The sequence below is a fragment of the Rhizobium metallidurans genome, assembly GCF_014196505.1.
In the GTDB taxonomy this organism is placed as follows: Bacteria; Pseudomonadota; Alphaproteobacteria; order Rhizobiales; family Rhizobiaceae; genus Rhizobium; species Rhizobium metallidurans.
On sequence record NZ_JACIDW010000015.1, the window covers coordinates 1 to 56,386 of the forward strand.

Genomic DNA, 56,386 nt, shown 5'->3' on the forward strand with positions numbered 1-56,386 from the left:
CAATCAGCATCGCAGCCAATTCAAAGAAATCCAGAGCGAAAGTCACCGTCGCCAGCAGCGCCGCCGCCCTCGTTCCGTGAAGCGGCTTATAAGGCCCCAAACCCAAACAAGTCAACAGACCTTTTTCAAAAAATCGCAGTTTCCGACAAGAAGCTGTTTTTAAATGCGAATTTTCAAACACGGCTGTTGGACGCCGCAAAGGCACCTCTCAAGCGCACGCTTTCCGCAAGCACCAATGGCGATATAGGGCTGCAAAGGCGCGAGACGAGGCCGCTCGCCCTCACATTTTCACAATCGAGTGGTCTCAAGGGCATTGTGAACGTCGTGACGGGTCCTCTGAAGGCCCGCTGATTTGACTTCCATATCTAAACTATGCACTTTTCCGGCCACCCGAATGCCCCCGGGCCTGGTCGACCCGATCAGTTGATGAGGATGCGGACGCCTTTGCCATGGTGACTGAGAAGATGATGATCCGCTCGTTCGGCAACGAGCCAGCGCTTCTCGCCGACGGCAGACGTGCGCCCGACCGCCGGGAGGTCTCGCTGCGCTGGCTGTCCGGCACGTTCCTGACGGGTATCACCTCCAGCGTTCTGATGGGCGTGGCGCTCTTTGCCGCCCTCGACGGTCGCCAGCAGCTGGCGATCCCGGCCGAGGCCTATGCCAGTACCCTCGGCACCGACAATCCCGATACGGATGTGACCCGCGGCGGCCGCCTGATCGCGCCCGCCATCGCCGCCAAGCCGTCCGACCGCAAGATCATGGAAGTCTCGACGGTCGTGCACGAAGCCGACAAGGAAGTGGTACGGCGCCAGCCCTTCGCCCGCGTGAAGATGACGCTCGCCGCCAATCACGTCGTCACCGAGGATTACCCGCCCTTCAATCCGCTCTCGATCTTCTCGGCCGACGAGCCGGAACCACAGCCGGGCGTCCGCACCGGCCAGATCTACGGTTCCGACGTCGAATCCGAAGTCAGCCTGAAGACCGCGGCCTATCCGACATCGGGCTCCGGCCTCAAGGTCGCCGCCGGCATGTCGCTCGACGAGGTCGAGGAAAACGTCCGCTCCAACGGATCCGTCCTCACCGACGGCGTCTCGCAGGTCGCGGCCCTCTACTATGTCGATCCCCAGCGTTTTTCGGCCGACGACAACGACGTCGACCTGGCATCCGGCCTCACGGCGCGCGTGCTCGAGCAGAACATGACGGTCTCGGCGCCGGAATCGATCACGCCGCAGACCGAGGAATTCGCCGACGACATCGTGCCGGTTCGCGAGGATATGCCGATCGTGAAAGCCATGATGGATTCGGGCTATCCCGAGCCACAGGCGAAGGGGCTTTCCACCTATCTGTCGCCGATGCTCGGCTCGCAGAACCTGTCGAAGGGCGACGTGCTGCGCATCGGTATCCTGCAGAAGGGCGAGCAGGCGAAGATCATCCGCGCCAGCGTCTATCGCGGCTCCAAGCATGTCGTCACCGTCTCGCTCGACGACAAGGATCATTATGTCGCCGGCAGCGAACCGCCGAAACTCGACGCGGTCGCGACCGCTTTCGACGACAGCGCCATGACCGCGCCGTCGAACCAGAACCTGCCGCGCGTCTATGACGGCATTTATCGCGCCGCGCTGTCCTATGGCATGACCAAGGACATGACGGGGCTGATCATCAAGCTTCTCGCCAGCAGCGTCGATTTTCAGGCGGAACTGCGCCCGACCGATACGCTGGAGGCCTTCTTCTCGGTGGCCGATGCCAGCGGCCAGGCGACCGACCAGTCCGAACTGCTCTATGTCAACGCCCGCTTCGGCGACACCCAGACGCGCTTCTACCGCTTCCAGGATCCCGACGACGGCACGGTCGATTACTTCGACCAGGACGGCAAGAGCATTCGCCAGTTCCTGCTGCGCAATCCGGTCCCGAATGGCAGCTTCCGCTCCGGCTTCGGCATGCGCCGCCACCCGATCCTGGGCTTTGCCCGCATGCATACCGGCGTCGACTGGGCAGCCCCGCGCGGCACGCCGATCATCGCCGTCGGCAACGGCACGGTGGAAAAGGCCGGCTGGGACAGCGGCGGCTACGGCAACCAGACGATCGTGCGCCACGCCAACGGCTACGAATCCTCCTACAACCACCAGAACGCCATCGCCAAGGGCGTGGTCGCGGGTTCCAAGGTGCGCCAGGGCCAGGTGATCGGCTGGGTCGGCACGACCGGCGAATCGACCGGTCCGCACCTGCATTACGAGATGATCGTCAACGGCACCAAGGTCGACCCGCTGCGCGTGCGCCTGCCCGGCGGCAAGTCGCTCGCCGGCCCGACGCTCGTCAAGTTCGAGGACGAGCGCAAGCGGATTGATACGCTGCTGGGCAACCAGCCGTCGCCGCAGGTGGCGAGCAAGTAGGAGTTCGCCTCGGCGGTCAAGCAAAAAGCCTTCTCAGAGATCTGCCTTTAAAGACCCCTCCCCAACCCCTCCCCACAAGGGGGAGGGGTTAACCCGTGGCATTTGGCGTGCCCCATTATTTCCAAAGCGGCTGTTGAGAGGTTGCTGTTCAAGCAGAGCATCGCGCCCAGCAAGCCCCTCCCCCTTGTGGGGAGGGGTTGGGGAGGGGTTTTGACGCAAAGCGCTTCATGCCCCACCAAACACAAAAACGGCAGCCGAAGCCGCCGTTTCCACTCACATACCAGCCCGCTTACGCCGCCTCGCTGACACCAGCGCTCTTCGTCCGAAACAGCAGCCGATCCGTCCCGCCAGTGATCTTCACCGTCGACCCATCCGGCACCTGCCCGCCGAGGATCTGCTCGGCGAGCGGATCCTGGACGTATTTCTGGATCACCCGCTTCAGCGGCCGCGCTCCGTAAACAGGATCATAGCCCTTGTTGGCGAGCCAGTGCGTGGCCTCGTCGTCGAGCTCGATCGTGATCTTGCGCTCGGCGAGCAGCTTCACCAGACGCTGCAGCTGGATGTCGACGATCGCGCCCATCTCGTCCCGCTTCAGGCGGTGGAAGAGGATGATCTCGTCGATGCGGTTCAGGAACTCCGGCCGGAAGTGGCCGCGCACCATCTCCATCACCTGCTCGCGCACCAGATCGCTGTCGTCGCCATCCTTCAGCTGCGTCAGATATTCGGCGCCGAGGTTCGACGTCATGATGATCATCGTGTTGCGGAAGTCGACGGTGCGGCCCTGACCATCGGTCAGGCGGCCGTCGTCGAGCACCTGTAGCAGCACGTTGAAGACATCGGGATGCGCCTTTTCGATCTCGTCGAACAGCACGACCTGATAGGGACGGCGACGCACCGCTTCCGTCAGCGAACCGCCTTCCTCATAGCCGACATAGCCGGGAGGGGCGCCGATCAGCCGGGCCACGGAATGCTTCTCCATGTACTCGGACATGTCCATGCGCACCATCGCCGTCTCGTCGTCGAAGAGGAAGCGGGCCAGTGCCTTGGTCAGCTCCGTCTTGCCGACGCCGGTCGGGCCGAGGAAGATGAACGAGCCGAGCGGCCGGTTCGGATCCTGCAGGCCGGCGCGCGCGCGGCGCACCGCCCGCGACACGGCCTGAACCGCGTCACCCTGGCCGATCACCGACTTCGCCAGATCGTCTTCCATCCGCAGCAGCTTCTCGCGGTCGCCTTCCAGCATCTTTTCGACCGGGATGCCGGTCCAGCGGGAGACGACATGCGCGATGTTATCAGGGGTCACGACCTCCTGCACCATGGCGCTGCGATCATTGTCCTGCGCCTCGGCCTCCGAAAGCTTCTTTTCAAGCTCCGGAATGACGCCGTAGGTCAGCTCGCCGGCGCGCTGGAATTCGCCCTTGCGCTGCGCGATCGCCAGATCGTTGCGGGCATCGTCGAGTTCCTTCTTCAGGTCGGCGGCCAGGCCGAGCTTCTGCTTTTCCGCCTGCCAGCGGGCCGTCAGCGCGTCCGCGCTCTCTTCCAGATCGGTGAGCTCGGTCTCGAGCCGCACCAGACGATCAGCGGATGCGACGTCCGTTTCCTTCTTCAGCGCTTCGCGTTCGATCTTCAGCTGCATGATGCGGCGATCGAGTTCGTCGAGCTCTTCCGGCTTGGAATCGACCTGCATGCGCAGGCGCGCGGCCGCCTCGTCCATCAGGTCGATCGCTTTATCGGGGAGAAAGCGGTCGGTGATGTAGCGGTTCGACAGCGTGGCGGCCGCCACAAGCGACGAATCCGAGATGCGGACCTTGTGGTGCTGCTCGTATTTCTCTTTCAGGCCGCGCAGGATCGAGATCGTATCCTCGACCGTCGGCTCTTCGACGACGATCGGCTGGAAACGACGGGCGAGCGCCGGGTCCTTCTCGACATGCTTGCGGTATTCGTCGAGCGTGGTCGCGCCGACGCAATGCAGTTCGCCACGGGCAAGCGCCGGCTTCAGGAGGTTCGAGGCATCCATCGCGCCGTCACCCTTGCCGGCACCGACGAGCGTGTGCATCTCGTCGATGAATAGGATGATCTCGCCGTTTTCGGCCTGCACCTCGTTGAGCACGCTTTTCAGCCGCTCTTCGAACTCGCCGCGATATTTCGCGCCGGCAATCAGGGCGCCCATGTCGAGCGCCATCAGCTTCTTGTCCTTGAGGCTTTCCGGCACGTCGCCATTGACGATGCGCAACGCCAGACCTTCGGCGATTGCCGTCTTGCCGACGCCGGGTTCACCGATGAGCACGGGGTTGTTCTTGGTGCGGCGCGAGAGCACCTGGATGGTGCGACGGATTTCGTCGTCGCGGCCGATCACGGGATCGAGCCGGCCGTCGCGGGCTTCCGCCGTCAGGTCGCGGGCGAATTTCTTCAGCGCGTCGAAGCCCTGTTCGGCATTGGCGCTGTCGGCCGTGCGGCCCTTGCGGATGTCGTTGATGACCTGGTTGAGCGTCACCGCCGTCACGCCGGCATTCTTCAGCGTGATCGCGGTCGACGATTCCATCGCCAGCGCCTGCAACAGACGCTCGACCGTGACGAAGCTGTCGCCGGCCTTCTTCGATGCCTCTTCGGCTGTCGAGAGAACCTTGGCAAGCGGTGCGGCGAGATAGATCTGACCGTTGCCGCCGGAGACCTTCGGCAACTTGGCGAGGGCGGCATCATTGGCAAGGCGGGCGGCCTTGGCGTCGCCGCCGGCGCGCTCGATGAGGGACGCGGCCATGCCCTGGTCGTCGTCGAGCAGCACTTTCAGCACATGCTCGGGCGAGAACTGCTGGTGACCCTGGGCCAGCGCATAAGTCTGCGCCGACTGGATGAAACCGCGCACCCGCTCGGAGTATTTTTCGATATTCATGAATGGACCTCCTTGAATCGCCCTGCCCTCATAAGGCACAGGCCGATGACTGAGATTGAGCTCCCTCAAGAGGCGAGCTGATGTTTGCCTGCGCCGCGAAAATCGGCGTCTGCGAACCTGCTCAGGATATGGTAGGAAGCCGGAAAAGTTTAAAGAGGCGAGTACGCGAAAAAGCGTGGGGCGGCCGGCATTTCAACCGCCGCAAATGCATCGCCCCGCCGGAAGGCTGTTCCGGGCGGGGCGACTTGAAAACACGAAGCAGGACTGGCGTTACGCGGCGACCAGATCGTCGGTCTCGTTTTCCTTGAACATCTTGGCGAGGTTCAGGAAGCAGATCATGCCGTTTTCGGAAGCGATGATGCCCTCGCAGAAGGCGCGGTCGAAGGAGGCGGTGACCTCGGGAACCGGCTGCACCTGGCTCGACGAAATCGTCAGGATGTCGGAGACCCGGTCGACCAGCATGCCGATGACCATGTTGTGGACTTCGGCGACGACGATGGCGCTGCGCTCGTTGGCGACGGTGCTCTTCATGCCGAGCTTGAAGGCGAGGTCGATGATCGGAATGACCGAGCCGCGCAAATTCATGACGCCGATGACGTCGGCCGGCGAATGCGGGATCGGCGTCGAAGGCGCCCAGCCGCGGATTTCGCGGATGGTCGTCGTCTTCACGCAGAATTCCTGATCGTGCAGGCGGAAGGCAATGATCTCAAGCGTATCGCCACTGAAGCTCGGAGAATTGATCGTCGTCATTAAAATTGTCCCAACTGTCGAAAGCCAGGGCAGAAGCAACAACGCCACCATTGGCGCCGATGCACTTTGCCTTCAAGCCGCCAGTTCTCTCGAAATCGAGAGTAACGTCACGGTTAATGCGGACATTAATGAAAGAGTGTTTCCCAAATCTAAACCGGCGGGCAGGATTTTTTGCCCGCTTGAAGCAGGCGCGGATCGTCCAGCAGGATCGCGTCCGGCCCGATTGCCGCGATCCGCGAAAGCCCGTCCTGATCCACCTCGCCAACAGGAAAAGGCGGATATTCCGGAAGCGCGACCGATCGGGGCTGGCCGACCATCACGACAAGCCGCAGATTGGCGCGGCGAACAGCGGCAACGCTCTCCTCCATCGCCCAGCCCTGCCAGAGCCGGTACCATCTTGCGCCAGCGGCCGCGGCCTGCTCGACAAGATAGGGACTGTCGAGAAACGCCAGGATGTCGATCTCAGGCGTGCGCGATCGGGCCGCGCGTATCAGCGGCAGACTTCGGAGGCCGAGCAGTACGCGCCGCGCCGCGCCCGAACGCACGATGTCCTCCATCACCCGTAACAGGGCGGCTTCATCGGCAAGCTTGAAATCCAGCAAGAGGCCGAGCTTGCCGGAAGCGGCAAGGACGTCCCGCAGCGTCATGACCTCGGGCAAAAGCTGGCGCAGGACCGGCAGGTCGAGATCGGCCACGTGGCGCGGATCGCCGCAAAGCCGGCTCAAATCCGCATCGTGGACGCAGACGAGAACACCGTCGTGCGTCTGGCGTACATCGGTTTCGATTGCATCCGCGCCCTCTGCCTCGGCGGCGCTAAGAGCCGCGAGCGTGTTTTCAGCCGCCAGCGCGGCGCCACCGCGATGGGCGACGACAAGCGGCCTATCGGGCGGCCCGCCGATGGCCTGTCGCCATGGATCGGGCATCTGGGCTCCGTGAGTGAACAGCATGGTGTCGGCACGTTGCCCGCGCCGCGAGGAGACCGCAAGCCTCAGACGATGGTCTTCTCGATCTGCTCCACAGCCCACTCGACCTGATCCTTGGTGATCACGAGCGGCGGCGCCAGGCGGATGGTGTTTTCGTGGGTGTCCTTGGCGAGAAGGCCGAGATCCTTGAGCGCGTAGCAATATTGCCGCGCGCCGCCGGCTTCCGGCACCAGCTCGATCGCCATCATCAGCCCGCGACCGCGCACCTCTTTCACGATGTTCGAGCGGATCGACCGCAGACCTTCGAGGAAGTAGTCGCCCATGCGCTCGGCATTGCCGATCATGTCTTCTTCCGTCAGCACCTTAAAAGCCGCGCGCGCCACGGCGCAGGCAAGCGGATTGCCGCCGAAGGTCGAGCCGTGCTGGCCGGGCTTCAGCACGCCCAGCACCTCGGAATTCGAAAGCACGGCAGACACAGGATAGAAGCCGCCCGACAGCGCCTTGCCGATCAGCGTCACGTCGGCCTCGATGCCCTCGTGCTCCTCGGCCAGCAGCTTCCCCGTGCGCCCGAGCCCGGTCTGGATTTCGTCGAGGATGAGCGTGACCTTGTTGTCGGTGCAGAGCTGGCGCACCGTCTTGAAATAGCCTGGCTGCGGAATGATGACGCCCGCCTCGCCCTGGATCGGCTCGATCAGCGCCGCCACCGTGTTCTCGTTGATCGCAGCCGCGAACGCTTCCGCGTCACCGAAGGGAACGGTGCGGAAGCCAGGCGTATAGGGACCGAAGCCTGAGCGCGCATCCGGATCGGTGGAGAAGCTGATAATGCTCAGCGTCCGGCCATGGAAATTGTCGGCGCAGACGATGATCTCGGCCTTGCCCTCCGGCACGCCCTTCACCTCGTATCCCCATTTGCGCACCGCCTTGATCGCCGTCTCGACAGCCTCGGCGCCGGAGTTCATCGGCAGGATCTTGTGCGATCCGGTCAGCGCCGCGAGTTCCTCGTAGAGATGCGCCAGCTGGTCGTTGCGGAAGGCGCGCGAGGTGAGCGTCAGCTTGCCCGCCTGCTCGACCATGGCGGCGAGAATTTTCGGGTGGCAGTGCCCCTGGTTGACGGCCGAATAGGCCGACAGACAATCGAGATAGCGCTTGCCATCCGTATCCCAGACGTAAACGCCCTCGCCGCGCGTCAGGACCACGTCCAGCGGCTTGTAGTTGTGGGCGCCAAGGCGCTGCTCGGTATCGATCAATCTGGCTGAAGTGCTCATGGTCGTCCCCTTTTTGTTATGCGGCTTGTTACGCGGCGCGGGTCGGGCGGTCGAAGATGCGGCGGCCGAACAGGCTGGCCGTCAGCTCGACGAGAACGCGGGCGCTCTTGCCGCGATCGTCGAGAAACGGGTTCAGTTCGACCAGATCGAGAGAGGAGACGAGCCCGCTGTCGCAGAGCATCTCCATGATCAGATGCGCCTCGCGGAAGGTCGCTCCCCCCGGCACCGTCGTGCCGACGCCGGGCGCGACGTCAGGATCGAGGAAATCGACATCGAGGCTGACATGAAACAGCGCGTTCGCCGCTTCGACCTTATTAAGAATGTCGCGCATGATCGCGGCAACCCCTTGCTCGTCGATCGAGCGCATGTCGAAGACGTTGACGCCGTGCTCCTTGATCAGCTCGCGCTCGGGCGCATCGACCGAGCGTATGCCGACTTGGAAGACGTTCTTCGGATCGACCAGTGGCCTGTCGCGCGGCAGGATGTCGGAGAGATCGGCCTGGCCGCAATAATAGGCGACGGGCATGCCGTGAATATTGCCCGAAGGCGACGTCTCCGGCGTGTTGAAATCCGAATGCGCGTCAAGCCAGAGCACGAAAAGCGGCCGCTTATGCTTGGCGGCATAGCGCGCCATGCCCGATACCGTGCCCATGGACAGGCTGTGGTCGCCGCCGAGAATGAGCGGGAAACGGCCGGCATCGGCGATCTCGTAAACGCCGGCTTCGAGCGCCCGCGTGAATGCGCCGACGGTGCGCAGATTGTGCGCCTTCGGATTGTTAGGCAGGTCGCGGGCCGGCACGATCTGCACGTCTCCGGCATCAGCGACATCATGGCCGAGATCGACAAGCGCGCGGTCGACGCCGGCGATACGAAGCGCCGTCGGCCCCATTGCGGCCCCCCTGCGGCCGGAGCCCTCTTCCAAAGGCGCACCGATAAGGGTGACCGATCGCGACTGTGCCTGCATTTGTCTCTCCTGCTCACTGCTTCGTTTGAATATCCGACATCGCCACGGCGACAAAAAGATGAAAAAGTGCCAGTTTCACAGCATGAATTGACAGTTTGCCAAGTCCAGCCATACAAAGTGAGATATGGATGATCTCGATCAGGAACTGCTGAGCGCCTTGCGCCACAATGCCCGCGCGCCCGTCTCGTCGCTTGCCGCCATGACCGGCGCCTCGCGCGCCACCGTCGCCGCGCGCATCGACAGACTGGTCGCCAACGGCACCATTACTTCCTTCACCATCCGCACCGGCCACGAAACCCGCGCCGCCGGCGTGCGCGCCATCGTCATGATCGAGGTGCTCGGCAAACTCGCCGACAAGGTCGCCGACCAGCTGCGCGGCCTGCCGCAGGTGCGCGCGCTGCACAGCACCAACGGCAAATGGGATTTCATCGCCGAACTCGAAGACCGCGACCTCGTCTCCTTCGACGAAACGCTGCGCCGCATAAGACTGATCGACGGCATCAACACGACCGAAACGAACATACTGCTGAAGACGAGGAAGACCAGCTTTTAAGGCCTCCTAGCCGGCTGAAAGCGATGGATTGGTCCCTCAATTCTAAGCCGCGCGCACTCTTTGCTTTGAGATACAACCAAGCCAGGTATTCTTCGTACAGTGATCATAATCCACTGGAGGAAGTGATGATGAACGACGAGCAGGAAAGTTCACCTTTCGATGGCCCGCAAATGCAGGGAACTCGTTACGAGCGTGCTGACATGTCAGGTGCCAGCTTCGATGGCGTAGATCTCACGGACGCACGATTTTATGCTGTTTTGACGAACGCGAAGTTCATCGACACCAATCTGTGCCAAGCGGCTTTTGACGATGTGAACCTGGCAGGGGCGCGCTTTGATAACGTCAATCTGTCCGGCGCCGCTGTCACGAATGCAAACCTGTCACGGCTGACCATAAGCGGTGTCACATTGGCGGATTCGAACATCGACGATGCCGATTTGACCGGGATGAGGATCAATGGAGTTCTCGTAACCGATCTATTCAAGGCATATGAACATATGAAGGGCTGAGGGGCGGCTCGTACGTCGGCAATGTGAATCCGTTCGGCTTGCGGCGTGCGCGGCGCGCACCCGCTGCGGAAATTCTCGATCGTTCCGCCGGTGTCGCCCCCATCAATACTCCTTCTCGTACACCACGCCCGCTTCCCCCGCGCCATTGGCGCCTGCCGCCCCGCGCAGTTTCACGCCGCGCCCGACATCGAGATTGATGATCGCCTTGGCGCCGTCCTTGGTGTTCTGCTGCAGCTCGATATAGGTGCGCTCGTTGAGATAGCGGCCGACGCCGACATTGGTCTGGCCGTTGGCATCGGTGCTGATATCGAAATCGTCGACCCCGAGCTGGTTGCGCAATCCCTGGAAAAGCGAGGTCGAGCGGCCGCCCGCGAGCTGGCTGACGGCGTCGGCGAGCTGGGCGATCTGCAGCGCCGACAGCTTCGACATCGACTGCCCGAAGATCAGCTGTGCCAGCACCTCGTCCTGCGGCAGCGCGGGTGAGGAGGAGAAGGTGATGGCGGGATCGGTCGCCAGCCCCGCGACATCGACGGTGAGCGTCGTCGTTCCGGACGTCGAGGTCGCCGCCATCTGCAGCGCCGGCGTCAGGTCGCCGGCAAACGTGATCCGGCTCTTGTCGGAGAAGTCGAGCCGGCGGTTGAGGATGGTGAGGCGCCCGCGCCGCATGGTGAAGCCGCCGGAAACGACAGGCACCGACGCCGTGCCCCGGATGGTCACACTGCCGCCGAGCTCGGCGTCGATTCCGCGTCCGCGCACGAAGATCTGCGAGGGCGCATCGAGCTGGATGTCGAGATTGAGCGTGCTCGATTTACCCCTTGCGCCTTCCTGCGTCGTGTCGCGCAGCTGGGCGAGAACCGCCTTCGGCGCGTTCTTGTGGCGGATATCGATCTCGCGCAGCGAGGTCGGAAGTTTTTCCGGAACGGTGATCGATGCCTTTTCGAGCCTGAGCTTGCCGTTCAGCGTCGGATTGGCGGTGAGCGGCCCGCGCAGGCCGATCGTGCCATCGACCGTGGCGACCACGAGCGTACCGTCGACATAGACGGCCTTGTTGAGCGTCACATCGATATTGGCGGGGAAGTTCGCCGCCGGCTGAATGCCGACATCGCCGGTCACCGCGATGTTGCCGCCGCTCGCAAGCTGCCCAGTCAGGCGCGAGATCACCGCGCGCTGGCCGTCGAAGCGGATATCGGCCGTCAGGCTGTTGATCTCCAGATTGCGCCGGACGTCGATGACCTTGGCGCCGCTGGTGGCGACCGTTCCGTTGATCACGGGCGCACTCGCCGTGCCGCCGACCTGCAGATTGAAATTGGCGTTGCCTTCGGCGACGAAGCCTTGCGCGGCGAGTTGCGCGCCGAGAACGGCAAAGGGCAGGTTGCCGGAAAAACGCATGTCGAGCGCCCGGTTGCCCGAGATGGCGAGGTTGCCGCCACCCTTCAGCGACAGGCCGGCATCGCCGGTGACGGTGGTGTCGATGGTGAGCCGGCCGGAGGCGAGCTTGCCGTTGGCGCCGATCGCAAGCGGCGAGACGCCCGCACCCCGGGTCTGGCTGGTCGCCGCATTGCGCCAGTCGAGCTTGAAGTCGACATCGGGCATCGGCAGCTTGCCGGAGGCGTTGACCGTGCCCGAAATATTGCCCTCGGCGGCAAGTCCCGGAACGAAGGCGTTGGCCAGTCCCGCCGGCAGGTTCGATATGTCGGCCTTCACGGCGAGCGATTGCGCGTTGGCGCCCGCGACCACGAAATTGCCCGCCGCCTTCAGCGCCACGGTGTTGCCGCCAAGATTGGCGGTGAAGTCGAGCTTGTTGTCGGCAAGCTTGCCGCTTGCATTGGCCGACAGCGCGCCGACGCCGGAGGCCCGCGTCTGCGTTGTCGCCGCGTTCCTCCAGTCGAGGTTGAAGTCGATGACGGGATTGGCAGGCGTCCCCGAGGTCTTCGCCCGGCCCGAAATCGTGCCCTCGGCGCCGAGACCGGGTACGAAGCCGTTGGCAAGGCTGGCCGGCAGATCGGTAATATCGGCATCGACGGAAAGCCCCTGGATATTGGCGCCAGCGAGCGCCGCCGTCCCCTTGGCCTGCAGCAATGTCTTGCTGTTGCTGGCCAGATTGGCGTCGAAGTCTATTGTGTTGTCGGCGAACTTGCCCGTCGCATCGAGGCTCAGCGCCGAAAGGTTGGCGCTCTTGGTCTGCCGCGTCGTCGCGTTCGCCCAGTTGAGCTTGAAATCGACGGATGGCAGCGGCAGAGCGCCGGAAACCTTGGCCGTCCCCGAGATCATGCCGCCGGCATCGAGATTGGGAACGAAGCTGCTGACAAGTGCTGCCGGCAGATTGTTGAGCGTCGCATCGGCCTCGATCGTCGTCGGCCGGGTCCCCTCGATCCCGACCTTGCCGGTGGCCTCGAGCGCCGCGCCGTCCTGACCGTCGAGCTTCGTCGTGAAATCGAGCGCCTTATCCTGCAGCGTTCCTTTGAGCGCCAGCGCCATGGCGGGCAGCTTCGCCGCCTTCGTCTGGCTGGTCGCGACATCGGCCCAAGCGAGATCGAAGCTGGCCTTCGGTTGCTGCAGCGTGCCGGATGCCGACGCCGTGCCGGAAATCGTGCCGCTGGCGCCAAGGCCATCGACGAAGCCATTCGCGAGACCGGCCGGAACCGCGCTCATCGTGGCATCGACCTTGAGATCGCCGATCGCCGAATTCTGAAGATTGAGATTACCCGCCGCCTTCACCGACATGCCGCCGGTGGCGGAAACATTGCTGTCGAAGGTCAGCGTATTGTCCGCGAACGTCCCGTTAACGGAAGCACCGACACCGGAAAGGCCCGCCGCCTTGATCTGGCTGGTCGAGGCGTTCTTCCAGTCCAGCCGGAACTGGGCTGCCGGCATCGGCAGCTTGCCGGATACCGCGAAGCTTCCTGATATCATGCCCTGGGCGGCGAGATCGGGCGCGAAGGCGTTGGCAAGGGCCGCCGGAATATTGGCGAGCGTGCCGTTTACCTTCAGCGTCTGCGCTTCATTGCTGGTAACGACGAAGCTGCCATCCGCCTTGATCGCAAACCCACCGCTGCCGCCGGCATTCGCATTGAAATTGAGGACGTTGTTTTCCAGCTTGCCGCTTGCCGTCAGCCCGAGCGAGGAGAGCTTGGCGACCTTGGTCTGGCTGGTGGCCGCGTTCTTCCAGTTCAGCCGGAAATCGAGCGCCGGCGCGGGAAGCTTGCCCGAAGCGGTGACGTTGCCGGTGATGGCGCCTTCGGCATCGAGACCGGCAACGAAGGCATTGGCCAGCCCCGCCGGAATGTTGACGATATCGGCCTCGACCTGCAGCGCTTGCGCGTTCTGCCCCGAGGTCACGAAATTGCCGGCGGCCTTCATCGAAACGCCGCCCTTGCCGCTCAACTCCGTCTTGAAATCGAGCTTGTTGTCCGCGAACGTGCCGTTGGCGCCGATCGCAAGCGCTGAAAGCCCGGCGCCCTTCGTCTGGCTGGTCGCGGCGTTCTTCCAATCGAGCGTGAAATCGGCCACCGGCGCCGCAGGCGTTCCGGACACGGAGACCTTGCCCGATATCGCGCCCGTGGCATCGAGATCGGGCACGAAGCTGTTGGCAAGGCTCGCCGGCAGTTGCTTGACCACGCCGTTGATGGCGAGTGCTTGCCCGACCGAGCCGGTCAAGTTGATCGCGCCCTCGCCGGTCTTGATCTCGAGCCCATCGAGCGTCACCGTGCCATCGGTGATCGCCAATTGCGACGGCGCGGCGAGATCGACGGCGATGCCGCGCGGCTTGGCCGAGAAACGGTCGAGCTGAACCAGCGTCGTGCCGGAATTCGTCTCGACACCGCCGCCCGCCACCAGCGGCTGGTCGTCGTAATAGCCGTCGAGGCTGAAATTCGTGCGGTTGCCGAGCTGCGTGAAATTCACGGCCAGGCTGTCGATCTTGTTGACGCCGGATGCGACTTCGTCGGCCCTGATCGATCCGGTCGCCGCGAAGGCCTTGAGATCGGTGACGGTGACGTCGACATTGGGGCTGACGATCGCGAAATTGCCCTGCTTCACGCCGCCGCCCGTCGCCGCGACCTTCAGGCCGATCCTGCCGGCATCGTTGCTGATGTCGACCGCCCCCTTGAGATCGCCTTCAGCCTTCTGCCCGGCCAGCGCCGCAATCAGGCTCAGATCGGGCAGGTCGAATGTCAGCGCGCCGGATGGTGCGAAGCTCTCGGACAGAGCAACGCGACCGCTCAGGCTGTTGTTGCCGACATTGGCCTTGATCGACGGCAGCGTCGTCTGCCCGTCTTGCGACAGCACGTCGGTGCTGATGTCGATCGCCTGGCCATCGATCTTGCCGGTCGCCCTCACCTGCGCCTTGGGCGCTTTCGGATCGGCGGTCGCGGTGAGCGCCACATCGAGATCCGTGAGCCCTCGCCCGGCCATGTCGATGGCCGGTGCCTTGAGATCGGCCGAGAGCGCGAGCGCGGAGAGATCGCCGCCGGCCTTCAGCGTGTAGTTCACCTCGCCGGACGCGGTGTCGAGCAGCGGCTTGATATCGGGAACACGGCCGGCAAGCGTCGCATTCAGCGTCGTGCCGTCGAGGACCACATTGCCCGTGGCGACCGTGAGGTCCGACTTGATGCCGAGGTTCGACAGATTGATCTTGTCGGGAATGATCCCCGCCACTTGGCCCTCGATCGTCACGGGCGTCTTGAACCGCGCCGCGACGGCGGGCGGCATCGCCGGTGGCTCGACGGTCAGCTTGGCGTTACCGGTCAGCGAATTGTCGGTGAGTTGATACGCGCCGTTGAGGCTGGCGTTGGCGGACGCGCTCTCGATCGTCGCGCCGTTGAAGCCGATGGTGGCCGGCGAGATCTGGAGCGGCAGGACGATCGTCACAGGCCCCTGAACCGCCCGGTTGATATCGGGATTGGCGAAGGTCATCTCGCCGGCGACGAGGCGGATCTGCACGGCGCCGGAGCGGCCGCTGAGATTGAAGTTGTCGCTCTTGGCCGTAAGCTTCACATTGCCGATCGTCGCCTGCGGCAGCACGGCGGTGTCGAGCGAGGCGCTGACGTTCAGCCGCGACGCCTTGGCGTCACCCGTCAGCGCCAGATTGACGCCGGATATCATGAAGCGCGCTTCGCCCTGCGCCAGCGGCCAGCGGAAATCGACCGGACCGGATGTCCCGAGCACATTCGCGTTCAGGCTGTTCTTGCCCTTCGGATCCAGCGTGCCGGAGGCCGCGATGACGACGGCGCCGGTCGCCACGTTGCCGGTCTGGATATCGATCTTGCCGGCATTGTCGAAGTTAGCGGCCAGATCGATGTTCGTCTGGCCGGCGAAAAGCGGCCGGAACGCCGCCGGCATGAGAGAACTCAGGTCGCCGCCGCCCTTGATCTCGACATTGTGCAGCAGTTGGTCCTGCGTCAGCGTATGGCGCGCGTCGATCGCGGCGCGCTGCTGGCCATCGAGGGAGGCCTGCAGCTTGGCGCGCCAGTCGGCGATCGGCCCGTCGCCATTGAGACTGATCTCGACAGCCGGGTTGTTCGGCAAGGCCAGCACGCCGGCGAGCAGTCCGCCCTTCGGTTCGTTGAGCTTGGCCTTGACCGTCAGCTGGCTGTTGTCAGGCAGGAAGGCGACGTCGGCGGTAAGCTTTGCATCCGGCACATCCTGGCGGTTGACCGTGATATTGGCATCGCCGCCGTTCGAATCGGCACGCACGCTGCCATCGGCCGACAGCGTGAAGGCACGACCGATCAGCGGTTGCGACAGGCTGATCTTCGGCAGGGTGACCTGATCGATGACGATCTTGAGCGGAAGCGAGAAGCCCCCGCCATCGCCGCCTTCCGTCTCCGGTCGCGACGGCAATGTGCGAACCGGCTTACGCAGGACGCGGATGGCGTCAGCCTCGACGCGCGTCGCCTGGAAGCGCCCGGCGAAGAGCGCCAGCGGATTCCAGTTGATCGACAGGCCGTCTATGTCGGCGAACGTGCCGCGTGTATCCGACAGCACGATGCGCGTGGCGCCGAAACCGCCGGTCAGCAGGCCCTGCGGGTCGAGCACGCGGATGGTCATGTCGCGGTTGGAGATGGTCGAGGTCACCTTGTCCACGAGAATGCGGGCGCCGAAGCCGGTGAAGCCGAAGATCGCGATGGCGACGGCAAGCAGGACCAGAGCCACGCCGGCACCATAGCCGAGCAGTCGCACAATCCACCTGGAGATATTCGTCAGCGTAAGCATGGACCCGGTTATTATCCCGTTTTCTGCACGGCTATCGCAACCTCGCTGCGAGCCTGAACCTGTTTAGAACGACTGACCGATGCCAGCATAGATGCCGTAATCCGTCCCACCCTCGAACTTGTTGAGGGGAACGGCGAAATCAAGCCGGATCGGGCCAAAAGGCGTGGCGTAGCGCAGGCCGATACCGGCGCCGGCCCTGATATCCGAAAAATCGGGCGCGACATCGGCGGAGACCACCCCGACATCGATGAAGGGCACGATGCCGATCGTGTCGGTCACCTTGACGCGCGTCTCGAACGACGCGGTCATGAAGGAAGCCCCGCCCGTCGCCTCGTTGGCGGCGTTGTAGGGCGAGATTTCCTGATAGCCGTAACCGCGCACCGAACCGCCGCCGCCGGCAAAGAAGCGCCGGGTCGCCGGAATGTTCGCCAGATCGTCGGCGCCGAGCAGGAAGCCGGCGGACAGCTTGCCGGCGAGCACGATCCGGTCTTCGGCGCCAAGACCGTAATAGCCCGATATCGAACCCTCGAAGGCGGAGAAGATCGTGCCGTTATAGGCTTCGTAGCTCGGCGTCACCTTGGCCATCGCCCGGTAGCCCGATGTCGGGTCGAGCTTGTTGTCGCGCGCGTCGCGATCGAACTGCAAGGGAGCCGCGAAGGTCAGATAGGTGTTGGTGCCGAACGCATCGTCGTCCTTTTCCCAGCTGACCTCGCCCGCACCGGTAAACGTGTCGGTATCGTTGAGTTCGTAGGAATAGCCGAGCGATGCCGTCACCAGCTTGGCGCTATAGGCATCGGGGTTTTCGCTCTTGGCCAGAATACTGGCGATCAGCGTCCCCGACGGCACGAAGGCGCCGGGCTTGGTGAAGGTGATACCCGCCGAAAAGTCGAGATCGCCCAGAGCTGTCGCATCGCCAAGCCGACCGACGGCGCCTTCGACGCGCAGCCCTTCCGCGCCTCCGAACAGGTTGCGATGGCCCCAGTAGCCATTGAGGCCGAAGCCGTCGACCGTCGAATACTGCGCACCGACACCGAAATAGCGCTGCTTGCCCTCGGACACTTCGATGATCATCGGCAGGCTGCCGTCGCCGGCCAGCTGGTCGCCCTCACGCAGGGTGACGCTGGAGAACACGCCGAGCGCCCGCAGCCGCTCGCCGGCCTTCTTCAGCGCTTCCGGTGAGTAGCGATCGCCCTTGTTGATGCGCGAATAGCGCTCGATGAAATCCGGCCGCACCGCCTTGGCGCCCGTGACCCCGACCGTTCCGATCGGCGCGACCGGTCCGCCCTCGGCGGCGAGGACGACATCGACCGTGTTCGTGCGGTGATCGGCCACCACCTTGCGCGTGGTCAGCTTCGCCAGCGGCCGCCCATCGCTCTTCAGCTGCTCGACGATCTTGTCGCCGGCCTTGATGATCGTCAGCGACCCGGCCGAAGCGCCCGGCCCGAGATCGTAATCGGCGGGGTTGCGGTTGGCCGCGTCGCCGCCGAATTGCACCTCTCGCACACGAAATACCGGCCCGGCGGCAACGCTGACATTGACGGGGACGGGGCGCGAGCGATCGAAGGTCGGGTTCGGCGGCAGGTCGTCGATATTGCGGCCGTCGACGGTAATGGTCACGACGCCGCCATAGCGTGCCTTCTCGTAAAGCGCCGCGATCAGCCGATCGCGATCGTCGCGCGCCTTGACCACGACACCGAGGTCGCCCGAAACCGGCTGTTCCTTGTCGCTGACCAGACGCGAGCTGTTTTCGAGCGCTTCCTTGAGATCAGGGTCGGCGGCGTCCGATGTCAGCGTCACCTCGTAGCGAACGGGATCGGGCACCTGGTTGGCGTCCTTATCGTCCTTGCCGAAGAAGTTGATCCCGAAAAGCTTGAAGGCGTAGGCGTCCGCCACGAGTGCCGGTGACAACGCTGTCGTCACCGCGACCATTGTCACGATGCCTGCTCGCCGATACGCAATACTCGGTTTCGGTGCCTTCCGTCTGATCTGCATCCGCCGCTTTTTGGTTACATTGGAATTAAGCTGTGCGCCCCCCGGCCTGATGCGACCTTAGCGGCAAAATTCATTTTGTTGTACCGTTTTAAAGCGCATGATTGCTGTTTTAGCGCAAAAAACAAGAATCCCGGGCCAGAGACCCGGGATTCGAAAGGCTTTGGCGAAAGATCAGCCGCGGCAATCGTCGATATAGCGGCGGCCATACTGGTCGCGGTAGTAGCACTGGCCGGGCTGTTCGGCGACGCGGCCGATGAGCGCGCCGGACACGCCGCCGACGGCGGCACCCACGGCTGCGCCGCGAACATCACCCGTCACCACGCCACCGATGATGGCCCCGGATGCGGCACCGATGCCGGCACCCTGTTGCGTCGGCGTGCAGCCGGCGATCGATAGGCCGATAAATGCGAGCGCAATAATCTTTTTCATCAATAACTCCTGTTTGATTACCCGATGGGCAGTGCCAATGAACCGTGACCGTTGGGCGGTGCCCGATGGACGGTGGTTGTCCCTGATTCCTGTCTTTTTCGTAACCTAGACCGCAAACTATGGCGCAATAAGGGGCAATCCACGCCTCCGCTCGATTTCAGTCGACGGGACGCACGCAAAGCCGCTGGTAAATCGGTCACCAAGAACCATTCTAGACACCGTGCCCACCGCCGCGATGCGCGATTGATCTGGCCAAGCGCGCCAATTTCAAATTAAAGTAATTCGAAACTATGGGCCAATTGACGCACGTGGTGCTAAATCGGACCGGAAGGGTTGACGTGCAGTCGTCCTTGGGCGGAAAACGCCTGCACGATACTGGAGCATGAGATGGATTTCGAAGCATTCTTCAAGAGCGAGCTGGAGGGCCTTCACCAGGAAGGCCGCTATCGTGTGTTCGCCGATCTTGAACGTCACCGCGGCAGTTTTCCGCGCGCCACGCGCCACACCCCCGAGGGGCCGAAGGATGTGACCGTCTGGTGTTCCAACGACTATCTCGGCATGGGCCAGAACCCCAAGGTGATCGAGGCGATGAAGAACGCCATCGATCACTGTGGCGCGGGTGCGGGAGGCACCCGGAATATTTCTGGCACCACCCACTACCACGTTCTGCTCGAGCGCGAACTCGCCGATCTGCACGGCAAGGAATCCGCCCTGGTCTTCACCTCGGGCTACGTCTCCAACTGGGCGGCGCTCGGCACGCTTGGCGCCAAGATCCCCGGCATGATCATCTTCTCTGATGCGCTGAACCACGCCTCGATGATCGAGGGCATCCGCTACGCCAAGTGCGACCGCGTCATCTGGAAGCACAACGACCTGCAGGATCTGGAAGCCAAGCTCGCCGCCGCCGATCCGAAGGCGCCGAAGATGATCGCCTTCGAGAGCGTCTATTCGATGGACGGCGATATCGCGCCGATCAAGGAAATCTGTGACCTCGCCGACAAGTACGGCGCCATGACCTATCTCGACGAAGTCCATGCAGTCGGCATGTACGGCCCGCGCGGCGGCGGCATCGCCGAACGCGAAGGCCTGATGGATCGCCTGACGGTCATCGAAGGCACGCTCGGCAAGGCCTTCGGCGTCATGGGCGGCTATATCGCGGCGTCCGCGGCGCTTTGCGACTTCATCCGCTCCTTCGCATCCGGCTTCATCTTCACCACGGCGCTTCCCCCGACGCTCGCCGCCGGCGCGGTCGCCTCGATCCAGCACCTGAAGGTCAGCCCGTTCGAACGCGCCCGCCACCAGGACCGCGTCCGCACGCTGCGCGCCCAGCTCGACAAGGCCGGCATCCCGCATATGCCGAACCCGAGCCACATCGTGCCCGTCATGGTCGGCGACGCCGCCAAGTGCAAATGGATCTCGGACCTGCTGCTCGACAACTGCGACGTCTACGTCCAGCCGATCAACTACCCGACGGTTCCGGTCAAGACCGAACGCCTGCGCATCACCCCCACGCCGCTGCACACCGATGCCGACATTGAGCATCTGGTGGAGGCGCTGCACTCGCTGTGGTCGCGCTGCGCCCTGGCCCGGCACGTCGCGTAACGTCAAGCTTTACGGCGCCGCCTTCCCGACGGCGCCTCTCTCGACCGTCACCCCACCCTCGACGTCATCCTCGGCCGAGGAGTCGAGGAAGGGGGTAAAGTCGCCATTCCACCAACGCGATTTACCGTCCCGCCAAGTGTCCATCAAAGTCGAGCAAGCAGACCGCTCGGCGGATGCTCGGCACAAGACCGAGCAGGACGGTCGTGGGTTTGGGAACGCCGTAACCTATTCGACGAGGACAATGCGGCGCGCTCGGTGGACGGACGAAACCCGTCCCTCAGGCCGCTTTTTCGCGGATTGCCACCAGCGCGGCAGCCCGCTGCCGCGCTTCCTGGTCGACGGCGAACACGTCGTCCATCGTCGCGGCATCGGGCACATCCACCAGCTGATCCATGACGGTTTCCGTCACATCGGCCATGGCGAGGAATGACAGGCGGCCGGCGATGAAGGCTTCCAGCGCCACTTCCTTGGCGGCGTTCAGAACCGCGCCCTGCACACCGCCGCGCGTCATCGCGAGCCTTGCGAGGCGCAGCGCCGGGAAGCGCGCCTCGTCCGGCGCCTCGAAATCCAGCCGCGCCAGCTTGGCGAAGTCGAGCCGCTCGATCGGCAGGTTCGGCCGGCGCGGATGCGCCAGCGCGTAACCGATCGCGGTTCGCATATCCGGCGCGCCGAGCTGCGCAAGCACCGAACCGTCGGTATAGCCCACCATCGAATGGATCACCGATTGCGGATGCACGATGACCTCGATCTGATCCGGCGCCAGTCCGAACAGATGCTTGGCCTCGATCATTTCGAGCGCCTTGTTGAACATCGAGGCGCTGTCGATCGAGATCTTCAAGCCCATCGACCAGTTCGGATGCGCCCGCGCCGTCTCGACGTTCACACCCGCCATCTCCTCGAGCGAGGCGTTGCGGAACGGTCCGCCCGACGCCGTCAGGATGATCCGTTCCACGGCATGACGCTGGTTTTCCTCCAGCACCTGGAAGATCGCATTGTGCTCGCTGTCGACGGGCAAAAGCTTGCCGCCGCAACGGCGCACGGACTCCACGAAGAGGTCACCGGCGGAAACCAGGCATTCCTTGTTGGCGAGCGCGATATCGGCGCCCTTGCGGGCCGCGGCAAGCGTCGGCGCAAGGCCGGCCGTGCCGACGATCGCCGCCATCACCCAGTCGGCATCGAGGTCCGCGGCTTCCATCAACCCGGATTGACCGGCGGCGACCGCGATCCCGCTTCCCGACAACGCGCCCTTCAGCGCCTCGTAATGGCTTTCACTCGCCGTTACCGCGAGCCTGGCGCCGGCCGCGCGCGCCTGCTGCGCCAGCAGATCGACGTTTTCGTTGCCCGTCAGCACGGAAATCTCGAAATTTTCGCGACCGCCCAGATGCTTCACCACGTCGAGCGTATTTTGCCCGATCGAGCCGGTGGAACCGAAGATGCTGAGGCGCCGAGGCCCGCTTTTGCCTGATGTCATCAAGGATTTCGCCAAAATTCCCGCATTTGTCCTCGGCTCTACAGGGGATTGGAATGAGCGGCAAGTGTGCAGTGCAGCAGATTTTTTGCCGCGAGGGGTTTACATCCCAGCCGGTCGATGTGATCCTGATAACAATCCTCAGGGATAGGAGCATCGGCAATCGTATCGGTTGCAATTTCAAAGCTCCGGCGGTGCAAATTTCGCGCCTGCTTCCGTATCCGCGCCAAGGCCGGACGCGACAAAAACCAGAGCTGATGTTGGGTTTGCAAGGCGAATTCCCGCGCGCTTTCGTGCGTTCATGCCTGAGACCGACATCGACCAGAAGACCCTGACCGTTACGAAGGGACAAATGGCCATGAGAACGACAAGCAGTTTATTGCTTCTGCCCGCCGCGCTCATCTCATTCGCACCGCGCGTCTACGCGGAAAACCTCGTCATCTGGACACCGGTAAAGGTGTCCGAGCGCTCCTACAAGGCGACCATGGGCTTTCGCCTGCCCACCGAATGGGAAACCAGCGCCGGCGCCGATATCGGCCTTGCGGCATCGAAGGGCGGCGTCCTGCTCGGCGGCTCCGAGCAGGCCTCGCTCTGGGGCAAGATCACCAAGGTCAGCGTCACGCCCGCCGCCCGCGCAGAGCGCTCCGCGAGCGTGCGCGTCGATACGCTGCGGGGTAGCGGCGCGCTGATGCTCAGCCGGTCCCGCAGCTGGATTTTCTCCGATACGCTGGACATGGTCTCGACCCGCTTCGTGCAGGTCCGCTATGACGCCGTCGATGCGCGCCAGACATTCGTCGACACCTCGCAGGCCCTGAAGCTGATCCAGCCATGGACAGGCACGTCGATCTCGGCCGCGGCCACGGTGTCGAGCTTCACTGGCGATGTGACCAGTTCGCTGGCACTGAACCAGATAATCCTCCCCGACCTTAATTTGAGCGCAACCATCAGCAATCCTGGCTCATCCACCCGGTCCGGAAGCGTAAATGTGAACTACCGTGTCACATGGTGATCACGCACGCGGCACCGGCGGGTATAATGTTCGGATGGAGGAAGGAAGGCATGACATGGAACATTTTACGGCAGATGACAGCAGATCACCGTCCTCGAGCGGCATGAACGAACACGCGGCGCTGAAAGCCGATGTCTCCACCGCATTGGCGGTTGCGAGCGGCTTCGACGCTTCGCACATCGCGGTCACGGTCGAGCGCGACGAAATCGTTCTCAGCGGCCTGGTTGCCACGAAAGCCGATCTCGCCAGCGCGATCATTGTCGCCGAGACGACGGCAAGCGATCACACGGTCCGCAATCGCATCGTCGTCGCGCAATCCGTGCTCGACAACCTCGGCGAGGTCGGCTGACCGCGTCAACAGGCGCTAACCGGCGAAGCGTTCCATCAGGAAGCTGGAGCCGGCGACACGGTCGGTCTTCGGCGTCGTGACGGGGCCGCCGGGCTGGTAGCTGACGGCGATCAGAAGGCCGCCGATCAGGAGATACGCAACCGCGAGCATCGAGAGTTTCATGGTCATTGGCCTGGTCCTTTGGCTTGGCTGCTTTGCCAGAACAACGCGACGGCCGGCCAGATGTTCCCTTCTCGAAATGGTACGCCGGCACGGCGCGCCGGCAACGAAAAAGCCGCCCCTGGCGGGACGGCTTTTTCGTTGAAATCAAATGATAAAATCAGCCGGCCGGCGTAAGCGTGACCGATGTGCCGGTGGCCGCGACATTGAGGCCGAGCTGACCGGTGACGCTGATGGTCTGCAGCTGGATCGAGCCCGCCGTGCCGCCGAACAGGATATTGGCGCCGACGCCGCCGGCAAGCGTCGCCTCGGCGGTGATCCCCTGATAGAGGCCACCGAGCGAACCGCGATGATAGCCTGCCGTCGGGGCGAACACGGCCCAGACGAGACGGCCGCGGGTGGTGAAGCCGAGATCGACGCCCATCTTGCGGATGGTGCCGCTGTAGCGATCGGACGCGCCGCGCGTACCGCTGAAGACGCAATCGACGGTTTTCGCCGAACCCAAGACGTAGCCGACGCCGCCGCCGACGTCGCAGGTCAGAACGCCGATCTTCACGCCATCGCGCTGATCCGGCTCTTCATAGGTCGTCACGAGATCCGCTGCCGCCACCGAGGTGGCGAAGACTTGAGCCAGCGAAGCTGCCGCGACGATCGTTGCGATTGTCTTGTTCATTGTGGTCTCCTTAGTATCCTGACGGAAAAAGATAGTGCCTTGTTATAACTTACCAACCCCGGCCGTAGGAACAAAATTAACAAATGCTCAAAAGCAAATGTGTGGGGTTTGATTCGCTACATGCATCCTGATTTCTGGCTGATTTCGGGCGCCATTCGGTTAGCGCCTGAATAAATCCCGACCATGGCCTGTTGTTCCATAGCCGTCGCGCATTCTTGTCCTCAAGAACGCCGTTGACGAGAAGCCGGATCGCCGGCGCGCCCACAAAAAAGGACCCCGGGATTGGCCGGGATCCTTGATCGAAAAGCGACGATTACTGAATGTCGGGGCATGCCTCGCTCTGCGAAGCGCCGCTATTGCCGCCCTGCGCGGCCGTCGAACCCGGCATCGGCCGCGGCGGGCAGCGCGTCCGATCGACGGTGCCTGTCGTATTGGTATTGGGCCCCGCGTTCATTGTTCCGGGGGTGGTGCTGTAGGTGGCCGTCGGATCGACCACCGTCGGTGATGTCCCAGTCGTATTCGGAGCATCCGGGTTTGCGCCACCGCCGCTATCGACCGTGCTGTTGCCGATCGTCGATCCCGATGGGCTCGGATTGGACTGGGCCATTGCCCCGCCTGCGAGACCAAGTGCCAGGATCGATGCCGCGATCAGTTTCGCTTTCATGATGCTTCTCCTTCGCTGTTGTCTACCCGTGGTCAACGAAGGAGAATCGTCATCGTTCCATAAAAAGCGTCAGCTGCCGGCGCGACGTTCAGGCCGCCAGATCGTCATCGACACGCCGGTTGTCCTGCGTGCTCGGGGGAGCACTGATTTTGCGGCCACTGGTCAGGGCGCCAAGATGATAGGCCGCCAGCCGCGATGCCCGAAACGCGAAACGCGCGATCTCCAGTCCAGCGCGATAGACGTAGACGGGATAGCGTTGAGCGAGCGGCAGCCTGAAGCGCCGCCCCTGCTGGATGTCGGAAGGAAAGCCCGCTTCCTGCGAGATCGGAACCGGCGAAATGAACATTCCGCGCAGCCCGTCGAAGAATTCGAGATCGAACGCGATATCGTAGGGCAACCGCATCGGCACGAGGTCGCTGCACATCCATTCCGCCGCCTTTCGGTTGATCAGATAGGCGCCGGACCCTTTTTCGCGTGTCAGCGAGATCGCCAGCGATCGTGTCTGCGAAAGCGGAACAGCCGTGAACTTGCGTCCCTTGTTGACGCTCGACAGACGCAGCACGTCCCAGTGCCGATGCTCTTCCAGCGCCTCGGCGATGACGGCGGCGAGATTGTCAGGCAGCACGAGATCATCTTCCAGGATCAGCGCGTGGTCATGCGTCGATTCCAGAAGCCGCTTCGCGCAGGCCACATGGCTGAGATAGCAGCCGACCTCTCCGGGATTGGTCAAGCGCCCGTGGCGGCGCCGGAAGCCGGCCTCGTCGTAGGCAGCGATCGGAAAGTCGAGCGCGCGGCCGTCGACGGCGGCGATGCGCTCGAAGGGCAGGCCGAGCGTGTTGAGCTGCCTCGCCATCGAGTGAAGCCGCGCTTCCGCGCGGTCGAGATTGATCAGCATCGTGAGAAAAGATCGTTCCCGCTTGAAATCCGCGCGACTGAACGTCGGAGCGCTGGAGAGCACGCCACCCATGCATTATCCTCAAGACCGTATCAGGCCAGTTCAATGTCACTCACGGCTTGAGACAACATCGACGTATACGTCTCAGCTGCACGGCCAGTTTGCGCCGTGCTTGGCGCAATTTCCGGTCATATTCAAGTGTAAATTCAGATTGTCGATCAGGAATACTCCCTGAATACTGCGAAACCCTCGACCAACATTAGCTCCTGAAAATACAACACAATTTTGTGACAAGATGTGAAATTTCCGGGACGCCGCCCGGAAATTTCTATTGTCTTGGTAAGCTTGCCCTCGCGGGCTCAGCTCTGCCAGTCGTCCGTCGGCGTCTGCGCGGCGGCGACGACCGGGCTGTCGTCCAGCGAATAGGCGCGAATGTAGTCGATCTTCATTTCGGAGCCATTGGGCAGACCGTTGGCCGGCGTCCCGGCGATGCCGCCGATGGCGAGGTTGACGATCATGTACATCGGGTCGTTCATGTCCTCGGGCGTATCGGCTTTCGCAACCGCGACGTCGTCGAAATACCAGACGATCTGCTCCTTGTCCCAAAGTACGCCGTAGGTATGAAAACCCTCGGTGCTCGCGACATTGACCGCCGTCTGGTCCATCGTGTACTTGCCGTTCGCCATCGAATGCGCGTTCACATTGACGATGTTGGGCTCCTGCCCGCGCATTTCCACCACGTCGAGTTCCGGCGGCCAGGAGCCGTCAGCGGGCAGCAGCCAGAACGCCGGCCAGGCGCCCTGCTCCGTCGGCATGTCGGCACGGATTTCGAAATATCCGTAGGTCTGCGCGAAGGTGGAATAGGTGTTGAGCATGCCGGACGTATAGTCGAAGCCTTCCAGCTGCCCGGCGAGCGACGCCGGCGTCTCGGCCGCCGTGATCGTCAGCACGCCGTTCTGCACGGAGAACGGATTGACCGCGGTCGTGCCGGCATAGGAAGGATTGATGTACCACTGGTCCTCCGCGTTGTTGGGCAGCGTGCTCCCCTTCTCGCTCGCCCACCAGAACTTGGCGTCCCATGTTCCCTGGTCGCCGTTGCGCAGAGACAGGCTGTTGAACTCGTCCGCGAAGGTGAGCGACAGCGCCGAGCGATCGAGCGTCAGCTGGAACTGGTCGGCATTGAGGGCCGAAGCCGTCGTGTTGGCGAGCACGAGGCTCTCGCCACCGCCGAGGTCGATCCTGAGATTGGCGCCCTCCTGTGTCGAGCGGCTGAGAACCTGATCGAAGCTGGTCAGCGAATAGTTGTTGAAACGGATCGTGTCGTCGCTGCTGAAATCGACGATCAGGTCGCTGCCGTTGCCGCGCGTGAACAGGAAAGTGTCGGCGCCGCCGCCACCCGTCAGCACGTCGTTGCCCGCCCTGCCATCGATCGTCTGGCTGCCCGCGGCGCCCGAGATGATGTTGTCGCCGCTATTGCCGAAGGCATAGCGCCCGGCCCCCGTCACCGTCAGGTTCTCGAAGTTCTCGGGCAGCGTATAGCTCATCCAGGTGTTGATCGTGTCGGTCCCGCCGCCCGGCGCTTCGGCCGCGCGATTGATGCCGGAGTAGAGGTAATAGATATCGTCGCCCGTACCGCCCTGCATGGTCACGTTCACCGAACTGTCACCCCATATGCTGTCATTGCCGGCGGTGCCGTTGAGCACCGGGCCGGATCCTGTTGCCGAGAACCAGGCGGTTGATGTTCCGCTGTAGAACAGGCTTGCGCCGACCGCGTTCTGAATCGACTGTGGCATGGTCATCTCCTAGGGTTTTCGTCATTGAAATATCGCCAAGGGCATCCTCGCGATGCCCTGATGGCCAAACGCTCCTCCCTTCCCCGATGCGCCTCCTCCCGGACGCCATCGGGCATTACGCACGTCACGTCGAGGCCGGCCTTCATTCCTCCCTGAAGGCCCTCGCCGCTTGGTCGGTGAAAGGCTTGGCGAGATAGGCGAGCGCCGTCCGCTCCCCCGTCTCGATGAACGCCTCCACCGGCATGCCGGCCACGGGCGTCAGCGCCCCGAGCCTGCGCCATTCGTCCTTCCCGATATCGACACGGACGCTGTAATAGCTCTCGCCCGTTCGCTGGTCGGTCGTGAGATTGGCGCCGATGCGTTCCACCCGTCCATTGAGCTCCATGGTGGTGCGCTGGCTGAAGGCCGAAAGCCGCAGCACCACCGCCTGCCCCAGAGCCACCTGATCGATATCGCGCGGCGCGAGCCTGAGATCGGGCGTCAGCGCGTCGCCATCGGGAACGATTTCCATGATCGAGGCCCCCGCCTGCACCACCGCACCCGGCGCATGCACCGAAAGCTGGTGGACGATGCCCGCCTGCGGTGCGCGGATCTCGATATGCTCGAGATCGTCCTTGGCCGCGACGAGCCGTTCCGAGTATTCGCCGGTATCGCTTTCGGCCTGCCGCAGCTGCTCGGAGACTTCGCTGCGCCTGTCGTCGCCGAGCTGGATGATCTGCAGTTCCGTCTCCGCGATCTTGCCCTTCACCTCGGCGGCCGACGCCACCAGATTGCCGAGCTCGCCGGTGAGGTTTGCCGCTTCGCGCTCCAGCGCGTAGACCCGCGTTGCCGGTATGATGCCCTGTTTCAACAGCGGTTGGAGGCTCGCCAGCTCCTTGCCGATGATCTGCATCGCCTGCCGCTTGCCGTCCTGTTGCGACACCAGCCCGTCCGCCTGCTGGCCGAGCTGGCGAATGCGCTCGCGCAACTGCGCAACCTGTCCGTCGAGCGACGCCCGCCGGTCGTCGAACAGCCGCCGCTCGCCCTGCATCAGCATCTCCCGCTCCTCGGGGGCGGCCTGCGTGACCAGATCGGAAAACGCGAACGTCTCCCGCCCGTCCCGCTCTGCCGAAAGGCGCGCCGTGCGCGCCGCCAGCTGCCGCAATCGGCGAGACACGATCGCGACCGTCGCGCGCACCTGCGTGTCGTCCAACCGCAGCAGCACCTGCCCGGCTTCGACCTTGTCGCCATTGCGAACGAAGATCTCGCCGACGGTGCCGCCCTTCGGATGCTGGATCGGTTTCACGTAGCTGTCGACGACGAGCGTGCCCGAGGCGATCACCGCGCCATTGAGGCGGATGGTCGCCGCCAGACTGCCGAGAACGCCGACGAGAACGAGACCCGCCGCCAGCGCCAGAAGCGCCAGCCGCCGAATGGCGCGCTCGGCGATCGGTGCGCCCACACTGTTTGCACCACGCTTCATCGTGCCGCCCTCCCCTCGCTCACCCGCCCGAAACGCACCGGCGAGAATGTCGCCGAGACGGCGGCCACGGGCTGTCCGAGCACCTCCTCCTTCGGCCCGAAGCCGCGCATCTGGCCATCGGCGAGCACCATCACCTTGTCGACGCCGGCAAGGGCGCTCGGCCGGTGGGCGATGACGATGGCCACGCCGCCGCGCTCACGCACGCCCGCGATGGCGCGTGTCAGCGCCGCGTCTCCCTCCGCGTCGAGATTGGCGTTCGGTTCATCGAGCACGACGAGGAAGGGATCGCCGTAGAGCGCGCGCGCCAATGCCAGGCGCTGCCGCTGGCCGGCGGAAAGCGTCGCGCCCTCGTCGCCGATCACGGTATCGAAACCGGCGGGCATCCGCACGATCATCTCATAGATGCCGGCGGCCTTCGCGGCCGATATGACGGCGTCCGACGACGCCGAAGGATCGAACCGGGCGATGTTTTCGGCGATCGTTCCCTCGAACAGGCCGATCTCCTGCGGCAGGTAGCCGATGTGCGCTCCGAGCGCTTCCGGTTCCCATTGCGACAGCGACGCGTCGTCGAGCCGCACGGCGCCCACGCGCGCCGCCCATATCCCGACCAGCCCACGCGCCAGGGACGATTTGCCGGACGCGCTCGGCCCGACGATCCCGATCGCCTCGCCGGCCTTGGCTTCGAACGATACGCCGCGCAAGAGCGGCACGGTCGCGCCGGGAGCCGAGAGATGCAGGTTCTCGACCTTGAGGCCTTTCGTCGGCGCCGGCAGCCTCACATCGGGATCGCTGACACGATCCGCCTCGCTCAGCCGGACAAGACGCGTCCAGCTATGGCGCGCCGCGGCAAAGCCGCGCCACTGCCCGATCGCCAGTTCGACAGGCGCGAGCGCCCGGCTGATCAGGATGGAGCTGGCGATCATGATCCCGCCCGTCGCCTCCTGGCGAATGACGAGAACGGCGCCGACCGCGAGCACGCCCGATTGCAGGACCAGCCGCACGACGCGCGACAATGTCGATAGCGACACGGTGATGCTCGTCGTTCGAAATTGCGTCTGGCGATAGCGGAGGTTGATCGCCGACCAGCGCTCCTCCAGCCGCCGCGAAAAGCCCATCGAGGCCACCGTCTCGGCGTTGCGGCGCGTGGCTTCGGCAAGCGCCGTCCGCTCAAGGGCGATCCCGGCCGCGACCCGTGTCGGCGCCCGCGTGCGAATTTCGGCGATGATGGTGAGGCCGACCAGAACGAGCGCGCCCGCCAGCGCGACCACCCCGATCCAGACATGAAACAGGAAGCAGAGGCCGAGATAGAAAGGCATCCATGGAAGATCGAACAGCGCCGTCGGCCCCGGCCCGGAAAGGAAGCCGCGCACCGTGTCGATATCGCGCATCGGCTGCAGCCCGTTCTCCTCCACGGACCGCCGCGATGGCGCGGTGGCGAATGACCGGAAGACGATCGGCCCGAACCGCTCGTCGACCGACTGTCCCAGCCGCGCCAGCACCAGCGACCGCAGAAGTTCGAGCAGCCCCAGGAAGGCGAAGAGCGTCAGCGTTATGATGCCGAGGCCGACAAGCGTCGGAAGGCTGCGGCCCGGAATGACGCGGTCGTAGACCTGCAGCATGAAGAAGGAGCCGGTGAGCGCCAGAATATTGACGAAGCAGCTCGTCATACCGATCCCGATCAGCGTACCCCGCACGGACGAAAGGGCGGAAATCAGGAACGGCGCGGATGTTCTTGCCTTGAATTGGGACAAATTGCCTCTCGATCGCGTGAAACTGGGGCAGTGATGTCCCGAACATGGATCACAACAGTGACGAGAACTTGCTCTTTCTATGGTTGTGCAAAACTAAAATTTCTCACTGTTAACGCGAGTTTTGCACTGCAACATGGGCATGTCCCGTCATGACGCAAGATCGTCCTCCTATGAGACAGTTGCCCAAAATTTCAGTTTCCCGATGGCCTCTCGCCTGGCGGCGGCGAACGGGCAAGCGCGGAATTGGAAAGATGGGGGCGGCTCAACGGGCCCTGTCGTCAAAAGCCTGTTGATCGACACGATCAGTCAAGCTATGCAGGGGACGTTGTCCACGTAGCTCAGCAGGATAGAGCACAGGATTCCTAATCCTGGGGTCGGAGGTTCGAATCCTCTCGTGGACACCATTTTCCTGAAAGTTCAATCTCTTGCCACGGCCTTGGCCGGCTCCGCCGCGTCATGCGCGATGCGGGAAAGACCCGGGGCACCCGGGTCTTCGATATCAGCCGATCACTCGCCCAGGCGCTGTTCGGCCAGCCGCACCCAATATGAGATGCCGTGGCTGATGACCTCGTCGTTGAAGTCGTAGGCCGGATTGTGCAGGCCGGCCGTATCGCCGTTGCCGATGAAGATGAAGGCGCCGGGGCGGGCGTTGAGCATGTAGGAAAAGTCCTCGCCGCCCATCATCGGATCGATATCGGGATTGACGTTGGCGGCGCCCGCGATGTCGGTTGCCACGGCTGTCGCGTATACGGTCTCGTCCGCATGGTTGGATGTGACGGGATAATTCCGGTGAAACTGGATCTCAGCCGTGGCGTCATGCGCTTCGGCCACGCCGGCGACGATCTGCCTGAAACGCGTCTCCGCGAGGTCGCGCACCGCCTCGTCGAGCGTGCGCACCGTTCCGGCGAACACGGCCTCGTTGGGGATGACGTTATGCGCGAAGCCGGCATTGAACTTGGTGACCGACACCACGACCGAGCGCAGCGGATCGACGTTGCGCGATGCGATCATCTGCAGGTTGGTGATTATCTGCGTGCCGATCGCGATCGGATCGATCGTGCGGTTCGGCTGTGCCGCATGGCCGCCGCGCCCCTTGACCGTGACGGTGAACTCGTCGGTGGCGGCCATGATCGGCCCCTTGCGGATGGCGAAATGCCCGACGGGCAGGCCGGGCATGTTGTGCATGCCGTAGACCTCCTCGATGCCGAAACGCTCCATCATGCCGTCCTTGACCATCAGGTCGCCGCCGGCGCCACCTTCTTCCGCCGGCTGGAAGATGACCGCGACGTTGCCGTTGAAATTGCGGGTCTCGGCCAGATACTTCGCGGCGCCGAGCAGCATCGCCGTGTGCCCGTCATGGCCGCAGGCGTGCATCTTGCCCGATATCTTCGATGCCCATGGCTTTCCCGATATCTCGGTCAGTGGCAGGGCGTCCATGTCGGCGCGAAGCCCGATTGCGCGCGATCCCGCGCCATTGCCCTTGATCAGGCCGACAACGCCGGTGCGGCCGATGCCGGTCACGATCTCGTCGACGCCGAATTCCTTGAGCTTCTCGGCCACGAAGGCGGCCGTCTCTTCGACCGCGTAGAGCAGGCCCGGCCGTTCATGAATGTGCCGGCGCCATTCGGTCACTTCGTCCTGAAGTTCGGCGGCTCTGTTCAAAATCGGCATGCTTGCTTCCCTGCTGAAAATCGAAAACGGCGGCAATAGCGGGCTTGTATGTCACGGCTCGCAAATAAGTTAGACAATGGCCTTTGCCATGTCATGGCCATATACGTTAAATAGGGGAAACTTTCGAGACATCAGGACATCTTTAAGGACAAACCGTGTCGACGCGCCAGAATCGCCTGCTTGCCGCCCTGCGGCCGATCTCCATCGCCGCCTCGGCGGCCGTCATCGCCTTCTCCGCGACGTCCGCCGCCTATGCCAACCCTTATATACTGGTCGATGTCCAGAGCGGCCGCGTGCTCGAGCACGAGGAAGCCTTCCGCAAGTGGTATCCCGCCTCGCTCACCAAGCTGATGACGATCTATACCACCTTCGACGCGATCCGCTCCGGCCAGATCAGCATCGATACGCCGATCGCCATGAGCAAGACCGCCGCCGCCCAGCCGCCGGCCAAGATGTATTTCAAGCCCGGCCAGAAGCTGACGCTCGACAGCGCGCTGAAGATCCTGATCGTCAAGTCCGCCAATGACGTCGCCGTGGCGGTCGCCGAAGCCGTGGGCGGCACGCAGGACGCCTTCGTTCTGAGGATGAACGCCGAGGCCGAGCGGCTCGGCATGACCGACAGCCACTTCGTCAATCCGAACGGCCTGCCCGGAAAGGGCCAGTACACGACGGCCCGCGACCTCGCGATCCTGTCGGTCGCCCTGCGCCGCGATTTCCCGCAATATGCCAGCTACTTCTCGCTGGAGGGGATCACCACGGGCAAGCAGAACATTCCCGCCATCAACATGCTGATCGGTCGCTTCGCCGGCGCCGACGGCATGAAGACCGGCTTCATCTGCGCCTCGGGCTTCAACCAGATCAGCTCGGCGACCCGCAACGGCCGCACGCTCGTTTCGGTCGTGCTCGGCACCGACAGCCTTGCCGCCCGCGCCGATGCCTCCGCCGACATGCTGCAAAAGGGCTTCACATCGCAATTCCCCGGCACCGATACGCTGGGCTCGATGAAGCCCTACGGCCAGACCCAGGAGGTCGCCGACATCACGGCCGAGATCTGCAGCGCCAAGGGTGCCAAGATCCGCAGCGAAACGCGCGACGAAGTCGGCCGCATGAAGATCAGCTCGCCCTATATCCAGGAAATGAATCGCGAGCCGAACTTTGTCTATGCCGGCCTGATCCCCGGCCAGGCCGAGCCACAGCCCGACAAGGTGGCGACGGCCGGCACCGGCGATATCGCCAACGTGCCGATCCCGAAGCCGCGCCCTACATCCTTCTAAGGCATTCAGACCTCCAGGGCATTTTGATATGAGCGCAGTTGCCGATCGCATCCCGGTCACCATACTCACCGGCTTTCTCGGCGCGGGCAAATCGACCCTCCTGAACCGCATCCTCAAGGATCCGGCCATGAAGGACGCCGCCGTGATCATCAACGAATTCGGCGATGTCGGCATCGATCATCTGCTGGTCGAAAGCTCCGGCGACGCCATCATCGAACTGTCGGACGGCTGCCTGTGCTGCACCGTGCGCGGCGAACTGGTGGATACGCTCGCCAACCTGATGGATGCCATCCAGACCGGCCGCGTCAAGCCGGTGAAGCGCGTCGTCGTCGAGACGACGGGCCTCGCCGACCCGGCGCCGGTCATGCAGGCGATCATGGGCAATCCTGTCATCGCCGAGAGCTTTTCGCTCGATGGCGTCGTCACCGTCGTCGATGTCGTCAACGGGTTGCGGACGCTCGACAACCACGCGGAAGCCGTCAGGCAGGTAGCCGTCGCCGATCGCCTGATCCTGTCCAAGAAGACGCTCGCCTCCCCCGCCCTGCTGCGGACACTTGAGGCCCGCCTGCGCGCGCTCAACCCGCGCGCTGCCCTGGCCGATGCCGACGATGCCGCGACCGGCACCGCCGCCACCCTCGTCAACGGCCTCTACGACCCCGCCACCAAGAGCGCCGACGTCGGCCGCTGGCTGGGCGACGAGGATGCCCACGATCACGAGCATCATCAACACGCGCACGACGTGAACCGTCACGACGCCTCGATCCGCTCCTTCTCGATCGTCGAGGACAAGCCGATCGACCCGATGGCGCTCGACATGTTCATCGATCTCCTGCGCTCGGCGCATGGCGAAAAGCTGTTGCGGATGAAGGCGATCGTCGCGATGTCGGATCGTCCCGACCGGCCGTTGGTGCTGCATGGCGTGCAGAGCATCTTCCACCCGCCGATCCGCCTTCCCGCCTGGCCCGATCCCGCGGACCGGCGCACCCGAATGGTGCTGATCACCAGGGACCTGCCGGAAGCCTTCGTCAAGGACCTCTTCGATGCTTTCCTGGGCAAGCCGCGCATCGACACCGCCGACCGCGCGGCCCTGAACGACAACCCGTTGGCCATCCCCGGAATGCGTTTCTAGCACTCAGGGAGTGCGCTTCTAGCTATCCCCCGGGAACGGTGCGGGGCACTACCGCTTGCGGATCAGAAATCTATGACCGCTCTCGGTCCGTTCGGTCTCGATCAGCTCGTGACCATCCTCGTTGCAGAAATGCGGAATATCGATCCCGGCGAGAGGATCGGTGGTTTCGACGCGGATCGTCGCGCCCGATGGCAGCGACGACATCTTCTTTCGTGTCTTGATGACGGGCAGCGGGCATTTCAGCCCGCGCAGATCGTAGGACATGGCGCTCACGCCGTCAGTTCCTGTCCCAGAACTTCCAGAACGGCTTCTTGGCGGCGAGCTCGACCGATTGAGGCTGCTCGACGGGCACCAGGGCGGTCGCGGTGGGGCTTATCGGGCTCGGCGTCGGCACCGGCACGGACGCCGGATTGACGATTGCGGCATCGGCCGCCTTCACGGTGGCGGATGCATCCGCGGGCGCCGAGCCGGCGGCCGTGTTGGCGGCGACGGTCGTCGCCGTCTTCGCGGCCGTCATGCCTTCGAGATCGGCCACCTTCATCATCCGGCCGGCTTCGAGCGAGGTCCCCGTCGGCGCGTAGGCGAGCTCGCGGCCCTTGCGGCTCTTGGCGACGACGGCCTTGCGCTCGGCTTCCGACGGATCGTACCACGCCATGCCGTCGAATTGCTTCGACGCCTTGGCGTAGGCGATGTCATAGGTCTTGTCGTAGGAGGCAAGCGCTGCCGTCAGCGCCGGCGGCGCCGACATCTCGGGGCACTTGCCGCCGGGATTGAACGCACCCGCCGACTGCTGGTTGAAGACGTATTTCTTCTCGCAGACATTGACCTCGGGCGGCCGCTTGGTGACTTCGAAATTGTCGTAGCCGACCTTCAGCATCTTCCAGAAGTCGATATTTTCGCTCGTCCGGTGCTTGAACATGTTCTCGGCCGTCATCCGGAACGGGAAGGCCTGCAGCTGCACGCCGGTCTGGCCGCCCTGGAAGGCGTCGCGCGCGAAGGCGTAGATCTCGAGCACCTGCTCGTCCGTCATCGAATAACAGCCGGAGGAGGAGCACGCGCCGTGGATCATCAGATCGGTCCCGGTACGGCCGTTGACGGCGTCGTACTTGTTCGGAAAGCCTGTGTTGATCGCGAGATAATACTTGGAGTTCGGGTTCAGGTTGGCCTTGGTCAGGTTGTAGAAGCCTTCCGGCGCCTGCCTGTCGCCCTGTTTCACCTTGGGACCGAGACGGCCCGACCAGGCGCAGATCTTGTAGCCGGCGATCTTGTCGTAACGGTTGTCCGTCTTCGCTTTCCAGATCTCGAGCTGGCCCTCTTCCTTGAAGATGCGGATCAGGATCGGGGAATTGCGATCCATGCTCTTGGCGGCCATTTCGGTGAGGATGCGCGGCGGAAGCGGCTGTTCGACCTTGTTCTTGACTTGCGAGAGGTCGATCTGCGTGGTTTCCAACGCGTCGTTGCAGCCGGCCAGGGCCAGCGCCATCAGCGAAACATAGGCAAAATGACGAAAGCGCATTTCAGCTAGCCCAATTACGAGATGCAGCCCGATCCGGCGAACCGTCCAGGGTCACGCGAAGCATTGGCCCGATCTGGTTTACAAAACCTTAACGACCATGCCGCGCGCCCACGGCTCTCGCAAGCACGAAAGCTATTGATAACACCAATGTGGCCAAGGTTTGGCCGCAATCCGCGGCCGCCCTGCCTGCCCCGCAGCCTCTGTTAGAGGTTGCGGCCCATGTTCAGGAACTTCTGGCGGCGATCGTTGCGGATCTGCTCGCCGGAGCGGTTGGCCAGTTCGCCGAGCGCATTGGCGATGACATCGCCGGTGGAGGCGATCACGCTGTCGGGATCGCGATGCGCGCCGCCGAGCGGCTCGCCGATGATGCCGTCGATGATGCCAAGCGCCTTCAGGTCATCCGAGGTGATCTTCATGTTGGTCGCCGCTTCCTTGGCGCGCGCCGAATCGCGCCACAGGATCGAGGCCGCGCCCTCGGGCGAGATCACGCTGTAGATCGCGTGCTCGAGCATGTAGACCCGGTTGCCGGTGGCGATCGCGATCGCGCCGCCCGAGCCGCCTTCGCCGATGACGACGGAGATGATCGGAACCTTGAGGCCGAGGCACATTTCCGTCGAGCGGGCGATGGCTTCCGCCTGGCCGCGCTCTTCGGCGCCGACGCCGGGATAGGCGCCGGCCGTGTCGACCAGCGTGATCACGGGCAGGCCGAAGCGATCGGCCATCTCGAGCACGCGGATCGCCTTGCGGTAACCCTCGGGGCGCGCGCTGCCGAAATTGTGCTTCAGGCGGCTCTTCGTGTCGTTGCCCTTTTCCTGGCCGATGACGGCGACCGGCTGGCCGCGGAAGCGAGCGAGGCCCGCCTGGATCGCCGCATCCTCGGAAAACTTGCGGTCGCCGGCCAGCGGCGTGAATTCCTGGAACAGCGTCTTGGCGTAGTCGACGAAGTGCGGCCGCTGCGGATGACGCGCGACCTGGGTCTTCTGCCAGGCGTTTAGCTTCGAATAGATTTCGACCGTCGCTTCGCGAACACGAACTTCGAGCCTGCCGATTTCATCGGATGTGTCGATGCTCTCGTCTTCCGAGGCAATCTTCTTCAGTTCGATGATCTTGCCTTCGAGATCGGAGATCGGCTTTTCGAAGTCGAGATAATTGTGCATGAGGTGCGTTTCCGTTCCTTGTGCCCGGGGCATTTGTCTTCTGGCTGCCCTTGTCGCCGGTCCTAATCCTGCTTTTTCGCCTGTTTGGCAAGGGGGTGATGCGTTTGGACCAGTTGCTGGAGCCTTTCTTCCAGTACATGCGTGTAGATTTGCGTGGTGGAAATGTCCGAATGGCCAAGCAGTTCCTGCACCACGCGCAGATCGGCGCCGTTGGCCAGCAGATGGCTGGCAAAGGCGTGCCGCATCACGTGCGGCGAGATCATCGATGGGGTGAGCCCCGCCCGGATCGCCAGGTTCTTGAGGTCGCGCGCGAACACCTGCCGGGCGAGATACCCCTCCTTCGAGGCCACCGGAAACAGCCAGGGGCTTTCCTGTGGATTTTCGGCTTTCGCCGCCTCGGCCGCCAGCATCCGCCCGTAGAGCTTCAGCGCAGAGATCGCCGATTGCGACAGCGGCACCAGCCGCTCCTTGTTGCCCTTGCCGCGAATGATCAGGAAGCGGCCTTCCTGGTCGAGCACGCGAGCCGGAAGCGACACCAGCTCGCTGACGCGCATGCCGGTGGCATAGAGGAGCTCCAAGAGCGCCAGCATACGCAGCCGCTGCAATTGCCCGGGCGCCTCGTCCTGCGCCTCTTCCTCGGCCTTTTCCAGGAGCCTGCCGACCTCGTCGACACCCATGGTCTTCGGCAGCGCCCGCCCCTTTTTCGGCGCGTCGAGGATGCCGGTCGGATCGTCGGTGCGCATCCCCTCGGCATAGAGAAATTTGTAGAACTGCCGCATCGCCGCCAGCCGCCTGGCCTGCGACGACGGCTTGAATCCCTGCGCGGCAAGCGACGCCAGATAGGCCGACAGATCCGCGGACGCCGCCTCCGTCAGCCGCACGCTTCTGCCGTTCAGGAAGGAACGCAGATCGTCGAGATCGCGTTCGTAGGAGGAAAGCGTGTTGGCCGCGGCACCGCGCTCGGCGCTCATCATCTCGAGAAAGGACTCGACGTGAACGCGGCTGAGATCCCTCATCGCATCACTTCTTCGCCGGGCTGATCGCGCCGGTGGCGGGCGGGTTGATCCGCTCGGAAGGAATGCGGATCGTCACGTCGCGCTCCTTCGGCTGGACGAAAGTCACAAGCGCCCACATCGTTCCGTATATCGCTCCGGCGATGACCGCCAATATGGCGAGAAATCGGAACAGACTCGGCATTCAACAACTCCATAACTTTGCTTCTTTATGAAGAAGCGCGTTTGCAAGTGCAAGAAGGAGCATTTGAACCATGATTCCCTTACCTCCGACTTGACGCTACACCTGCATTTGTTGATACCGTTCGCAAACAAAGTGTGAATGGACCAATGAACGACCCAGTTCTGATCGTTGCCGATAGCCTGAGGGACAGAGCTCGTGCTGCGCTCGGTTCGCGCAATCTGATCCTCGTCGGTCTGATGGGCGCCGGCAAGTCGTCGGTGGGCCGCATCGTCGCCACGCAGCTGGGCATCCCCTTTATCGACAGCGACGCGGAAATCGAGCGCGTGTCGCGCATGTCGATCAGCGAGCTTTTCGCAGCCTACGGCGAGGACGAGTTCCGCGCGCTCGAGGGACGGGTGATGAAGCGGCTGCTGAAGGGCGGGCCGCGCCTCGTCTCGACAGGCGGCGGCGCCTTCATCAACGACCGCACCCGCAAGCATATCAAGAGGGGCGGCGTCTCGGTCTGGCTGAAGGCCGATCTCGACGTGCTCTGGGAGCGCGTCAACAAGCGCGACACCCGCCCGCTGCTGAAGACCGAAAATCCCAGGCAGACGCTCGAAAACCTGATGAACGCAAGATACCCGATCTACGAGCAGGCAGACCTCACCGTCATCTCGCGCGATGTGCGCAAGGAAGTGATGGCCGAGGAAGTGCTGAGAGCCGTGATCGACAGCAGAACCGAAAGTGCAGCCTGATGAACGCGATTGCCGCCTCCACCAACCGCAAGGTTAATGTGCCGCTTGGCGACCGCGCCTATGACATCCTGATCGGCCCCGGCCTGATCGCGCGCGCCGGCGCCGAGATCGCCGCCCGTCTCAAGGGCCGCAAGGCCGCCATCATCACCGACGAGAACGTCGGCCCGCTCTATCTCAACGCGCTCGTCGAGAGCCTGACGGCCTCCGGCATCGCGTCGTCGGCGCTGGTCTTGCCGGCCGGCGAGAAGACCAAGAGCTTCGAGCATCTGATGACCGCCTGCGACAAGGTCCTGGAAGCCCGCATCGAGCGCAACGACTGCGTGATCGCGCTCGGCGGCGGCGTCATCGGCGACCTCTCGGGCTTCGTCGCCGGCATTGTCCGTCGTGGGGTCCGCTTCGTGCAGATCCCGACATCGCTGCTGTCGCAGGTCGACAGCTCCGTCGGCGGCAAGACCGGCATCAACAGCCGCCACGGCAAGAACCTGATCGGCGTCTTCCACCAGGCGGACCTCGTGCTTGCCGATACCGATGTGCTCAACACGCTCTCCGAGCGCGAATTCCGCGCCGGCTATGCCGAAGTCGCCAAATACGGACTGATCGACAAGCCCGATTTCTTCGCTTGGCTGGAAGCCAACTGGCAATCCGTCTTCTCCGGCGGCGCGGCCCGCATCGAGGCGATCGCCGCAAGCTGCCAGGCGAAATCGGATGTCGTCGTCGCCGATGAGCACGAAAACAGCCAGCGCGCCTTGCTCAATCTCGGCCACACTTTCGGCCACGCGCTGGAAGCCGCGACCGCCTACGACAGCAGCCGCCTCGTCCATGGCGAGGGTGTTGCGATCGGCATGGTGCTCGCCCACGAATTCTCGGCCCGCATGAACCTTGCAAGCCCGGATGACGCAAAGCGCGTCGAGCGTCACCTGAGAGAGGTCGGCCTTCCGACCCGCATGTCGGAGATCCCGGGCATCCTGCCGCCGGCCGAAGTGCTGATGGACGCGATCGCTCAGGACAAGAAGGTCAAGGGCGGCCAGCTCACCTTCATCCTCACCCGCGGCATCGGCCAGTCCTTCGTCGCCAACGACGTGCCGGCATCCGAAGTATTGAGCTTCCTCAAGGAAAAACACCCGCAATGACCCTCGAAGGCACGCTGGCATTTCTTTCCGCATATTGGCCGGAAATTCTTTCCATCGTGGCCCTCGTCCTCGTGTCCGCCTTCTTCTCCGGCTCCGAGACGGCGCTGACGGCCGTCTCGCGCAGCCGCATTCACACGCTGGAGGCAAACGGCGAAGAGCGCGCCGGCATCGTGCGCAAACTGATCGAGCGCCGCGACCGGCTGATCAGCGCGCTGCTGATCGGCAACAACCTCGCCAACATCCTGGCATCGGCGATCGCCACCAGCCTGTTTCTCGGCCTGTTCGGCAGCTCGGGCGTGGCTCTGGCGACACTGGCGATGACCGTCATCCTGGTCATCTTCGCCGAGGTGCTGCCGAAGAGCTGGGCGATCTCGGCGCCGGAACGCTTCGCGCTCAACACGGCCGGCGGCGTCAAGCTGTTCGTCGCCTTGGTCGGGCCCGTCTCGTCCTTTGTGAACAGGATCGTGCGCCGCATTCTCGCGCTTTTCGGCATCAATCTCTCGCGCGAAGTGTCGATGCTGACGGCGCACGAGGAGCTGCGCGGTGCCGTCGATCTCCTGCATCGCGAGGGATCGGTGGTGAAGGCCGACCGCGACCGCCTCGGCGGCGTGCTCGATCTCGGCGAGCTCGAACTGTCCGACATCATGATCCACCGCCTGGCCATGCGCTGCATCAACGCCGACGACCCGCCCGAGGTGGTCGTGCGCGCCATTCTCGACAGCCCCTTCACCCGCATGCCGCTCTGGCGCGGCTCGACCGACAACATCATCGGCGTCGTGCACTCCAAGGACCTCCTGAGGGCGCTGGCCGAGCGCGACGCCGAGCCGGAGCATCTCGATATCGTCAAGATCGCCCAGAAGCCCTGGTTCGTGCCCGACAGCACCAATCTCGAAGCACAGCTCAACGCCTTCCTGCGTCGCAAGCAGCATTTCGCCGTCGTGGTCGACGAATATGGCGAGGTGCAGGGCATCGTCACGCTCGAGGATATTCTCGAGGAGATCGTCGGCGATATCTCGGACGAGCACGACATCGAGATACAGGGCGTGCGCCAGGAGGCCGACGGCTCGGTGGTGGTCGATGGCAACGTGCCGATCCGCGACCTCAACCGCGCGCTCGACTGGCAGCTGCCCGACGAGGAGGCGACGACGATCGCCGGCCTCGTCATCCACGAATCGATGACCATTCCCGAGGAGCGCCAGGCCTTCACCTTCTACGGCAAGCGCTTCATCGTCATGAAACGCGACAAGAACCGCATCACCAGACTGCGCATCCGCCCGGCGGAGGAGAACCAGAACAATCCCGCCTGATCGACCGCCCCCTCAACCATTGCACGCTGCGGGAGGAGCCCGGCGGGCAGCATTCTAATGGATTTGATATGTTTGACATTCTCTGGCGCTCGATCGCCATCGGCATCGGCGCCACCATTCTCATGGACATCTGGGCCGTCATCCTCGGCAAGCTGACCGGCACCGGTCTGCCCAACTGGGGACCACCCGGCCGCTGGCTCTGGCATCTCTTCGCCAAGGGCACGGTCTTTCACGACGATATCGGCAAGGCCGCGCCCTATGAGCACGAAGTCGCGCTCGGCTGGGTCTTCCACTACGCCGTCGGCATCATCTACGGCATCATGCTGGTGATCCTGACCGGCCCTTACTGGCTGGTCGCGCCGACCTTCCTGCCCGCCTGGATCTGGGGCATCGTCACCATCGCCGCCGGCTGGTTCCTGCTGCAACCGGGCCTCGGCATCGGCTGGGCGGCATCGAAGACGCCGAACCCCACCAAGGCCCGCTTCCTCGGTCTCGTCGCCCACACCGTATTCGGCTTCGGCCTCTATGCGACGGCGCTTCTGATTCGTTAGAGGCTGCCCGCCATCCTTGCGAAATCGCCGCGCCGCGCCCATATGACGCGGTGTCGGCTTACCAGCGCACCGGCTCTCCGGGCGCCGCCGGCTCCACCGCCAGCGCATGCAACCCCGCATCCAGTTCAGGTTTCAGAAGCTCCGTGATCGCCCGGTGACGCGCCAGCCGTGTCATGCCGGCGAACGACGCCGAGACGATCCTGACCCGCATATGGGTCTCGCCAGCCCCCGTGATGTCGGGGTGATGACCGGCATGCAGGTGGCTTTCGTTGATGACATCAAGCCGCTCCGGCGCGAATGCCGCGTTGAGCTTTTCTTCGATGGAGGATTGAACTGTCATGAGCCGATCTTGCTGCCTTGCGAAAAAGGTTCCCACCAAGCCAGCAACATTCCCGTTTGTCAATTCTTGTCCTCACCTATTCTGAGCCCCATAATTAGCGCCGTCATGAGACTTGATTCCAAATATTTCGACCGCATCCGCACCCGCCGCAAACGCGAGCAGGAACCAGAACAGGCTCCCCCGACCTGTCAGTGGGACGGCTGCGACAAGAAAGGCGCGCATCGCGCGCCTGTCGGCCGCAATGCCGAGGGGCAGTTCTTTCTTTTCTGCTTCGAGCACGTCAAGGAATACAACAAGGGCTACAACTATTTCTCCGGCCTCTCGGACGGCGAGATCGCGCGCTACCAGAAGGAAGCGATAACGGGCCACCGCCCGACCTGGACCGTCGGCGTCAACAAGTCGGCTAAGGATAGCCCGATCCAGTCGGATATCCGCTCCGGCGCCTACACCCGCGTTCGCGACCCCTTCGGCTTCGTCAAGGAAAACAAGAGCAGCGGCCCGCGCTTTCCCGAACAGCGCAAGCTGAAGAGCCTGGAGGCCAAGGCCTTCGACACCATGAACCTGGCGGCCAACGCCACATCGGCCGAGATCAAGAGCCGATACAAGGAACTGGTGAAGAAGCACCATCCCGACGCGAACGGCGGCGATCGTGGTTCCGAAGAACGCTTCCGCGCCGTGATCCAGGCCTATCAATTATTAAAGCAGAACGGTTTTTGTTAATTCCCGTCCTTGCTCTTGGTCTTCAATCGGGTATGGTCCAAATCGGCTGAGGCCGCAGGCAACCGCGGCACCCGTTTTCGCGTTTGTCTCACAGGCGCCTCGGCCACTTCCGGACGCGGCGTTTCTTGTCCGGGACTATCGTCAAGAATGCTCGCAGGCGGTGATCAAGTCGTCCCCGAGGTTTCGTTTCAGTCCCGGAGAAGCATCGCCGACGTTCAGACATGAGCGCGTGGGATACCCGCGACGCCATGATCGCGAAACGAGCTGAGACAGTATGGCAGGGTGTCGGCCACCCGCCTTGGAGACATGATGAGCAAGATTGACCTTGATATCTCGGAACTTCCGGACACCACCGTTTCCGTCAGGGAGGTCTTCGGCATCGATTCCGACATTCGCGTTCCAGCCTACAGCCAGGGCAGCGCCTATGTTCCGGATCTCGATCCCGACTATCTCTTCGATCGCGAAACCACGCTCGCCATCATCGCCGGCTTCGCTCATAATCGCCGCGTGATGATTTCCGGCTATCACGGCACCGGCAAGTCCTCGCATATCGAGCAGGTCGCCGCCCGCCTCAACTGGCCCTGCGTGCGCATCAACCTCGACAGCCACGTCAGCCGTATCGATCTCGTCGGCAAGGACGCCATCGTCGTCAAGGATGGCCTGCAGGTCACCGAATTCAAGGACGGCATCCTGCCCTGGGCCTACCAGCACAATGTCGCGCTCGTCTTTGACGAGTACGACGCCGGCCGCCCTGATGTCATGTTCGTCATCCAGCGCGTTCTGGAATCCTCCGGCCGCCTGACGCTGCTCGACCAGAGCCGCGTCATCCGCCCGCACCCGGCCTTCCGCCTGTTCGCCACCGCCAACACGATCGGCCTCGGCGACACCACCGGCCTCTATCACGGTACGCAGCAGATCAACCAGGCGCAGATGGACCGCTGGTCGATCATCTCGACGCTGAACTACCTGCCGCACGAACACGAAGTGAACATCGTCGCCGCCAAGGTGAAGAGCTTCGGCAAGGACAAGAACGGCCGCGATACCGTCTCCAAGATGGTCCGCGTCGCCGATCTCACCCGCGCCTCGTTCATGAACGGCGACCTCTCGACCGTCATGAGCCCGCGTACCGTCATCACCTGGGCCGAGAATGCCGAGATCTTCGGTGACCTCGCCTTCGCCTTCCGTGTCACCTTCCTCAACAAGTGCGACGAACTGGAGCGTCCGCTGGTTGCCGAGCACTATCAGCGCGCCTTCGGCGTCGAGCTGAAGGAAAGCGCCGCCAACATCGTCCTGGAGGCCTGAGGCTAACGGATCATGGCAGCGCGTGGTGACAATTCGAAAGCAAAGCCCGGTGCACCCGTCGACGTGGAGCCGCTGCGCCGGGCGATAACCGGCAGCGTGCGCGCCATCGCCGGCGACGGCGAGGTCGAGGTGACCTTCGCCAACGAGCGGCCGGGCATGACCGCCGAGCGCATCCGCCTGCCGGAACTGTCCAAGCGTCCGACGATGCACGAGCTCTCGGTCACCCGCGGCCTCGGCGATTCGATGGCGCTGCGTCTCGCCTGCCATGACGAGAAGGTGCACGCGACCATGGCGCCGCAGGGCTCCGACGCCCGCGCCATCTTCGACGCCGTCGAGCAGGCGCGCGTGGAATCGATCGGCGCGCTGCGCATGGAAGGCGTCGCCAGCAATCTGCGCTCGATGACCTCGGAAAAATACGCCAAAGCCAATTTCTCCGGCATCGAACGCAAGGAAGACGCGCCCGTCGGCGAAGCCGTCGCCATGATGGTGCGCGAGAAGCTCACCGGCGAGAAACCGCCGGAATCAGCCGGCAAGGTGCTCGATCTCTGGCGCTCCTTCATCGAGGACAAGGCCGGCAAGGATCTCGAGAACCTGACCGGCGTCATCAACGACCAGCAGGCCTTCTCCAAGGTCATCCGCAACATGCTCACGGCCATGGAAATGGCCGAGGAGTATGGCGACGACGACAGCGATCCCGACGCCGACGACCAGCAGGACGAGGAAGACAAGCCGAGCGGCGAAGACCAGAACGACGACGATGTCGAGGACGATGCCGGTTCGGATGCAGCCCCCGTCGAGGACAGCCAGGTCGCCGACGAGCAGATGGAGGACGGCGAGACCGAAGGCGCCGAGATCTCCGACGACGACATGCAGGAAGAGGGCGAGGACGACAGTGAGACGCCGGGCGAGACCCGCCGTCCCAACACGCCCTTCGACGATTTCAACGAGAAGGTCGACTACCACGTCTTCACCGAGGAGTTCGACGAGACGATCACCGCCGAGGAACTGTGCGACGCCGCCGAGCTGGAGCGCCTGCGCGCCTTCCTCGACAAGCAGCTCGCCCACCTCCAGGGCGCCGTCGGCCGCCTCGCCAACCGCCTGCAGCGCCGCCTGATGGCGCAGCAGAACCGCTCCTGGGATTTCGACCTGGAAGAGGGCTATCTCGATCCGGCCCGCCTGACGCGCCTGATCATCGACCCCACCCAGGCGCTCTCCTTCAAGAAGGAGCGCGACACGCAGTTCCGCGATACGGTCGTGACGCTTCTGATCGACAATTCCGGCTCCATGCGCGGCCGCCCGATCACCGTTGCCGCCACCTGCGCCGACATTCTCGCCCGCACGCTGGAGCGCTGCGGCGTCAAGGTCGAAATCCTCGGCTTCACCACCAAGGCCTGGAAGGGCGGACAGGCCCGCGAACAGTGGCTCGCCAATGGCAAGCCGCAGACGCCGGGCCGCCTCAACGACCTGCGCCACATCATCTACAAGTCCGCCGACGCCCCATGGCGCCGCTCGCGCACCAATCTCGGCCTGATGATGCGCGAAGGCCTGCTCAAGGAAAACATCGACGGCGAGGCGTTGATGTGGGCGCATAACCGCCTGATCGCGCGGCGCGAGCAGCGCAAGATCCTGATGATGATCTCCGACGGCGCGCCGGTCGACGATTCGACGCTGTCGGTCAATCCGGGCAACTATCTGGAGCGCCACCTGCGCGCTGTCATCGAGCGCATCGAGACCCGCTCTCCGGTCGAGCTCCTCGCCATCGGTATCGGCCACGACGTCACGCGCTATTATCGCCGCGCGGTCACCATCGTCGATGCCGACGAGCTCGCGGGCGCGATGACCGAACAGCTGGCCTCGCTCTTCGAGGACCAGGCGGCGCAACCGCGCGGCGGACGCGCCCGCCGCGCCGGTTGATCGCGCATGATCGTTTCGCGGCTCGTTCGTCGGCAGATCGCTCGAGCGGCAATGATCCTCGCCGTCCTGGCGGCGGGCATGCCGCCGGCGCTTGCCGCGGACGGCGCGAAGGTCGACAGCCGCATCATTTCCGACTTCAAGATCGGCTCGAACGAAACCAGGTTCGGGCCTTTTGAATTTCTCGGCGGACTGGAGATAGTCTCGTCCAATCGCCTGTTCGGCTCGATGTCCTCGATCCGCTTCAAGGAGGACCCGGCACGGTTCGTCGCCGTGCTGGACACCGGCCACTGGATGACCGGCCGTGTCGAGCGCGATGCCGCGGGCAAGCTCTCGGGCCTCGCCGATGTCGAGATCACGCCGATGCGCGACCGCGCCGGCAAGACCTTCGAGGGCAAGGGCTTCATGGACGCCGAGGGGCTCGCGCTGGCGAAGGATCGCGTACTGGTCTCCTTCGAACAGCTGCATCGCGTCGATAGCTATCCCGATCCCGGTTTCGAAACCTCCCGCGCCATCGAGGGAAAGACGATCCCCTTCCCCCGCAGCGTGCTGCGCGCCAATCGCGGCTTCGAGACGATCGCCGTGGCGCCCGCGTCGAGCCCGCTGAAGGGCGGCACGCTGATCGTCGCCGAACGCAGCCTGGACGATGATGGCAATGCCTACGCCGCCATTCTCGACGGCCCGCTGAAGGGCACGCTGGCGCTCGCGCATTACGGCGACTTCGACGCCACCGACGGCACCTTCCTGCCCAATGGCGACCTTTTATTGCTGGAGCGCCGCTTCAACATGGCCGCGGGCGTGGGGATGCGCATCCGCCGCATCAAGTCGGCCGATATCAAGCCCGGCGCCGTGATCGACGGCGAAATTCTGCTGCAGGCGGATTTCGGCTACCAGATCGACAATATGGAAGGCATCGACGCCTTCACCGCCGCCGATGGAACCATCCGTGTCGTCCTGGTCTCCGACGACAACCACTCGATCCTGCAGCGCAGTCTGATGCTGGAATTCCGGCTGGTCGAGTAGACGGCCTCTATCTCGCCCGATCAGCCGTCTTGCTGTAGATTGCGGGCCGGGGAGACGGGGATGAAGAACCGGGCCGCAACGCGACGACGAACCAGGACGCGCAAGGCGACGAGCGGCCTCCTGCTGCTGATCGCCGCCTATCTGCTGCTTGCCTATGTCGTCCTGCCTGAGATGTGGATCCTGCGCGACGAGGGCCGCGTGGTTCAGTTCGGCCCGATGGTGACGACCACGGAGCAGGATATCCCCGGCGATCCCATCAATGTCGGGCTGGTGGGGACGAAGGAACAGGTCATCCGCGCCTTCGCCGCCGCCGGCTGGGACCCGGCCGACAAGATCACGCTCAAGACCTCGGCCGAGATCGGCCTCAGCGTCGTCCTCGACCGGCCCGATCTCGATGCGCCGGTCAGCCCGCTCAAATTCGAGGGACGCAAGCAGGATCTCGCCTTCGAGCAGGCGGTCGGCACCAGCGCCGACGAGCGCAATCACGTCCGTTTCTGGATGACGAAGGAGGTGGCGAAGGACGGCCGGCCGATCTGGCTGGGCTCGGCGAGCTTCGACCGCGGTGTCGGCTTCAGCCACGACACCGGGCAGATCACCCACCATATCGGACCGGATGTCGACGCGGAACGGGACCTGACAATCGGCGATCTGATGAAAGCGGGCCAGTTGTCGTCGACATACGAGATCCCCGGCATCGGCGCCACCAGGACCGGCCGCAACGGCGGCGGAGACCCCTATTTCACCGACGGCAAGGCGCTGGTTGGGGTCATCAGCGAAGGGAACGGCACCCGCAAGTAAGGGGGTGCCGTCCACATCGATTGTGGGCTGGCTCAGCCGGCCGCGCGGGCGCCCTGCATCGGCCTGAGAACGCTCATCAGCGCACCGTAGGGCAGAAGCATCACGAGACCGACCAGCAGCTTCACCCAGAAATCGCCGATCGCCCAGGAAATCCAGCGCGGCGCCTCGGCGGCGAAGACGCCGAGAACAGGCGAGGCCTCGAGCGCGAACGGCTCGTTCGGGCCGAGGAAGACGAAGACGGCAGCGAACGACAGCGAGAAGAAGATCACCGTATCGAGCATCGAGCCCAACAGGGAGCCGATCAACGGCGCGCGCCACCAGGCCTGCCGACGCAGCCGGTTGAACAGCGCGATATCGAGCAACTGGCCGGCGAGATAGGCCGTGCCCGAAGCGATCGCGATACGCGGCACAGAGGTGAAGAAGGAGAGCGCCACGCCGACGAGGAAGCCGGCGAACACCACCTTGCGCGCCGCCTGCGGTCCGAACTGGCGATTGGTGAGATCGGTGATCAGGAAGGCGACCGGATAGGTGAATGCACCCCAGGTCAGGAGGTCGGCGAGATTGACGCCGGCGACCGTGACGTTCAGCGGGAACTGCACGAGGAAGTTCGACGAGACGACGACCAGCGTCATCAGGGCGACGTAGATAATGATATAGCGCGTCTGAAGCATTTTTTTATCCTGGGGTATGCCACCAGCTGGAGGGACGATCCGGCAAAGCAAAAGGCTTGAACGGGATTATCCGTGCAAGCCTTTTGAAGCCGTATAGCTAGACGACGGTTATTGCTTAGGCAGCAACAGCCGTTTCAGCGGTCTTCTTGACGATCTGGCGGCGCAGCAGACGAGCGCGCATCGACAGTTCGTTTTCGCTTGCCTTGATCAGGAAAGCATCGAGACCACCGCGATGCTCGACGGTACGCAGAGCAGCAGCCGAAACGCGAAGACGGTAACGCTGGCCGAGCGCGTCGGAGATCAGCGTAACCTGGCACAGGTTCGGGAGGAACCGGCGCTTGGTCTTGTTGTTGGCATGGCTGACATTGTTGCCAACGAGGACTGCCTTGCCGGTCAATTCGCACATGCGGGACATGGGACACCTATTCTTGTTTTTCTCGGCCATAACTGCCCGCCCGCGCAAAACGGACTTGCAATCCAACAGGCCATGATTGGAAAGTTGCGGTTCTATAATCAGACAGACCGCGCGCGTCAAGCCAAACCTTGGTCTTTCCGGCGATTCCCTCGAAAAGCCTCGCAATTCCGTCAAAAAGCTTGTGTTCTCTCAAGGCCGCGACAGGCGTATAGACGGCATCTCGTGATCTGACCAGCGCACCGAACAAGGTTGAATTCATGGCTCACTGGAGCAAACGCATTCTCATCTCCGCCCTGGCGGGCCTGATGGCCGTGCCGGCGGGCGCCGCCGAGGTCGTGCATCGCACGGAGTACAAGGTCGCGCTCGGCATCATCACCATCGCCCGGGCCGCCTTCATGACCCGTATCGAGGATAACAAGACCTATAGCGTTTCCGGCGACATCAGCTCGGCCGGCCTCGCCGACCTCGTCACGACCATCTCGGCCACGACCAGCGTCGATGGCCAGCTGCGCGGCAACCGCATGCAGGCGACCCGCTATCTCCTCTATTACAAGAGCGGCAAGCGCGCCCGCACCTACGATGTCCGCTACACCAACGGCAACATCACCTCCTCGACGATAAAGCCGCCGCGCCAACCGCCGAAGAACTGGGTCGACGTGCCCGCATCCGACATGCGCGCCGTGCTCGATCCCATTTCCGGCCTGATCTTCCCGGCCGACACCAATGTCTGTGCGCAGAAACTGCCGATCTACGACGGCGAGATGCGCATGGACCTGGTACTCTCTCCGAGCGGATCGAAGGATTTTTCCACGCAAGGCTTTTCCGGCAAGGCGACGGTATGCAACGTCCGCTTCGTGCCGCGCTCGGGCTACAAGAAGGGCCGCAGCGACATCGAGTACCTGAGCAAGAGCAGCCGCATGGAGATCTGGTTCGCCAAGGCCGACTCCGCCAACGTCTTGGCGCCAGTCTTCGTGCGTATCCCGACCCAGTACGGCCCGGTGACCATCACCGCGGTGAAATACAGCGCAAGCTGACGCAGCAGCCCGGCCTCGCCGCCAAGCGGCGCCCCTTCACAAATGAAGGGTGCGGCAAGCCATGCCGCACCCTTGTTCTCGATATTGATCCTGACGATCTCTGGCGACAGCGCCGGTCAGCGCATCGCGATGACCATCTTGCAGAGCTTGACGAGGCTGCCGTCGAAGCCGCCGCCGGCCAGGATGTCCTTGCACCGAACCTTCATCTTCGCCCGATCGCCAGCCGAAAGGTCGTTGAACGCCTGAAGCTGCCTGTTGTTCAGGCCGTTGCGTCCGTTGCTGCCGTTGGTACCATTGTTGCCGTTGGTCGGGTTGGTCGGGTTGTTCGGGTTCTGCGGATCATCGGTACCCGGCAGGCCGAGATTGAGGTTCAGCAGCGTGTTGGTACCGAGAGCCACCTTCGCTTTCGCCCCCAGAAGCCCCGAACCGCCCACATTGGCGTTCACGCCCGTGTTGAGCCCACGCGATCCGCCGACGCTGGCGGTATTGCTGACGCCGAGGCCGCCACGGGAACCACCACCGACGGATGTGTTGGTGCTGACACCGCCGGAGCCGCCGACCGACGCCGAGACGCCCAGACCACCGCTTGAGTTGCTACCGACGTTTGCATTCACGCCGCTGGCGCCGCCGACCGATGCGCTTGCAACAGAGCCGCTGCCGCCGACGGTGGCATTCACGCCGCTGGCGCCGCCGAGCGAGACGCTGAGCCCGTTGCTGGTCCCGATGCTGAGTCCGTTGCTGCCGCCGACGTCAAAGGCGCTCGCGGGCAGCGGAGCCAGCAAAGCGGCGCAACTTACGGCCAGAACAGCGTATTTCGATGCATTAAAGTTCATTCCAACCTCCACGAGATGCTGCCGGAGCCCAATGCCCAGGCAGTCGAAACCAATGAAGGGAAGCGCGCATTCCCGAAGCGGCGGTCTGTAACCGAAAGTGGAAGCCAGCCCGCCTCTACATGAAAACAAGAATATGCGTAAATTCTAACATTTCAATGTATTTCGCGCATAGGTTTTGTAAGCCTTTTAAAACGGATAACATATGATGAATAGCTAATGCAAAATACGTGCACAACCGGAGACATATGCCTCCGTAAATGGGACGGATTGCAACAGGATGAGACGGCCAGGTGGAATAAGGCGAAACAGGGGCGGGCGATGTGTACCCGTTCTGGAATATAAGCGCCGATTTATGCAATTATAGATATGCATTTCATCGTTTACATCGCGCGCCAAAATGAAACGGCCGGCACCGCATGGAAGCGATGCCGGCCGTCTCGTTCATTCCGGTATGACGATCAGAATTCTTCCCAGCTGTCAGCCGCGGGCGCCGCCATTCCGTGCGCCCTGGCGACCCGCGAGACAAGATGCAGCGCCGGCGAGCTCTGCGCCGCCCTGGACTGCGGCCTGACCGCATAGGCCTCGCTCAGCTTGAACTGCGCCAACAACCCGCGAAGCGCCTCGGCTTCCGCCGCCAGCTTGTGGCTTGCCGCCGTGCTCTCCTCGACCATCGCCGCGTTCTGCTGCGTGGACTGGTCGAGCTGGTTGACCGCCTGATTGATCTCCTTCAACCCCGTCGCCTGCTCCCTCGAGCCTTCGACGATCGCCGCGACATTGACGTTGATGTCGTTGACCTGGCTGACGATGGTCTCCAGCGCCTTGCCGGTCTGCCCGACCAGGTCGACGCCGTTGCGAACCTGCTCGCTGGACTTGGTGATCAGCGACTTGATCTCCTTTGCGGCACTTGCCGAGCGCTGCGCCAGCTCGCGCACCTCCTGCGCCACGACGGCGAAGCCCTTGCCCGCCTCGCCCGCGCGCGCCGCCTCGACACCGGCGTTGAGGGCGAGAAGATTGGTCTGGAACGCGATGTCGTCGATGACGCCGATGATGTTGGTGATCTCCCGGGACGACTGCTCGATCTGGCCCATCGCCGCCACCGCGTTGCGCACCACCTGGCCGGATTGCTCCGCTCCCTGCTTGGTCTGGGACACCAGCTTGCCGGCCTCGTCGGCGCGGTAGCTGGAATCGTTGACCGTCGTGGTGATCTCCTCCAGCGCCGCCGCCGTCTCCTCGACGGACGCCGCCTGCTGCTCCGTGCGCTTCGAGAAGGAATCGGCCGTCGCACCGATCTCGCGGGAGCCGGCCGCGATCGCATGCGCGTTCTCGCCGACGGTCTTCATGGTCTCCGAGAGCCGCGCGATCGTCGCGTTGAAATCGTGTCGCAGCTGCTCCATCGATGGTACGAAGGCGGCATCGACCGTCTTCGTCAGATCGCCTTCCGAGAGACCGCGCAGCGCCTGCCCGAGCAGGCTGATGGCGCTCATGCGCTGCGTCACGTCGGTGGCGAACTTCACCACCTTGTAGACCCGGCCATTGGCGTCGGTGATCGGGTTGTAGGCCGCCTGAATCCAGATTTCCTTGCCACCCTTGCCGTAACGGACGAACTCGTTGGCGATGAACTCGCCGGCCGCCAGACGGCGCCAGAAGCTGGCATAGTCCTCGGTGCGCGCATAGGACGGCTCGCAGAACATGCTGTGATGCTTGCCCACGATCTCATTCAGCGAGTAGCCGAGACCGTTGCAGAAGTTTTCGTTGGCCGTGATGATCTCACCTGTCGGCGTGAATTCGATGACCGCCTGCGAACGCGAGATCGCGTCCAGCTTGCCGGCATCCTCGACCGCCTTGTTCTTCGCATCCGTGATGTCGGAAGCGAGCTTCACGACCTTGAATGGCTTGCCGTGCTTGAAGACCGGATTGTAGGAGGCCTGGATCCATATCTCCCGGCCACCCTTGGCCAGCCGCTTGTAGGCCCCCGCATCGTATTCGCCACGGCCGAGCCGGGCCCAGAAGTCGCGATACTCCTGCGATGCGGCCAGCGCCGGTTCGCAGAACATCGCGTGGTGCTTGCCGACGATCTCGGAAAGATCATAGCCGAGAGCATTGCAGAAATTCTCGTTCGCCTTCAGCACGTTGCCCTTCAGATCGAACTCGATGATTGCTTGCGATTTTGAAATCGCGCCGAGGATATATCCCGCATCAGATGCCAGACCGAACATTCCCGTCCCCTTTGCCTGCGACGCCATCCACTGGCGTTGCGTCTTGTTGAAAGAGACATCGGGGAACGCGCGTTTCCGACAAAGTATGGGCAAATCCTGAGGGAAAATAACAACTATCTCAGATCGCAATCACCGAAGCTCTCACAACCGATGATCATTCCGCGAGAGTTAATGTTCAGTATACAACGAATATCTAATTTAAGGTTGCATCCCTGTGAAAACTCATAGTGTATTTCTTATATTTCAAGGACTGCCTCACCCGCCGACGACCCGCCAATGAAAAAGGGCGCCACCAGGACGCCCTCTTCAAACATATCCAATTTTCAGGCCCTAACGGCTTACTCCGAAGCAGCGTCTGCCAAGGCTGGCGCTTCGCCGGCATCGCCTTCACCAGCCGCTTCGCCTTCGCCACGACGCGGACGACGGGGACGCGGGGTAGCGGCGCGACGGCGCGGCTGGCGGGTCGTTGCCGCACCGCTTTCCTCGTCCATCGACACTTCGGCCGGAATGCCTTCGATATCAGGCTGCGGGCCGGTACCGTCGATCACTTCGGGCTGGGCGGCTGCAACCGGTGCCGGGCGCTCTTCGCGGCGGCGGGGCTGGCGAGCCGGGCGCTCTTCGCTGCGGGGCTGCTCCTCGGCGCGCGGCTGCGGCTGGGGCTGCTCTTCGCTGCGCGGCTGCTCGTCGTTCTGACGGCGCGGCTGCTCTTCGTCGCGGCGCTGGCGCTGCTCGTTGTTGAAGCGGCGCTCGTCCGAACGGCGGCCCTGCTGCTCGTCGTTCTGACGGCGCGGCTGCTCATCGTTGTTGCGGCGCTGCTGGTGCTCCTGCTGCTGGCGCGGAGGCTGAACGACCACGACGTCGTCGTTGTCGCCGCCATCCATTTCGTCGCCATCACGCTCACTGCCGTCGCGGTCGAATTCGCCGCGGTCGTCGCGCTGGAAGCGTTCCTGCATCTGCGCCTGTGCGGCGGCAATGATGCGGTAGTAGTGTTCGGCGTGCTGCAGGTAGTTTTCAGCCATGACACGGTCGCCGGAGCTCTGCGCGTCGCGACCGAGCTGCGAATACTTTTCGGCGATGTGCTGCGCGGTGCCGCGGATCTTCACGTCTGGGCCGGAGCTGTCGTAGGTCCGCGTCAGCGGGTTGCCGCCCTTGCGGTTGAAATTGTTGTTATTGTTATTGTTATTTCCGCCGCCGCCGCCGTTGTTGTTGGTACGCCCGCGACCGCGTTTGTTCTGCTGTCCTGGCCTCATCGATCGTTCACCTGAATTCTCTGTTTGTGTGGAGTGATGGCACCGTCAACCGTGGTCGTTCGTCCGACTCAGGGTATTCGTGCCGCAAGCATAATGCGCCTTTGCGCCAACCTGCCGCTTGTTCTCAAGTCAGTTTGACTGATTCACGCATTGGGTCGTCTTCAACCTTTGAAACTCTCGTTTAAGAGAGTGGACCCCCGAGGCCGAGCTAGCTTCGAACGAACGATCGTTCTGACCTATCTCTCCAATACGTGGGGGCAACCTATATTGCTTCCCGTTTAAATCCAAGCCTTTTCTTCGCAATGACACCAATGGACTAGTCTATTCAGCCACTTGTTGCCAACAAGTGACGGGCGAACACGAGCACACGGTCGTTGTGGCCGTAATCCTTCACCGATTCCAGGCATCTGAAGCCTTCCGCCTCAAAAACCTCGGTCACGTCAGTTCGCTGATCGAAGCCGATCTCAAGCCCTATAACACCGTCGGGATGCATGAACCTTGCGGCATCCTTGGCAATCGCGCGGTAGGCGTCAAGCCCATCCATGCCGCCATCCAGTGCGGCGGCCGGATCAAATTTTGTCACTTCGGGAGCAAGAGTGTCAACGACACTGGACGCTATATAGGGCGGATTTGAGACAATGACGTGAAACATCCCGTCTATGTCCTGAAACCAGCTGGACCGCACCGCCTTGAAGCGCTTTTGCAGCCCGTTTCTTTCCGCGTTGGATTGCGCCGTCTTCAGCGCGTCGACCGAGATGTCGCTCCCCGTGCCCGATGCCTCGGGACATTCCTTGAGCAGCGCGAGGCATATAGCCCCGGTTCCCGTTCCCATATCCAGCATATGGAGATTACCATGCTTACCCGCAAGGTCTCTCATATAAGGAAGCATGGTATCGACGAGAATTTCCGTATCCGGCCTCGGCTCCAGCGTCTCCGCCGAAAGCGACAAAGGCAGGCCGTAGAACTCCCGCTCGCCCAGGATGCGATGCACCGGCTCATGCGCCAGCCTGCGCACGATCGCGTCCTCGATCCGCGAGACGGCCGCATCCTCGACCAGATCGTTGCCCCGGGTCAGCATCCCGGTCGTCGTCAGATCGAGCAACCCCGCGATCAGCACACGCGCATCGGCGGCCGGATCGGCCACGCCGGCCTCGGTGAACCGTCGCCGCGCCTCGGCCAGAAGCTGGGAAACCGTCGCACCGACCTGTTTCCCCTTCTCGCTCATGGCTGCTGCTCGCCAAGCTGCGACAGCTGGCTCGCCTGGTAGTCGGCCATCAGCGCATCGACGATCTCGTCGATTTCGCCCACCATCATCCGGTCGAGCTTGTAGAGCGTCAGGTTGATGCGGTGGTCGGTGACGCGCCCCTGCGGGAAATTATAGGTGCGGATGCGCTCGGAGCGGTCGCCGGAGCCGACCTGGCTCTTGCGATCGGCGGAGCGCTCGCTGTCGGCGCGCTGGCGCTCGGCGTCGTAGAGACGCGACCGCAGGACCTGCATCGCCTTGGCG

49 protein-coding genes and 1 tRNA gene (1 of these 50 cut by a window edge) are annotated in these 56,386 nt (G+C 63.4%); 20 read left to right on the top strand and 30 right to left on the bottom strand.

What is annotated here, in order from left to right:
• Nucleotides 1-351 (top strand): hypothetical protein (locus tag GGQ67_RS25140; protein WP_210279710.1); only part of this gene is annotated, 351 nt, incomplete at its 5' end.
• A 98-nt stretch (nt 352-449) separates the two neighbouring features.
• Complete coding sequence (locus GGQ67_RS18895) at nt 450-2,390, top strand: M23 family metallopeptidase (protein WP_183901683.1); 1,941 nt, start codon at nt 450-452, stop codon at nt 2,388-2,390.
• Between the two features lie 289 nt (nt 2,391-2,679).
• Here GGQ67_RS18895 and clpB read toward each other — a convergent pair whose 3' ends face one another.
• The 5 genes from clpB to rocF form a co-directional block, all read right to left on the bottom strand.
• A complete protein-coding gene (gene clpB / locus GGQ67_RS18900) occupies nt 2,680-5,277 on the bottom strand; it encodes an ATP-dependent chaperone ClpB (RefSeq protein ID WP_183901684.1) in 2,598 nt (865 codons plus the stop codon).
• 270 nt (nt 5,278-5,547) lie between these two features.
• Entirely contained in the window at nt 5,548-6,027 is a 480-nt protein-coding gene (locus GGQ67_RS18905) for a chemotaxis protein CheW (protein ID WP_018901593.1), read from the bottom strand.
• A 149-nt stretch (nt 6,028-6,176) separates the two neighbouring features.
• Nucleotides 6,177-6,950, bottom strand: coding sequence for a glycerophosphodiester phosphodiesterase (locus GGQ67_RS18910; protein ID WP_183901685.1), 774 nt, complete (start codon nt 6,948-6,950; stop codon nt 6,177-6,179).
• A gap of 65 nt (nt 6,951-7,015) precedes the next feature.
• Complete coding sequence (gene rocD, locus GGQ67_RS18915; RefSeq protein WP_183901686.1) at nt 7,016-8,215, bottom strand: ornithine--oxo-acid transaminase; 1,200 nt, start codon at nt 8,213-8,215, stop codon at nt 7,016-7,018.
• A 28-nt stretch (nt 8,216-8,243) separates the two neighbouring features.
• On the bottom strand, nt 8,244-9,179 hold the full coding sequence (gene rocF, locus GGQ67_RS18920) for an arginase (protein WP_183901687.1): 936 nt from the start codon (nt 9,177-9,179) through the stop codon (nt 8,244-8,246).
• 124 nt (nt 9,180-9,303) lie between these two features.
• On the opposite strand from rocF, the gene GGQ67_RS18925 reads away from it, so the two are divergent.
• A complete protein-coding gene (locus tag GGQ67_RS18925; protein ID WP_111564880.1) occupies nt 9,304-9,732 on the top strand; it encodes an Lrp/AsnC family transcriptional regulator in 429 nt (142 codons plus the stop codon).
• 128 nt (nt 9,733-9,860) lie between these two features.
• Entirely contained in the window at nt 9,861-10,241 is a 381-nt protein-coding gene (locus GGQ67_RS18930; protein WP_183901688.1) for a pentapeptide repeat-containing protein, read from the top strand.
• 102 nt (nt 10,242-10,343) lie between these two features.
• On the opposite strand, the gene GGQ67_RS18935 is transcribed toward GGQ67_RS18930, so the two are convergent.
• From GGQ67_RS18935 to GGQ67_RS18945, 3 genes are all read right to left on the bottom strand, one after another.
• Nucleotides 10,344-16,454 carry a translocation/assembly module TamB domain-containing protein gene (locus tag GGQ67_RS18935; protein ID WP_183901689.1) on the bottom strand — a complete coding sequence of 2,037 codons (6,111 nt, stop codon included), beginning with the start codon at nt 16,452-16,454 and terminating at the stop codon, nt 10,344-10,346.
• A 63-nt stretch (nt 16,455-16,517) separates the two neighbouring features.
• Nucleotides 16,518-18,446 (bottom strand): autotransporter assembly complex protein TamA, encoded by a 1,929-nt coding sequence (locus tag GGQ67_RS18940; RefSeq protein WP_183901690.1) that lies wholly within the window; start codon nt 18,444-18,446, stop codon nt 16,518-16,520.
• Between the two features lie 171 nt (nt 18,447-18,617).
• Nucleotides 18,618-18,875, bottom strand: coding sequence for a YMGG-like glycine zipper-containing protein (locus GGQ67_RS18945; RefSeq protein ID WP_183901691.1), 258 nt, complete (start codon nt 18,873-18,875; stop codon nt 18,618-18,620).
• 387 nt (nt 18,876-19,262) lie between these two features.
• Here GGQ67_RS18945 and hemA point away from each other — a divergent pair, with 387 nt between their 5' ends.
• Nucleotides 19,263-20,477 carry a 5-aminolevulinate synthase gene (gene hemA, locus GGQ67_RS18950; RefSeq protein ID WP_183901692.1) on the top strand — a complete coding sequence of 405 codons (1,215 nt, stop codon included), beginning with the start codon at nt 19,263-19,265 and terminating at the stop codon, nt 20,475-20,477.
• Nucleotides 20,478-20,754: 277 nt separating this feature from the next.
• Here the strand turns inward: hemA and dxr are convergent, their stop codons facing one another.
• Nucleotides 20,755-21,948 (bottom strand): 1-deoxy-D-xylulose-5-phosphate reductoisomerase, encoded by a 1,194-nt coding sequence (dxr, locus tag GGQ67_RS18955; protein ID WP_183901693.1) that lies wholly within the window; start codon nt 21,946-21,948, stop codon nt 20,755-20,757.
• Between the two features lie 355 nt (nt 21,949-22,303).
• Here dxr and GGQ67_RS18960 point away from each other — a divergent pair, with 355 nt between their 5' ends.
• Together GGQ67_RS18960 and GGQ67_RS18965 are read left to right on the top strand one after the other, a co-directional pair.
• A complete protein-coding gene (locus GGQ67_RS18960; RefSeq protein WP_246400243.1) occupies nt 22,304-22,954 on the top strand; it encodes a hypothetical protein in 651 nt (216 codons plus the stop codon).
• A 55-nt stretch (nt 22,955-23,009) separates the two neighbouring features.
• Nucleotides 23,010-23,303 carry a BON domain-containing protein gene (locus GGQ67_RS18965; RefSeq protein WP_183901694.1) on the top strand — a complete coding sequence of 98 codons (294 nt, stop codon included), beginning with the start codon at nt 23,010-23,012 and terminating at the stop codon, nt 23,301-23,303.
• A gap of 15 nt (nt 23,304-23,318) precedes the next feature.
• Here GGQ67_RS18965 and GGQ67_RS18970 read toward each other — a convergent pair whose 3' ends face one another.
• From GGQ67_RS18970 to GGQ67_RS19000, 7 genes are all read right to left on the bottom strand, one after another.
• The gene (locus GGQ67_RS18970; RefSeq protein WP_183901695.1) at nt 23,319-23,471 is read right to left on the bottom strand and encodes a hypothetical protein; all 153 of its coding nucleotides are present in this window, start codon (nt 23,469-23,471) and stop codon (nt 23,319-23,321) included.
• 151 nt (nt 23,472-23,622) lie between these two features.
• Nucleotides 23,623-24,135 carry a DUF992 domain-containing protein gene (locus GGQ67_RS18975; protein ID WP_183901696.1) on the bottom strand — a complete coding sequence of 171 codons (513 nt, stop codon included), beginning with the start codon at nt 24,133-24,135 and terminating at the stop codon, nt 23,623-23,625.
• A 313-nt stretch (nt 24,136-24,448) separates the two neighbouring features.
• Nucleotides 24,449-24,799, bottom strand: coding sequence for a hypothetical protein (locus GGQ67_RS18980; protein WP_183901697.1), 351 nt, complete (start codon nt 24,797-24,799; stop codon nt 24,449-24,451).
• Between the two features lie 88 nt (nt 24,800-24,887).
• Nucleotides 24,888-25,766 (bottom strand): glycosyltransferase family 25 protein, encoded by an 879-nt coding sequence (locus GGQ67_RS18985; RefSeq protein ID WP_183901698.1) that lies wholly within the window; start codon nt 25,764-25,766, stop codon nt 24,888-24,890.
• 287 nt (nt 25,767-26,053) lie between these two features.
• Entirely contained in the window at nt 26,054-27,487 is a 1,434-nt protein-coding gene (eglC, locus tag GGQ67_RS18990) for an endo-1,3-1,4-beta-glycanase EglC (protein WP_183901699.1), read from the bottom strand.
• A 142-nt stretch (nt 27,488-27,629) separates the two neighbouring features.
• The gene (locus GGQ67_RS18995; RefSeq protein ID WP_183901700.1) at nt 27,630-28,949 is read right to left on the bottom strand and encodes an HlyD family type I secretion periplasmic adaptor subunit; all 1,320 of its coding nucleotides are present in this window, start codon (nt 28,947-28,949) and stop codon (nt 27,630-27,632) included.
• Complete coding sequence (locus GGQ67_RS19000; RefSeq protein WP_183901701.1) at nt 28,946-30,700, bottom strand: type I secretion system permease/ATPase; 1,755 nt, start codon at nt 30,698-30,700, stop codon at nt 28,946-28,948. Before GGQ67_RS19000 ends, GGQ67_RS18995 begins: the two co-directional genes overlap by 4 nt.
• Nucleotides 30,701-31,027: 327 nt before the next feature.
• Between GGQ67_RS19000 and GGQ67_RS19005 the strand changes: the two genes are divergently transcribed.
• Nucleotides 31,028-31,104, top strand: a tRNA-Arg gene (locus tag GGQ67_RS19005).
• Nucleotides 31,105-31,207: 103 nt separating this feature from the next.
• On the opposite strand, the gene GGQ67_RS19010 is transcribed toward GGQ67_RS19005, so the two are convergent.
• The gene (locus tag GGQ67_RS19010) at nt 31,208-32,371 is read right to left on the bottom strand and encodes a M20 aminoacylase family protein (RefSeq protein WP_183901702.1); all 1,164 of its coding nucleotides are present in this window, start codon (nt 32,369-32,371) and stop codon (nt 31,208-31,210) included.
• A 155-nt stretch (nt 32,372-32,526) separates the two neighbouring features.
• On the opposite strand from GGQ67_RS19010, the gene GGQ67_RS19015 reads away from it, so the two are divergent.
• Entirely contained in the window at nt 32,527-33,645 is a 1,119-nt protein-coding gene (locus GGQ67_RS19015; RefSeq protein WP_183901703.1) for a serine hydrolase, read from the top strand.
• A 28-nt stretch (nt 33,646-33,673) separates the two neighbouring features.
• Complete coding sequence (locus tag GGQ67_RS19020; RefSeq protein WP_183901704.1) at nt 33,674-34,774, top strand: CobW family GTP-binding protein; 1,101 nt, start codon at nt 33,674-33,676, stop codon at nt 34,772-34,774.
• Between the two features lie 48 nt (nt 34,775-34,822).
• On the opposite strand, the gene GGQ67_RS19025 is transcribed toward GGQ67_RS19020, so the two are convergent.
• From GGQ67_RS19025 to GGQ67_RS19045, 5 genes are all read right to left on the bottom strand, one after another.
• Nucleotides 34,823-35,038, bottom strand: a complete 216-nt coding sequence (locus GGQ67_RS19025) for a sulfurtransferase TusA family protein (protein ID WP_210279713.1) — start codon at nt 35,036-35,038, stop codon at nt 34,823-34,825.
• A 13-nt stretch (nt 35,039-35,051) separates the two neighbouring features.
• Nucleotides 35,052-36,290: a L,D-transpeptidase family protein gene (locus tag GGQ67_RS19030; protein ID WP_183901706.1), complete on the bottom strand. Its 1,239-nt coding sequence runs from the start codon at nt 36,288-36,290 to the stop codon at nt 35,052-35,054.
• A 203-nt stretch (nt 36,291-36,493) separates the two neighbouring features.
• A complete protein-coding gene (locus GGQ67_RS19035) occupies nt 36,494-37,447 on the bottom strand; it encodes an acetyl-CoA carboxylase carboxyltransferase subunit alpha (RefSeq protein ID WP_183901707.1) in 954 nt (317 codons plus the stop codon).
• A gap of 62 nt (nt 37,448-37,509) precedes the next feature.
• Complete coding sequence (xerD, locus tag GGQ67_RS19040) at nt 37,510-38,463, bottom strand: site-specific tyrosine recombinase XerD (protein WP_183901708.1); 954 nt, start codon at nt 38,461-38,463, stop codon at nt 37,510-37,512.
• A 4-nt stretch (nt 38,464-38,467) separates the two neighbouring features.
• Nucleotides 38,468-38,644 carry a hypothetical protein gene (locus tag GGQ67_RS19045; RefSeq protein WP_183901709.1) on the bottom strand — a complete coding sequence of 59 codons (177 nt, stop codon included), beginning with the start codon at nt 38,642-38,644 and terminating at the stop codon, nt 38,468-38,470.
• A gap of 146 nt (nt 38,645-38,790) precedes the next feature.
• Here GGQ67_RS19045 and GGQ67_RS19050 point away from each other — a divergent pair, with 146 nt between their 5' ends.
• The 4 genes from GGQ67_RS19050 to GGQ67_RS19065 all read left to right on the top strand — a co-directional run bounded on the left by GGQ67_RS19050 (nt 38,791) and on the right by GGQ67_RS19065 (nt 42,366).
• Nucleotides 38,791-39,378: a shikimate kinase gene (locus GGQ67_RS19050; protein ID WP_183901710.1), complete on the top strand. Its 588-nt coding sequence runs from the start codon at nt 38,791-38,793 to the stop codon at nt 39,376-39,378.
• On the top strand, nt 39,378-40,508 hold the full coding sequence (gene aroB / locus GGQ67_RS19055) for a 3-dehydroquinate synthase (protein ID WP_183901711.1): 1,131 nt from the start codon (nt 39,378-39,380) through the stop codon (nt 40,506-40,508). The genes GGQ67_RS19050 and aroB overlap by 1 nt, the downstream gene beginning before the upstream one ends.
• Nucleotides 40,505-41,815: an HlyC/CorC family transporter gene (locus tag GGQ67_RS19060; RefSeq protein ID WP_183901712.1), complete on the top strand. Its 1,311-nt coding sequence runs from the start codon at nt 40,505-40,507 to the stop codon at nt 41,813-41,815. The genes aroB and GGQ67_RS19060 overlap by 4 nt, the downstream gene beginning before the upstream one ends.
• 68 nt (nt 41,816-41,883) lie before the next feature.
• On the top strand, nt 41,884-42,366 hold the full coding sequence (locus GGQ67_RS19065) for a DUF2938 domain-containing protein (protein WP_183901713.1): 483 nt from the start codon (nt 41,884-41,886) through the stop codon (nt 42,364-42,366).
• A gap of 58 nt (nt 42,367-42,424) precedes the next feature.
• Here GGQ67_RS19065 and GGQ67_RS19070 read toward each other — a convergent pair whose 3' ends face one another.
• Nucleotides 42,425-42,706: a BolA family protein gene (locus GGQ67_RS19070; protein ID WP_183901714.1), complete on the bottom strand. Its 282-nt coding sequence runs from the start codon at nt 42,704-42,706 to the stop codon at nt 42,425-42,427.
• Between the two features lie 105 nt (nt 42,707-42,811).
• On the opposite strand from GGQ67_RS19070, the gene GGQ67_RS19075 reads away from it, so the two are divergent.
• The 5 genes from GGQ67_RS19075 (at nt 42,812) to GGQ67_RS19095 (ending at nt 48,460) form a co-directional block, all read left to right on the top strand.
• Complete coding sequence (locus GGQ67_RS19075) at nt 42,812-43,426, top strand: J domain-containing protein (RefSeq protein ID WP_183901715.1); 615 nt, start codon at nt 42,812-42,814, stop codon at nt 43,424-43,426.
• Nucleotides 43,427-43,735: 309 nt separating this feature from the next.
• Nucleotides 43,736-44,728 (top strand): cobaltochelatase subunit CobS, encoded by a 993-nt coding sequence (gene cobS / locus GGQ67_RS19080; protein WP_018901558.1) that lies wholly within the window; start codon nt 43,736-43,738, stop codon nt 44,726-44,728.
• A gap of 12 nt (nt 44,729-44,740) precedes the next feature.
• Nucleotides 44,741-46,642 carry a cobaltochelatase subunit CobT gene (cobT, locus tag GGQ67_RS19085; RefSeq protein WP_183901716.1) on the top strand — a complete coding sequence of 634 codons (1,902 nt, stop codon included), beginning with the start codon at nt 44,741-44,743 and terminating at the stop codon, nt 46,640-46,642.
• Between the two features lie 51 nt (nt 46,643-46,693).
• Complete coding sequence (locus tag GGQ67_RS19090; protein ID WP_246400244.1) at nt 46,694-47,662, top strand: esterase-like activity of phytase family protein; 969 nt, start codon at nt 46,694-46,696, stop codon at nt 47,660-47,662.
• 60 nt (nt 47,663-47,722) lie between these two features.
• Nucleotides 47,723-48,460 carry an LssY C-terminal domain-containing protein gene (locus GGQ67_RS19095; protein WP_183901718.1) on the top strand — a complete coding sequence of 246 codons (738 nt, stop codon included), beginning with the start codon at nt 47,723-47,725 and terminating at the stop codon, nt 48,458-48,460.
• 32 nt (nt 48,461-48,492) lie between these two features.
• Here GGQ67_RS19095 and GGQ67_RS19100 read toward each other — a convergent pair whose 3' ends face one another.
• Both GGQ67_RS19100 and rpmB read right to left on the bottom strand, forming a co-directional pair.
• The gene (locus tag GGQ67_RS19100; RefSeq protein WP_183901719.1) at nt 48,493-49,131 is read right to left on the bottom strand and encodes a queuosine precursor transporter; all 639 of its coding nucleotides are present in this window, start codon (nt 49,129-49,131) and stop codon (nt 48,493-48,495) included.
• 115 nt (nt 49,132-49,246) lie between these two features.
• Nucleotides 49,247-49,546, bottom strand: a complete 300-nt coding sequence (gene rpmB / locus GGQ67_RS19105; RefSeq protein WP_026283561.1) for a 50S ribosomal protein L28 — start codon at nt 49,544-49,546, stop codon at nt 49,247-49,249.
• 257 nt (nt 49,547-49,803) lie between these two features.
• Between rpmB and GGQ67_RS19110 the strand changes: the two genes are divergently transcribed.
• Complete coding sequence (locus GGQ67_RS19110; protein WP_183901720.1) at nt 49,804-50,580, top strand: DUF3108 domain-containing protein; 777 nt, start codon at nt 49,804-49,806, stop codon at nt 50,578-50,580.
• A gap of 116 nt (nt 50,581-50,696) precedes the next feature.
• On the opposite strand, the gene GGQ67_RS19115 is transcribed toward GGQ67_RS19110, so the two are convergent.
• The 5 genes from GGQ67_RS19115 to prfA all read right to left on the bottom strand — a co-directional run.
• Nucleotides 50,697-51,413: a hypothetical protein gene (locus GGQ67_RS19115; protein ID WP_183901721.1), complete on the bottom strand. Its 717-nt coding sequence runs from the start codon at nt 51,411-51,413 to the stop codon at nt 50,697-50,699.
• A 458-nt stretch (nt 51,414-51,871) separates the two neighbouring features.
• On the bottom strand, nt 51,872-53,629 hold the full coding sequence (locus tag GGQ67_RS19120) for a methyl-accepting chemotaxis protein (RefSeq protein ID WP_183901722.1): 1,758 nt from the start codon (nt 53,627-53,629) through the stop codon (nt 51,872-51,874).
• Nucleotides 53,630-53,967: 338 nt separating this feature from the next.
• Nucleotides 53,968-54,879 (bottom strand): DUF4167 domain-containing protein, encoded by a 912-nt coding sequence (locus GGQ67_RS19125; RefSeq protein WP_183901723.1) that lies wholly within the window; start codon nt 54,877-54,879, stop codon nt 53,968-53,970.
• Nucleotides 54,880-55,204: 325 nt separating this feature from the next.
• Nucleotides 55,205-56,104, bottom strand: a complete 900-nt coding sequence (gene prmC, locus GGQ67_RS19130; RefSeq protein ID WP_183901724.1) for a peptide chain release factor N(5)-glutamine methyltransferase — start codon at nt 56,102-56,104, stop codon at nt 55,205-55,207.
• Nucleotides 56,101-56,386: the end of a peptide chain release factor 1 gene (gene prfA / locus GGQ67_RS19135; RefSeq protein WP_183901725.1), read on the bottom strand. Its footprint extends 797 nt past the window's final position; 286 of the gene's 1,083 nt are visible here — the last part of the coding sequence; its start codon lies off the right edge, out of view; it ends in the stop codon at nt 56,101-56,103. Before prfA ends, prmC begins: the two co-directional genes overlap by 4 nt.

What these genes read in the sequence shown, in the direction of transcription:
- GGQ67_RS18975 (WP_183901696.1), bottom strand. Translation starts at nt 24,135, where the DNA reads ATGAACAAGACAATCGCAACGATCGTCGCGGCAGCTTCGCTGGCTCAA.
- rocF (WP_183901687.1), bottom strand. Translation starts at nt 9,179, where the DNA reads ATGCAGGCACAGTCGCGATCGGTCACCCTTATCGGTGCGCCTTTGGAA.
- aroB (WP_183901711.1), top strand. Translation starts at nt 39,378, where the DNA reads ATGAACGCGATTGCCGCCTCCACCAACCGCAAGGTTAATGTGCCGCTT.
- GGQ67_RS18910 (WP_183901685.1), bottom strand. Translation starts at nt 6,950, where the DNA reads ATGCCCGATCCATGGCGACAGGCCATCGGCGGGCCGCCCGATAGGCCG.
- GGQ67_RS19095 (WP_183901718.1), top strand. Translation starts at nt 47,723, where the DNA reads ATGAAGAACCGGGCCGCAACGCGACGACGAACCAGGACGCGCAAGGCG.
- GGQ67_RS19110 (WP_183901720.1), top strand. Translation starts at nt 49,804, where the DNA reads ATGGCTCACTGGAGCAAACGCATTCTCATCTCCGCCCTGGCGGGCCTG.
- GGQ67_RS18895 (WP_183901683.1), top strand. Translation starts at nt 450, where the DNA reads ATGGTGACTGAGAAGATGATGATCCGCTCGTTCGGCAACGAGCCAGCG.
- eglC (WP_183901699.1), bottom strand. Translation starts at nt 27,487, where the DNA reads ATGCCACAGTCGATTCAGAACGCGGTCGGCGCAAGCCTGTTCTACAGC.
- GGQ67_RS18930 (WP_183901688.1), top strand. Translation starts at nt 9,861, where the DNA reads ATGAACGACGAGCAGGAAAGTTCACCTTTCGATGGCCCGCAAATGCAG.
- GGQ67_RS19115 (WP_183901721.1), bottom strand. Translation starts at nt 51,413, where the DNA reads ATGAACTTTAATGCATCGAAATACGCTGTTCTGGCCGTAAGTTGCGCC.
- prmC (WP_183901724.1), bottom strand. Translation starts at nt 56,104, where the DNA reads ATGAGCGAGAAGGGGAAACAGGTCGGTGCGACGGTTTCCCAGCTTCTG.
- GGQ67_RS18995 (WP_183901700.1), bottom strand. Translation starts at nt 28,949, where the DNA reads ATGAAGCGTGGTGCAAACAGTGTGGGCGCACCGATCGCCGAGCGCGCC.
- GGQ67_RS19075 (WP_183901715.1), top strand. Translation starts at nt 42,812, where the DNA reads ATGAGACTTGATTCCAAATATTTCGACCGCATCCGCACCCGCCGCAAA.
- GGQ67_RS19050 (WP_183901710.1), top strand. Translation starts at nt 38,791, where the DNA reads ATGAACGACCCAGTTCTGATCGTTGCCGATAGCCTGAGGGACAGAGCT.
- GGQ67_RS19030 (WP_183901706.1), bottom strand. Translation starts at nt 36,290, where the DNA reads ATGCGCTTTCGTCATTTTGCCTATGTTTCGCTGATGGCGCTGGCCCTG.
- rocD (WP_183901686.1), bottom strand. Translation starts at nt 8,215, where the DNA reads ATGAGCACTTCAGCCAGATTGATCGATACCGAGCAGCGCCTTGGCGCC.
- GGQ67_RS18960 (WP_246400243.1), top strand. Translation starts at nt 22,304, where the DNA reads ATGAGAACGACAAGCAGTTTATTGCTTCTGCCCGCCGCGCTCATCTCA.
- GGQ67_RS18935 (WP_183901689.1), bottom strand. Translation starts at nt 16,454, where the DNA reads ATGCTTACGCTGACGAATATCTCCAGGTGGATTGTGCGACTGCTCGGC.
- GGQ67_RS19120 (WP_183901722.1), bottom strand. Translation starts at nt 53,629, where the DNA reads ATGTTCGGTCTGGCATCTGATGCGGGATATATCCTCGGCGCGATTTCA.
- GGQ67_RS19035 (WP_183901707.1), bottom strand. Translation starts at nt 37,447, where the DNA reads ATGCACAATTATCTCGACTTCGAAAAGCCGATCTCCGATCTCGAAGGC.
- GGQ67_RS19045 (WP_183901709.1), bottom strand. Translation starts at nt 38,644, where the DNA reads ATGCCGAGTCTGTTCCGATTTCTCGCCATATTGGCGGTCATCGCCGGA.
- xerD (WP_183901708.1), bottom strand. Translation starts at nt 38,463, where the DNA reads ATGAGGGATCTCAGCCGCGTTCACGTCGAGTCCTTTCTCGAGATGATG.
- GGQ67_RS18925 (WP_111564880.1), top strand. Translation starts at nt 9,304, where the DNA reads ATGGATGATCTCGATCAGGAACTGCTGAGCGCCTTGCGCCACAATGCC.
- GGQ67_RS19065 (WP_183901713.1), top strand. Translation starts at nt 41,884, where the DNA reads ATGTTTGACATTCTCTGGCGCTCGATCGCCATCGGCATCGGCGCCACC.
- GGQ67_RS19070 (WP_183901714.1), bottom strand. Translation starts at nt 42,706, where the DNA reads ATGACAGTTCAATCCTCCATCGAAGAAAAGCTCAACGCGGCATTCGCG.
- GGQ67_RS18940 (WP_183901690.1), bottom strand. Translation starts at nt 18,446, where the DNA reads ATGCAGATCAGACGGAAGGCACCGAAACCGAGTATTGCGTATCGGCGA.
- cobS (WP_018901558.1), top strand. Translation starts at nt 43,736, where the DNA reads ATGAGCAAGATTGACCTTGATATCTCGGAACTTCCGGACACCACCGTT.
- GGQ67_RS18965 (WP_183901694.1), top strand. Translation starts at nt 23,010, where the DNA reads ATGGAACATTTTACGGCAGATGACAGCAGATCACCGTCCTCGAGCGGC.
- dxr (WP_183901693.1), bottom strand. Translation starts at nt 21,948, where the DNA reads ATGACATCAGGCAAAAGCGGGCCTCGGCGCCTCAGCATCTTCGGTTCC.
- cobT (WP_183901716.1), top strand. Translation starts at nt 44,741, where the DNA reads ATGGCAGCGCGTGGTGACAATTCGAAAGCAAAGCCCGGTGCACCCGTC.
- GGQ67_RS19090 (WP_246400244.1), top strand. Translation starts at nt 46,694, where the DNA reads ATGATCCTCGCCGTCCTGGCGGCGGGCATGCCGCCGGCGCTTGCCGCG.
- GGQ67_RS18905 (WP_018901593.1), bottom strand. Translation starts at nt 6,027, where the DNA reads ATGACGACGATCAATTCTCCGAGCTTCAGTGGCGATACGCTTGAGATC.
- GGQ67_RS19010 (WP_183901702.1), bottom strand. Translation starts at nt 32,371, where the DNA reads ATGCCGATTTTGAACAGAGCCGCCGAACTTCAGGACGAAGTGACCGAA.
- GGQ67_RS18985 (WP_183901698.1), bottom strand. Translation starts at nt 25,766, where the DNA reads ATGGGTGGCGTGCTCTCCAGCGCTCCGACGTTCAGTCGCGCGGATTTC.
- rpmB (WP_026283561.1), bottom strand. Translation starts at nt 49,546, where the DNA reads ATGTCCCGCATGTGCGAATTGACCGGCAAGGCAGTCCTCGTTGGCAAC.
- GGQ67_RS19100 (WP_183901719.1), bottom strand. Translation starts at nt 49,131, where the DNA reads ATGCTTCAGACGCGCTATATCATTATCTACGTCGCCCTGATGACGCTG.
- GGQ67_RS18970 (WP_183901695.1), bottom strand. Translation starts at nt 23,471, where the DNA reads ATGACCATGAAACTCTCGATGCTCGCGGTTGCGTATCTCCTGATCGGC.
- GGQ67_RS19025 (WP_210279713.1), bottom strand. Translation starts at nt 35,038, where the DNA reads ATGTCCTACGATCTGCGCGGGCTGAAATGCCCGCTGCCCGTCATCAAG.
- hemA (WP_183901692.1), top strand. Translation starts at nt 19,263, where the DNA reads ATGGATTTCGAAGCATTCTTCAAGAGCGAGCTGGAGGGCCTTCACCAG.
- GGQ67_RS18945 (WP_183901691.1), bottom strand. Translation starts at nt 18,875, where the DNA reads ATGAAAAAGATTATTGCGCTCGCATTTATCGGCCTATCGATCGCCGGC.
- GGQ67_RS18980 (WP_183901697.1), bottom strand. Translation starts at nt 24,799, where the DNA reads ATGAAAGCGAAACTGATCGCGGCATCGATCCTGGCACTTGGTCTCGCA.
- GGQ67_RS19020 (WP_183901704.1), top strand. Translation starts at nt 33,674, where the DNA reads ATGAGCGCAGTTGCCGATCGCATCCCGGTCACCATACTCACCGGCTTT.
- GGQ67_RS19060 (WP_183901712.1), top strand. Translation starts at nt 40,505, where the DNA reads ATGACCCTCGAAGGCACGCTGGCATTTCTTTCCGCATATTGGCCGGAA.
- GGQ67_RS19125 (WP_183901723.1), bottom strand. Translation starts at nt 54,879, where the DNA reads ATGAGGCCAGGACAGCAGAACAAACGCGGTCGCGGGCGTACCAACAAC.
- clpB (WP_183901684.1), bottom strand. Translation starts at nt 5,277, where the DNA reads ATGAATATCGAAAAATACTCCGAGCGGGTGCGCGGTTTCATCCAGTCG.